Here is a 47,873-nt window from a genome sequence, read left to right as displayed (position 1 = left end):
TCATCCGCAGATTATGCACGAATGCTAAGAAATCCGGAGTGCAAATATTAACCAAAAAGAAGATCGTTTTTTGATTTATGAAAGAGATCTAGTATCTGCTAAACCTTGCCAATCTGCTTTTAAATACCTCAAATGCATTATTTTGGCTAGAATCAAAAATTTAAATTGGTAGGTATTTGGTAGGTAGGATTCTTTTTAACTTCATTCAATACTCATATTACGGTGAGGGTCACCGATAAAATAATCAATGAATGGTAGAAGGAATAACACCATGGCTTTTAAAAATATTTCAGATCAAACTAACGGTTTTTATATTCCCTGTGTTTCACTTTTTGGTCCGGGCTGTGCTAAAGAAATCGGGATCAAAGCACAAAATTTAGGCGCCAAGAAAGCACTGATTGTAACTGATGCTGGCCTGTTTAAATTTGGTGTTGCAGATGATATTGCAGATTATTTGAAAGAGGCAGGTGTTGACAGTTATATTTTCCCAGGTGCGGAACCCAATCCAACTGATATTAACGTGCATCATGGAGTTGAAGCTTATAATGAAAATGCCTGTGATTTTATTGTATCGTTAGGTGGGGGCTCATCACATGACTGTGCCAAAGGCATCGGTCTGGTCACTGCAGGTGGCGGACATATCCGTGATTATGAAGGGATTGATAAAAGTACCGTTCCGATGACACCACTGATTGCAATCAATACCACGGCAGGGACGGCTTCGGAGATGACACGTTTCTGTATCATTACCAATACCGATACCCATGTGAAAATGGCGATTGTAGATTGGCGTTGCACACCACTTATTGCAATTGATGACCCTAAACTGATGTTGGCCAAACCTGCCGGCCTGACTGCGGCAACAGGGATGGATGCTCTGACACATGCGGTTGAGGCCTATGTATCTACGGCTGCTAATCCCATCACTGATGCCTGTGCAGAAAAGGCGATCACCATGATCAGTGAATGGCTCAGTCCCGCAGTGGCGAATGGGGATAATCTAGAAGCACGGGATGCCATGAGCTATGCTCAATATCTTGCCGGAATGGCCTTTAATAACGCCTCTTTAGGATATGTGCATGCGATGGCACATCAGCTCGGAGGCTTCTACAACTTGCCGCATGGTGTTTGTAATGCAATTCTGCTCCCCCATGTTTGTGAATTTAACCTGATTGCTTGTCCTGAACGTTATGCCAAAATTGCCCAATTGATGGGGGTGAATACAGAAGGCTTAACCGTAACTGAAGCAGCTTATGAAGCGATTGGCGCCATTCGTCAGCTTTCGGCTTCAATTGGTATTCCATCTGGGCTGACGGAATTGAATGTAAAAGAAGCTGACTTGGCCATCATGGCGGAAAATGCACAAAAAGATGCCTGCATGCTGACCAATCCACGTAAAGCCAGCCATGCCCAAGTGGTAGATATTTTTAAAGCGGCGATGTAGTGCCTCAATGTAAGTCTTCTCTCCAAGCATCTGACTTACATTTTTAACAGCCCCTGTTTCACTTCCTGAGGAAGTGTGCCAAGAGCAGACATGCATTTTCCTGTTCCTGGCTGATCCTTTTGCCTTCATAAGAGGATAAAAGCGGGGGGTGTTTCTTTTTTATGAAGTCCCCTTCATTATGAATATCGACATTAATCCCATGGTAGAAAAATGCCACGATTTTTTTAGCCCGTCCCAGCCAGAAAAAATTTCCCGTCGTATGATCTTAATATCATATTTAATCTCTGAGGAATAAACTGCGCGTCCTTCAAATGACATGAAGGTGAGCGTAGCTGATTTTGATGAAGAGCATCCCATCAAGCGGCTGGTCAAACTGGGTAGCCACTGATAAAAATTTTAGGATCAGGTTCAGTCTAAATTAATAAGCAAACCCACAGTAAGCAAGGATAATACTTAATATTCCAGAATTTTCCTATTTTAACTGTTTAGCTTTGTACCGATAGTTACATCAGCTTTAAAGATTTTTATATTTTAACAGAGTCTGATGAACGGGATGGTTTTTGGGCATCAGTTCAATCAGGCGTTCTACAGCATCAATCGCTTCAGGAAAATGTGCCACATGTTTCAGCAAGACATCGGTTTCATTAGCCTTGAAAATGGCATCGCTCAGGCGTGATTCCAGACAATCTCTCCAGGCACATAGAAATGGACTTTCTGTTTTGGCCAGAAATACGCCGGTACATAACTTCAAGGCTGAATCGATATACCCAGCATCTAAAGATTGCTCTGTCATTAAAAAATCAGCCTCTACATGCGCCAATAAACGATAGGGTCTGGACCCCAGCATACCACCTAATACATCGCGTAACTGTGACATTTCTGCTTTTAAAGTACCCATACTGACCTTGCGCTCGCCATATAAGGCTTGATGCAAGGTATCTAGACTCAGACCCTGCGGACATAAGGCTAGAATGGTCAGAATTTCAATCTGTCGAGGAGTCAGAACCAGCATCTTGCCATTAAACAGCACTTGAGGTAATGAAAAAGCCCGAATAAACAGGCGCTGCTTCTGGCATTCTAGTAGAGCCGACTGGATAATCGTAGCACAGCGCTCCGCAGCTAGTAGTGCTAAACTGTTATGCTTTGGCCAGGTAGTCGACAGATCAATGACACCTAAGACCTGTTTTGAATAGGGATCAATAATCGGGGCAGCGTAACAAACCCAATCATGAATGGAGGACATGTAATGTTCACTGGAAAAGACACAGCTGGATTGTTGAGTTTTTAAGGATAATGCCAATGCATTGGTTCCGACTAGCTCTTCGCGCCATTGCCCACCTTCAATAAAATGTACACTTTCTGCGGCACTTTGCATTTGTGGGCTAGAAGCTGCCCAAATGATGGTGCTGCCGATATCTCCGACCGCCAGCACCATAGAAGATTGCTCGGCAATATGTTTTAAATCCTGAGCACAATGTTGCAGGGCTTGGGCTAAAGTTGAGGAAGAAGTGGTCTTTTTTAAATCCGTCAGCGGTGCTGCTAAACGATTCTTCGGGATTTCAGCCGAGGATGAACGTTGCCAGGAGCTGGCAATACTCTGTCCCAGCTGTTCTGCATGTAAGGGAGACAAACTGCTGTTTTGCCGAAGCTGATCAGTATTGTGCCTTTTTTCCATCAAATCTTGTTTTGTCATCATTCCTTATTCTCACAACAATTCATGATTTACATCCGCTGTAATCGTTATTTTTTTAAAATGGATGAAAATATCGTGAACATGCTAGCTCCAACCTTTTTCCAACCTTATACCAGTTATATTAATCAAATAAGGTGCAGAAGTACCTTATACCAAAGCTGTAGAAGCGGTTTTGCCATACGAAAATAAGCAAAGGAAATAAATATGCGTTACGTCGATCCTAATCAACCTGATTCAAAAGTTCATTTTAAAGCACAATACGAGAATTTTATTGGCGGCGAATGGGTCGCTCCGGTCAAAGGTGAATACTTTGACAACATCTCTCCGGTAGATGGCAAAGTCTTTACCAAGGTTCCGCGTTCTTCTGTAGAAGACATTGAATTGGCCCTGGATGCAGCGCACAAAGCCAAAGAACAATGGAACAGAGCATCGCCGACCACCCGCTCCAATATTCTGTTGAAAATTGCCGATCGCTTAGAACAAAATCTGGAACTGCTGGCAGTAGCAGAAACCTGGGATAACGGCAAACCGATCCGTGAAACGCTGGCTGCCGATATTCCGCTGGCTATTGACCATTTCCGTTATTTTGCCGGCTGTATTCGTGCGCAGGAAGGCGGCATTTCCGAAATTGATGAAGATACGATTGCTTATCATTTTCATGAGTCGTTGGGCGTCGTGGGTCAGATTATCCCGTGGAACTTTCCGATTCTGATGGCTGCCTGGAAACTGGCACCTGCCCTAGCTGCGGGCAACTGCATTGTGTTGAAACCTGCAGAACAGACTCCGGTCAGCATTCTGGTGCTGGCTGAACTGATTCAGGATATTTTGCCACCGGGTGTCCTGAATATCGTCAATGGTTATGGGGTTGAAGTCGGTCGCCCGCTAGCCACCAACCCACGCATTGCCAAGATTGCCTTTACCGGTTCTACCGCCGTCGGTCAGATGATCATGCAATATGCCACCGAAAATATTATTCCGGTGACGCTGGAACTGGGGGGTAAATCACCGAATCTGTTCTTTGCCGACATCATGGATCAGGAAGACGATTATCTGGACAAAGCGCTGGAAGGTTTTGCCATGTTTGCCCTGAACCAGGGTGAAATCTGCACCTGTCCATCGCGTGCGCTGATCCAGGAAAGTATTGCTGACGAATTTCTAGCGCGTGCCGTTGAACGGGTGAAACGGATTAAAACCGGGCATCCGCTGGATACTGACACCATGATTGGCGCGCAAGCATCACAGGAACAGCAGGACAAGATTCTGGGCTGTATTGCCACTGGTCGTGAAGAAGGCGCACAGATCCTGACTGGTGGTGAAGCACGTCAGGAAGTGGGTCAAGGTTTCTATATTGAACCGACCATCTTTAAAGGCACCAATGACATGAAGACCTTCCAGGATGAAATCTTCGGGCCTGTATTGGCTGTGACCACCTTTAAAGACTTTGATGATGCGATCAAGATCGCCAACGATACGATTTACGGACTCGGTGCCGGGGTCTGGTCACGCTCAGCGCATACTTCCTACCGTGCTGGCCGTGCCATTCAGGCCGGTCGGGTCTGGACCAACTGTTATCACATCTACCCTGCGCATGCGGCTTTCGGTGGCTATAAAAAATCCGGCATTGGTCGTGAGAATCACAGAATGATGCTGGATCATTATCAACAAACCAAAAATCTGTTAGTGAGCTATTCGACCAAACCAGCCGGGTTCTTTTAAGAAGTGAAATACATTCAAAGCGAACTTCGGTTCGCTTTGAATGTATGGTAGCTAGCTTTCACAAAATATCAGCAACATCTTCAAGCTGCGGCCAATTCAAATAAAGTTTTTAGTCTATAAACACTTTTTTTAAAGGAAAGAGCATCACCTCAAATTTCTATTTGCAATAGTGTCATTTCAAGATAATTTCACTCTATAAAGATTTCGCCACATTCTCCAGCCATTGAGTGCCAGAAGAATAAAAATAAAATAAAGCACGGCGGTTAAATACAATGACTTATAGCTATACATGCCGACATAAATCACATCTAACACACACCATAATCCCCAGCTTTCAATATATTTTTTTGCCGCCCAATAACTTGCCACCAAGCTAAAAGAAGCCAACATGGAATCCAACCAAGGGAGTGATGCTGTGGTGAAATGAGCAAATAAGGCGCCAATCACCAGACCGGCGACAATACCCACAATCAGGCTATATACCCAGATTTTTTTATTCAAATAGCCAATCTGCACGGTGATAGCCTGGTCATGATTTTTCTTCGACCAGCTATACCAGCCATACAGTTGCATCAAGATAAATACGGCTTGTAATGCTGCGTCTGCAAATAAATTGACACGATAAAAAATAATCATATATAAAAATACAGCGACAATATTCACCAACCAGCAGACTTTATATTGTTTGGAGGTCAGCCAGACACCTAAAACGTTTAAAATGAACGCTGCAATTTCTATATTTTCCATAGCAATATAACCTGATTAAGCAGCCAATTTAGAAGTTCAGATTGAATGACAAGGTTGCTGTACGCGGCGAACCCAAGAATAAATAATCATCACCCAAAAATTCACCTGCATCACGCCAGTATTTCTTGTTGAACAGATTATAAATATTCAAGCGCAGCAATGCATCGGTCGTATTTAGCTTAAATTGATAAGCAGCGCCTAAATCAACCACACTATAACCTGCAACTTTCGCAGCACCCTCTTTGTTGGCATATTTGCTGGAACTGTATTGACCACCTGCCAGAACAGTGAAACCTGCAATGCTCGGTACGTTATAGCGAAGATGTGTTGCGAAACGAGCTTTTGGCACGTTTTGCGCCTGATGATTACCATATTCAACCGCTTCCACATTTTCTAAACGGGCTTTGGTCAAGGCTAAAGATGAAGTTAAGGCCAGATGGTCGGTTAATGCACCATTCAGTCCTAATTCCAGGCCCTGACTATGCTGTTCGCCTTCCGCAATAAAATAGCGAAGTCCTGAAATCGGCTTGCTATATTGATTGTCCTGACGTAAATCAAAAACGGCTGCAGTCAACAGGAAATCATGGATCTGTTGTTTGAAACCAATTTCATATTGCTCTGAATAGATCGGTGCTAGAGTTTCAGCCGCATTCTCTGCAAACCAAGGCGCTGTTTTTCCATCTGACAGGCCTTTAGCATACGAGGCATAGACGGTAGTCGATTCCAAGGGGCTATAGCTGATCGCAAATTGCGGTAAAAATTTGCCTAAATCAGTATCGCGGACTTTTACCCGATCTGCATCATATGCTTGTTCATCAAGCTCGATCCATTTTCCGCCAATCAAAGTGGTCCAATGTTCATTCCATTCAATACGGTCTAATGCTGTAAATGCAGTTTGTTTACTTTTAAGTGCTTGATATTTTGGTCCAGCATTCGCTGTTACTGGGGAAAAATCTATGGTTTCTGTATAAATATTACCTACACCAATCCATTCATTGACACCAGCAAAACGATCTCGCGATTTATTGGTTTGTGTAATATCAAAATTTAGATAATGTTGCGCCCAATTGGTATCAATCACCCCATCTAGTTTGACTTTAAATTGGTTGGTTTTAAAGGTTTCATCTGGATTACGAAAATCATAAATATCGTAATGACCATTCGCATCAAAGGTGTTGCCCAAGCCACTATATTCACATAACGTGGCATAACATCCCCAAGCAAATGTCGAATAATCATCAACCTTGGATTTACTGTGGGCTGCGACGAGTCCCAAGTTCCAGTCATCATTCAATGCATAGCTATATTTTAAACTGCTATTCAGACTATCGATCGTGACCGGTTTGCCCCAAGTCTGATAACCCAGCAATCGGTCCCATTTCACATTTTCTGGGACTTTACCATCCAGTAATTGATAACCTGGCACTGATTTTTGTTCGGAACGCTGTGCTTCAAGATCAAATTCTAATTTGGATTGCTCAGATGTTTTCCAATCTAAGGTCAATGCCGCTAGATAGCGTTCACCATCGACATGATCGACATAAGACTCCATCTGTTCATTCACCAGATTGATGCGATATCCGAATTGTTGCTCATCACCCCAAAAACCACCGAGATCAGTTGCCACTGAAAACTGGCCGTGTTGATCGGCCGAGAATGTCAGTGCCTGAATATCTTTCGGTCGCTTGGTGACATAATTCACAACCCCACCCGGGGTCGACATCCCACTTTGAATCGCGGACATGCCTTTTAAAATTTCCACACGTTCTTTATTTTCAAGTGCGACGTTTTGTTCACCACGAATCACATTGCCATTAATGAGGTAGCTAGATGCCAAATCCAGTGCAAAGCCACGCGAGACAAAGTTTGGATAATAGCCAATTGCAGCATAGCCCTCACCGATGGCTGCATCATTTTTTATAACATCGCTCAGCACACGAGCATGTTGTTCAGCAATGAGATCAGCAGTCAAAATAGAGACCGATGCAGGTATTTTTTGCAGACTGTCCGTAGCAAATCCCTCAACATTCACTTTAGCACTCGAGTAAGGAATGCTTTGATCGGCTGTGATAACAATCGTGTCAAGCTTTTGAACATCGTCTTCAGCATAAGTCAGCGGGACTAAACACAGCTGCGACAGAATGATCATATTTAAAGATCGGATTAATACATTCTGTTTGAGTTGACGAGTGTTCATACGAAACCTTATGTCTGTGAAGTGGGTGATGATGCTGGGTTTAGAGAGAGCATTGAGAAGATTGCAATTCATCTTGAATGAGCCGGGTTAAGGTCTGGGTAAATTGTTGACCTTGTTCGCCAAAGAACCAGTCCACATGACCGATAATCCAGTCGTAATAAGCCGCATCTGCATGTTGCTGGTTTTGAGTAATCCCAACAAAATATTCAAGCTCTGAAAAAGCGAAATCCAAATGCACGATTTTTAGTAGCTCTGGCAAAACACTAAAATCTTCTTGTGGATGTGCTTCGGAAAAATAAGCGTGTAGAAAGGCGGTTAAACCGGCCTCATCAATCTGAATATGTGGGTTCTGCTCTAATTTCAACCAATCAATGAAATTACGTTCAATCGTCACTGCCAGATCATAAAGTGCCGAGTTTCGGTCAGATAAACCAAAATCAATCACGGCAGTAATCTCAGCTTTGGCATCTGGCGATGACCAAAACAGATTAGAAGCGTGTAAATCGTTATGGGTCCAAATTCTGCTTGCCTGTTGCAATACAGGCTGAATACGCTGGTGAACCTGTAAGATTTGATCTAAAAAGTAAGGATCCAAATTTTTATCGGCAAAATAACGGCTTAATTCTGGACTGTTTGCAATGCGCCGTTGAATGGCTGTAACGATATTTTCACTGTCTAAAAGTTGCTGATTGGAAACCAAATAAGATGCTGATCTGCCTTGCTGCTCAGGAAAATCCTGCATCGCCAGATGTAGTCTGGCCAGTAAAGCCCCTGCCTTGGCGGCATGTTCAGCATAGAAAAAAGGTTTCCAGGATTGCTGATCTGCATACAGATCTAAACCGGCTGCTTTTGCATAGACTTCATAGGTCCAGTCACCCAGCTCTAAAGCAGTCAGATCTTGATTTGACCTAATCAATGCTGCAACAGGAATTTCTTTGCTGGCTAAATGCTGAAGAACGGCATGCTCCTGTAAAATATCGTGGGCACGACGAAATGAACAATGACTGCGCTTGATCAAATACTGATGCGCGACAGCTTCATCCCTGCTCACAAAATCCTGCTCCACCTTGACCAGCGCCGCAGATGAAAATGGCCGGGGACTACACCACAAAATCTGAATATGACCTTGTAAACAGGAATAATGCTGCTGCAGACTTTGTAATTCTGGATCAGAAATATGTGCCCAGTCTTTATTTTCCCAGGCATTGCCCATACCATGACCTAAATCATCAGTCATTTTGGTCATTATCAATATTCCTGAGCCAGGTCATTATGTAATAATGGAAAATCATTGTTTAGGCGAACATGCAAACAGTATTTTTAAATACATTTAATATTGAAGACACGCCCTAAAATTAAGTGGTACATACCGGTATTAAATTGGAGGCAAGTTTAGCCTTATAAATATAAAAATAAAATAGATCTCTCGCATAAATCAAAAAATGATCTTCTTTTTGGTTAATATTCGAACTCCAGATTTCTTAGCATTCGCGCATAATCTGCGGATGAAATACATCAATTCAAACAAGCTTTCTGATCCTCAGTTCAAGCTATAACATAGTTTTGAAATGCACCGTAATTCATTTTCATGACTTCACTAAGTAGTTCTTTAAATCCATGTTCCTCAGCAGCAAATTCTACCAGTGATTCATTGTTCAGATCAGTAACACATGCCATGGTCGAAATGACCTGTACACTATGAGCTTTGAATTCGCCCAGGTATATTTTGTTGAATTACGTTTTTTTTATTAAGATATTTAAGGGAAAATTCTTACGGAAAAAATGTTTTTTATCACTGAACCATATACAAGTAGCTAAATTATCCTGCAATTTTTCAACCATCATTGGATGACTACCGTAAACTAGGTAAACAATATCACCAATATAGATATTATTCATCTTTAGTCAGCCAAGTATAAGATCAAAATTCTGAAACTTCTGATAAATAAATTAATGCCATCAATTGAGGACTTTTTTTAAACTGAGAAAGCGTTTATAAAGTCCAATTAAGTCCTTGTCCCATTTCATAAATAATGAGTATTAATGCAATTACCATTAGTAAAATCACAATGGCTTCGACCTTAGTGAGCATCTTAAATTCTCCACCTTTTATCTTTTATATAATAAACAAAGTGAACAATAAATAACAATAAGGTTACAAAAAAATTACTAGATGTTACAAAAACAGGGCTGGTAAATAAAAATCTCTCAGAGGAGGTGCTAATTCTTTTCAAACTTAACCTTATGTACTGGGCGATGTCCTGTATAAGACTCATGACATACTGCGATTAATCAACACCCCCTTCTTCTTCTAAACTTAATAAGAAAGTATGGACACCCTGCATGTCATTTAACTCAATATTATTGCCGATCCATTTCATCGTAGTTGGTTTCATATTGTTTATGTCTTCTTGGATTTTATTGTAGGGGGGATTACCGCAGTTGACCATTGCTATGCTCTTTTTATAATTTGCCATTAAATTATCTTCCCTATAAAAGATTTTCAAGAAAATCGGTCTGTATTTGGCCAGTCAACGCTACAAAAAAACTCATCCGATAAGTATTCTTACATAAACCCGAGGTTCTATAACTTGGATCCTGAATATCTTACATATGCAGACATAGCTCATACATCGGAATTTAAACTTACCCTCTACACTGAAATTAAGTTTTAGAAACGCAGAGGAAATTCAGATGGAAAAGTATTCAAAGATTCTAATCCTGAGCTTATTTGGATTTACTGGAACAGTAGCTATTGCAGATGAATCCATCCCAATAGAAGCAACTGCCGCCGCCGAAGCGCAACAGGTTGCTTTAGATTATGGAAATGAGAAAGACAAAAAATCTGAATCATCTGAAAGCCCTTAATTAAAGTGATGCCGGTCAGTTAAGAAATTGACTGGCATTTTCTTGGGTATTTCCGTGGTGTTCCTTTCACAACTCGTGGGCAACTCCTCACTCCCCTCTCAGGCAAAACATATCTCTTAGATTTTTCCAGTAAACTTTCTAAATGTTTAGGTAAATTACCTGCGGAGTCTAAAGAGTCGAATCTTAATATATTCAGAATGCCAATAGATGCAATATGAAAGCTGATTCTCAAAGGACTGACTTTTGCACGTTGAGCCATATGTTTCATTTGTCTTCTTAGAATATTGTAGGCAATAAAGCCCCCCATAATTATTGACAAACTAAATCAGGTTGCTTGTTCCTCAAATGCTTGCCCTCCTGTAAATCACTTTTGATTTCTGGGTAACGCATTTCTATTTCCCAGTGCTGAGCATAAAGCTTCGCCAAGCCTATCAGTGGCTATGTCTTTGGGTTCATTAATAAAGTGATATAACGTCTAATTTTCCCTTCCTGCTCAACTTCAATCAAACGCACTTCCCAATACCCCCTAATGTTGGATTAAGTTTCTTGGCATTTGCTGATATTGGCATCCTGATATGAAAGTCATGCTGAGAATTACGCTTGATTTAGAATTGTTCAAACACAATTTAAACCAGATCCCTTCAGGAACCTTTGTTCTTACAGATAGAGGTTATCAAAGGATTTATACTTTGTATCCCAATACCCTGTTGCCATTAGAGGCCAAAAGCCGCTGTAAACTGGATCCTGAACTAAAAATCTATAATCAGGAAATCAATAAAGAAGAATAGAAATTAAGTATGTATTTGGCAGTCTAAAAACTTTCAAAATGCTTTCAGAACGTTATCGCAATAGAGCTAAAAGCCCCCCCTTTTGAGATTCAATCTAGTTGCTGGAATTTATAATTTGCAACTGAGTAAGAATGATTTATGAAGGAGGTCTAATCTAAGAAAATAAAAAAAATCCTAAAACCATTTAACTTCTTAGGATTTGAATGGGCAGGATATAAATATAAGCTTATGCTTGAATATCTAAGGTCATTTCAATTTTGTCCTGTGACCAGATTTCGATGTCATATTCAATCACTAGATCATCTGATTTTGAAATACGTTCAATATAGGTGGCGGTTTGACTTAAAGGAATACCTAAGTGCTGGCTCTCAAAATGAGACACACCGGTAATTTTAATTTTTAACTGACTACTCGTGTAATTATAATGAAAGTGATTTTTAATGACATCTTGTACCGAAGTAATCACATCATAATTCAGCACATCTGGAAACAGCGCAACAGGTAAATAATTATATTCTAGAAGTAAAGGTACATCATCAGCATAACGTAAACGGATAATTTCAATAAAGCCCAATTTACGATTTTCTTCGCTAAAAAGATTACTGTGATCCAATCGCTCCAGCTGTCGGGTCGAGATCAGTTCAGTTCTGGCATTAAAACCCTGTGCCTTCATATAAGAACGAAAATTTTCAATTGAGTTTGGATAATATTGAATTTTTTTATTACTCACGAACCAGCCGAGATTTTGCCGTTTGAAAATTTTATCTTCGGCACGAAGCTGTTCATAGGCCTTACGCACTGTTTCCCTTGAACAGTCAAACTTTAATGCCAAGTACCGTTCGGATGGAATTATTTGATTAGAACTGTAATTTTTCAATTCAGCCTCAATCAAATCTCTGATTTCCATATACTTCATTCAGTGAATCCAGTGAGTGCTCATAAGTGATAAAGATAATACTAAATTAAAGAACAGAGGAAAATTGAAAACAAGGTACAGATCAGTAAAAAGATGCATTCCCTTGTTTTAATGAGAATGTTTAGCAGCATGATTGATACGTGATTCTGAGAGAATATCGTTGTCCACTCATAATGTTCTCATTTATGCAAAAAGAATAGACTAAATTTGTCTAGGAGAGTGGTGACAGTCTAATCTAATTAAAAGGCATCTACAAAATCGGCGGCTATTCGTAATAGTCGACTGAGAAAATCACGTACCTTGATTCTAGACATTATTGTCCACCTCTACTAACACATTTCCTGACACAGTCCCTATCTATACATTTGAATGCCTTTGACTATTAAAGATTATCTTTAATAAAATGAGCTTTATAGGGCAATATACTAAGATCTCCAGACTGTTGAATCCGGCAAGCGCACTGAGTGCGGTTCCGTAACGTGACACTGGGTAACGTCTTGGACTGCTGTATGTAGACAAAAATGAAAGCTGCGGTTTAAAGCTGGCGTCCTTCAAAATTTATCTCATTTTATAACTTATGTCTGGATTTTCAGGTAATTATATCGCACCAAAAAAAACATCTATTCACTAACGATCACTTAGGCTATTCATTATAAAAAAACAACCATACATCATTGATATATGTCCATTTATTTATAATTTTTTCATGGACATAAGTTAATTAGTTAATTTTTTAGGTCCCATATATCATCTAAGCGGAATCAATTAAAACCTGTTATAAATCAGTGTAACATTGAAATTTATAGAAATAATATTTAAAACCGTTTTTTATTTTGAATTAACGTGTCATCAATTAGCTTGAGAAAATCTTACCGGTCCTCATAATTTTTTCATGACTAAACGCTATGCATTAAAAGATGATCAGTGGGAACAGATTAAAGATCTGTTACATGGACGAATGGGTACTGTTGGAGTAACGGCCAAAGATAACCGACTATTTGTTGAAGCGGTATCGTTCAGGTATCCCGTGGCGAGACTTAATCGAGCGCTTTGGTGATTTTAGAGTAGTGCATACTCGTTTTAGTCTTTGGGCTAAAACGAGTATGTGGCAGAGAGTCTTTGAAGTGCTGTCACATGACCTTGACAATGAATATGTCATGTTAGACTCCACCCCATTGTACGTGCTTACTAACACAGCGCTGGGGGGAAATCAGGCGACTAGGCGCAGTAAAGGGGGCTTAAGCACCAAAATTCATGCCCGTACTGATGCTTTAGGCAACCCGACAGGATTTTATCTCACGGATGGGCAGGTCCATGACTTAAACGGTTCAGATGTGTTGCTGGACTTATCGTTGAGCCAGACCTGATTTATGGATAAAGCCTACAACTCTAGGGATCGGGTCATTGATCCAATTTTAGAGGCGAAGGGTCAAGTTGTGATGCCAGCGAAAAGTAATTCTATTGATCAGCGTGATTATGATTGACATATCTACAAGGCAAGACATCTGATCGAGAATTTTTTTGCCAAGCTCAAACAATATCGTGCTATTGCCATACGCTATGATAAATTGGCTCAAAACTTCTTATCAGCGATCTTTATGGCTTAATTGATAACACGCCCTAATTTGAGATTGTCAAAAAAAGTGTAGCAACTTGCTACACTTTTTCACTTTTCTTAATAAGCTGTTTTAAAAAATCTTCTAGTTGTAAGAGACTAGCTTCGTCAATTTCCGAGATATTCAGAGAAACCTTAAGCTGTTTTTGATTGAGTTTGATATTCCCCGCAATCTTACCTGCATATTCAATTTTTCTAACCACAGATGTTGTGGTCAGTTTTTCTGGATCCTGACTCAATATTTTTTCAGCATAGGCAGTAACTTTACTTTGCTCTAGTTTTTTGTCTTTTACTTTTTCCCAAGCCCCTAGTAAAGCCTTTTCGGCCTCAGAAAGTTGCTCTATATGATCCGACAGAAATTTTTTGAATGCAGTTGCAGCAGTACGACCTAGTAGGCCTGGTTCCACATCAAGGTCATTTAAAATTACTTGAGGCAGTTTTTCGTATGCTAAATACTTGTACATATCTTCGCGATTTAAACCCAGTGAATTGGCTAAACGTTGCTTGTTTTTCTTTAACTTCTCATCAAGTGAGTTCAGGCCAATAAAAATTTCATAATCTGTCAGGTCCTGACGCTTTAAATTCTCTGCTAAGGTTAACAAAGATGCTTCTACATTATTCGCATCAATGATAATCGCTTCAATCACAGACTTGCCGAGTAAATGGTGCGCCCGTAAGCGCCGCTCGCCTGCAATGAGTTCATATTTCAGATTATCAAGTTTACGCACTGTAATGGGCTGCAACAGACCGACTTCATTAATGGAATCCGCCAGTTCTTTTAATTGTGACTCTTCAAATAATTTACGCGGCTGGTTTGGACTGCGGCTAATATCCTCAATAGGAACATTACGTCTAAACTCTTTCAGCTCTCTAATATTGTCTTTCTGTGCTTGCTGATGTTTTTCTGTATTCTGTTTCAGTTTCTGAGCTAAAAGCTCTTTGGTGCTTGCCATAATACTCTCAGGTTTAAACTTTAGCTACAATTTCATTGGCAAGGCTTTCAAAAGCCTTACGTACTTTTGAATTTTTTTCTACATTCAAAAGTGATTGTTGCAGAATCGCTGCTTGATTAACTTTAGTACTTTGAGGAATGGTGGTCTCTAAAAGTTTTCCTACCTGTTTTAAGGCTTCATTCCGAATCAGCTTACAGACATTCTGACGTTCATCATGCTTAATTAGTAAAGCGCCTAAAAGCTCTAAATCTGGATTAATACGTTTGATCTTTTCAAGATGATTTAAAAGATCTGTTACCCCATACAATCCATATTGTGATCCGGATTCGATAGGAATAATGACATGTGTTGAAGATGCCAGGGCATTGCTGGTTAATAATTTAAGACTAGGTGGACAGTCGATCAATATAAAATCATAAAGATCTTTTAACAGTTCTAACTTGATATTTAACTCTTCAGAAGGACGGGGAGCTTCTTCTTTTAGTTGGTCTTCAGTTTTTCCTAAATTCAAGGAACCATAAATTAATGATACTTTTTCAAAGTTCGTTTCTTCTTGTAATGCATCTGCCAACAAAGAAATATCGCCCACTAGTAATTCTGCTGTAGTCACAACAATTTCGCTTGGATGTTGGATCCCAATGTGTAAACTTGCGTTTGCTTGAGGATCTAAATCAATGACTAAAACCTTGTTGCCCAGATTGGCAAGTTCTGAGGCTAGGTGCACAACAGTCGTTGTTTTGCCACATCCGCCTTTATGATTAGCAACAGTAATAATTTTTGCAGACATGCGTGTCAGATGCTTCCGTATTTGAATGTTTAGTAATATAAATAACTTTCACTCATCTTACTATAGTTTTAAAATTTATAAATCCTATTTGTTCAGATGTAAAACAGCTTAAAAATAAATCTTTAACTAAGCTAGCTTAATTAATAATTAGAATAATTAGTTATTTAGCTAATTAATAATTAAGAGTGTATTTTTGTTTTATAAAACAAATGCTTAGAGTTTTAAAGGTGGAAGGTTTGTCACTCTAAAGTGGAAGGTCTGTCACTCTAAAGTGGAAGGTCTGTCACTCTAAAGTGGAAGGTCTGTCACTCTAAAGTGGAAGGTTTGTCACTCTAAAGTGGAAGGTCTGTCACTAGGGTGGAAGGTTTGTCACTGCTATTTTTTAAACCGCTATTTTTATTTAAAAATAATTTAAAAAACAATTATTTAATATGTTAATAAAGTCTCATAACTAAGCCTTAAAGGTGGAATGATTGTCACTGTATATTTTTAACCTGTGGATAATCTGTTTTTATTGGATATTTCCTGATGATTATATGTGCAGTTATACCTTTCGAATCTAACTGAAAGGTGGAAGCCTTGTCACATCAGGGTTTCTATTTAATTTAACCTATCTGAATGTGGGTGAAAAAATAAAAATAGTCATTCTAAACTGTAATTTCGGGGGCTAAAGGTGGAAGGTATGTCACTGTAGGGTGGAAATATTGTATTTAATTCCACTTTAAAGGCAAAAAACCGGATAATAACGCTTTTTTTTGATGACGGACCTTCCACTTTTAGAATCTTGTGGTGAAAGTCTTGAAAGTTTTTCCACTTTTGTATATAAAAACTAAGTCAAATTATAAATATCACGGTTATGACAGAATCTGAACCATTGCAAGAAGAAACGAATTATATTCCCTACTGTATAGGCAACATTCGCCATAATGGCGTTGTCAGTACCAGTAACCGATTAATTCGCCCAATCGAGTTGTCATCCAATGAATATAAGGCACTTCTATATGCAATGGCGGTTGCGAATTATAGTGAGAAAAATAAGGTAAATAGTGAAATTACCGAACAAACTTATATTTATTTGTATAAGGATGATTTGGCAGATTTACTAGGATTAAATAAACGTAATTCAATTAATGTTGCAATAGATCGGATCTATAAAGAGCTTTCATCCCGAGTAGCTCATTTTATTATTGAGGAGCCTGCTGATAATGGTAAGAGAAAGACTAAAAAAGTACATTCTGTCGTTCCCATTATCCGTGAGTTAAGATGGGAAGATGACTCTAAAAATGCAATTCAGATTCGTTTTACCAGTGAGGTGTTGCCGTATTTCACTCAACTGGCTGGGGGTAATTTTACTACCTATCAGCTAAAACATCTTTTTGCCCTAGATTCTGTTGCCAGTATGAGTCTTTATACTTATTTCATTAAAAACGAATTTAAGTACGCCAATCAAAAGAGTTATGAAGTGCCATTACTTTTAGAAAACTTGAAAGCACTGATTGATATTAATGAAACCAAATATGATCGCTGGGTAGATTTTAGACGCTATGTATTAGACAAAATAGTGGCAGAAATTAACGAAAATACAGATCTACAATTAGAGTATGAAACCGTTAAGAAAGGCCGTCCAATTGTAGGTGTGAATTTTAAACTGCATCATCGGATTGCTGATAAGGCACTGGATGAAATTGCAGTGATCGAAAAAATCTATCTTGATGTTCCATTTGAAGACAATGCATCCGTAAAAGAATTAGGGGCTAAATTCGATACGAATGTACGTTCTTGGTATATTTTTAATAATGATGAAAATTATCAGCAGTTCAAGAAGTGGTTTAAAAAAGTAGGATGCCTCACTGACTCTCAAGCAAATATTGTCATTAATGACACTTTATTCCAAATGGATTTTGCTGAAATTGGTATGGGGCTGAATGACTTTAAACGAAATATGAAGCATAAACTTAAAAACAATCCGGAATTCGTTCAAAGTATTCGTGAAAGACTGAATGATATTTTTGGTAAAGAGCTGATCTAGCGAAAAGTGTAGCAACTTGCTACACTTTTTTAGATATATGTTCGTAAAGAATACAAGTGGTAAGGACCCTAGGATAAAAACGACTCTGTTGCATAAAGGCTTTAGAGATAGATCTTCCCTAAGTTATACAAATTCAAGTGACAACTTGGGTATGAGGTCTGCCTAATTTCTTAAATCTATTCAAAACGTAAGCGTTCGCTGAACACACCTTATGAACTCATCCTATAAGCCTTAATTTAGTCCCTACTTAAAAACAAGTGGGGACTAAATTTATGACTACAAATAACCAGACATCCATCACATCTCTTGAGAAAAAACGAAGAACATGCAGTGCTGAATTTAAACAGCAGATCGTTCAGGCTTGTAAAGCACCGGACGTTTCAATTGCTTCAGTCGCTTTGCAACATGGATTGAATACAAATTAATGTGGTTCCGTTAATTAGACCACTCAATTTAGTTTTATAAGTGATAAATCCGCTCTAAATATTTAAATTATGCTGCCATTACATTTTAGTAAATGTTGATCATAAAATTCATTTGGTGTTGCCTTATTCAAACTTGAATGAGGACGTATCATGTTATAAAAATCCAAATATTCAGCAATTGATTGTTTCGCTTGTTTAACCGTATCGTAAGCCTTCAAATAGACTTCCCCATGCTTCACGCTACGCCATAACCGCTCAATCATCACATTATCTATCCACCGTCCTTTCCCATCCATACTGATACAGATATTTCGCAATTTTAACTCATTCAAAAATGCCTCGCTTGTGAATTGACTGCCTTGGTCTGTATTAAACACCTCTGGACAACCATATTTCGCAATTGCTTCTTGCAACGCATCTATGCAAAAGTCTGTTTCCATACTGATCGATACACGATGAGCCAGTACTTTATGACTATGCCAATCTATAATTGCACACAGATAGACAAAGCCTTTAGCCATAGGAATGTACGTGATATCTGTACACCAGACTTGATTAGAGTGATCTATGAGCATGTTTTTCAACAGATATGGGAAAATACGGTGTGCAAGATTAGGCTTACTGGTATTGGGTTTGGGATACAAGGCATGTATTCCCGTCAAGCGCATTAAACGTCGGACTTTACGCCGACCTATTTGATGTCCTTGACGCTGTAGCATATCTCGTATCATTCGACTGCCCATAAATGGGTAGTCGAGATGAATTTCATCGATCAGACGCATCCAACTCAAATCAGTTGATGAAATCTCTTTGGGCTTGTAATACAACGTACTGCGATTGATTTGAATAAATTGCGATTGTTGTAGTACCGAAAGTTGATGGGTCTTATCGATCATTTTTTGCCGCTCAGCTGCCCTATTTTTCTGAGTGCACCTTCTAAAAGATTAATTTGCAATGCCTGATGTCATATCTTGGCATGTAGAGCTTTGAGGTCAATCTCAGGTTCTTGTTGTGCTGTTGGTCGTGAAAAATACTGATTGATTGCTCAAGCAGTTGATTTTCCCAATCAATTATTTGGTTTTGATGTAAATCGAATTGAGTAGAAAGTTCAGCGAGTGTGTGGTCGCCTTTTAATTGCTGCGAGAGCAACTTTAACTTTAAAATCTGCTGAATGATTACGACGTTTTCTTCGTGTCATGGTTGACTCCAAAAACAAGCATTTCCCATGCTTATTGGGGAGTAGATTATCACTTATAGGCATGGTCTAAAATCCTAGACCCACATCACAGGTATTTGGACCACAGGCTGAGCTCGAAGGCCCGATAGGACAGCAACAACATACAATCCACGTAAAAAATCACAAAATCTTCATCTTCGTTTTATTAAGATGAGTATGGTCAACTTGATCTGACCCAGATACAGAGAGATAGCGTTAAATTTTATCGCTCAATTTTTATTTTAAAAATGAAAGTAAGCAGAGGTATGTGGTGCGTAAAGTAATTGAATATGCGGGAGCAGATCTGTCAAGGATCATTGAAATGGCCTGGGAAGATCGCACCCCATTTGAAGCCATCCAGCGTGAGTTTGGCTTAAATGAAACTGCAGTGATTCGCTTGATGCGGAAAAATATGAAAGCATCGAGTTTTAAAATGTGGCGTGAACGAGTCACCGGCCGAAAAACTAAACATCTGCAACTGCGTTCACCCGATGTGATACGGGCCTATTGTTCACGGCAATACAAGCGTTTCTAAGCGTTTGATTTTGACCGCCGTCTAGACTCACGTTTACATCGTTCAGAACAGTATCTGACTTCCTCCCAGCAGCGTTGCCATTTCTTGCGCCAAGTAAAAGGGCGCAAGCAGTGAATACAGGTTTTTTCAGGGAGATGCTGTTTTTTCATGGTTTATAACTCATCGATCTGGCTGAGAAGCTGTTGGGCATGGCTGATGATCTGCGGCCGATCTTGAAGTTTATCTAGCTGGCGATAGATCATGCCCATACGTGGATGATTACGGAATGTCGCTTCATACCGGATCATGAAATACCAGTACAGGCTATTGAATGGACAGCTGTCCGGCTCGGTGCGGGTTTTGACACTGTAGCTACAGTGCTTGCAGTAATCCGACATCTTATGGATGTAATTGCCCGAAGCGGCATAAGGCTTGCTAGCCATCAAGCCGCCATCGGCATGCATCACCATGCCCAACGTATTCGGCAATTCTACCCATGCATAGGCATCGGCATACACCGCCAAGTACCATTCACTGATCTGATGGGGATCAACACCGCTCAATAAGGCAAAATTGCCAGTCACCATCAGACGCTGGATATGATGTGCATAGGCATGCTGAAAGGTATTGCGGAAACACTGCGTCATACAGTTCATCCGTGTACGGCCGGTCCAGTAAAATTGCGGCAGCGGTGCTGAGTGCTGCAGCACGTTGCGGCTGGCGTATTCGGGCATGTTCAGCCAGTAAATCCCGCGGACATATTCGCGCCAGCCCAGAATCTGCCGAATAAACCCTTCCACGGTATTCAGTGGCGCATGACCAGCATGGTAAGCCGCTTCTGCGGCATCACAGACTTCTCGGGGCAGCAATAGGCCGCAGTTCAGATAAGGCGAGAGCAGGCTGTGAAACAGCGTGTCTGCACCCTGAACCATGGCATCCTGATAATCGCCAAAGTGCGGCAAACTGTGGTCAATAAAATGCTGCAGCGCGCGCAGCGCATCATTGCGCGTGGTGGCCCAGCGGAAGTTGTCAAGGCTGCCAGCGTGAAGCGGAAACTCGCGCTCAACCATTTGCATTACATCCAGATCAATCTGATCGCGTTCAAAATGAAGTGTTGGAGGCAATGGTGGAGTGCCTGACCATGCCTTGCGATTGGCGCTGTCATAGTTCCACTGTTGTCCAAGCGGCTGCTGTCTCTGCATCAAATAACCGGTCTGTTTACGCATTTCCCGGTAAAAATATTCCATGCGCAATGTCTGGTAGCGGCTGGCCCAGTGCCGGAACTGCTCCGGGCTACAGAAAAAACGATCGTCATCCAGACACTGTACCGGCAGTTGCAGCTGCTGGCTCCAGTGCTTTTCAATCTGCTGCTGCAGGCGGTATTCCCCGCATCGGGTCATTACCAATTCTGTGACGGGGAACAGCAGTTGCTGTGCCTGTACGAAATCCAGCAGGCTACGAATCGGACTGCCGTACTGAAAAGCATGGTAACGTACACGCCAGCCTTCCGCTTTGAGCTCTTTGGCAAAATGCCGCATTGCGCTAAAAATCAGGGCAATTTTCTGCGGATGATGGGCGACATAAGTCGCTTCCTCAACCACTTCGGCCATCAGGATCACATCCCGGGTACGGTTCAGCGCTTTAAGCGTAGCGAGCTGATGATGAAGCTGGTCACCTAAAATTAAACCGAAACGCATAGCCCTTCCAGACCCGATCAAAGATAGTCTAGTGTAAAGCCAGACAGTTCAATTTTTTGTGAAAACACAGATCAGTCCGCATGTTCAGTAAATTCAACCCGACCAGATGATCTGCTGACATTGCACATGAATCATGATTGCTACAATAACAGAGTGTTCATCTCTATAATGCTACATCCAGTTGATGAAATTCGCTTCGCATTATTCCTGAAGACATAATTGTTGTGAAAATTATGTGATTTTAATCAAAAAGATACAAATTATTATGGTTGTAATTCAGGCAACGTGCGCCTAGTATCTAAATAGAAGTTACTCCATGTAAACTTCCTTAGTTTTGTCCCATACATCCCCAGTATGGGATTTTTTTTAATCAGGGAATTCTCACGAGCATGCATTCAAAAGCGTATATTTTTAGACAGCAGCAATTACTGGTGGATGAGCATTTTCAGTTGCCGCAGGTAGCCAAACTGCAGCACGACTTGAACTTGACGGAAAATGGCGAGATCATTGCTCGTGACCTGAAAGAAGACGAACCGGTGCCTGAAGGTTATCAGCTGGTTCCGATCCGACAACTAGTGCAAGTCTGGAACAGACCACAATTTGAAGAGGCCAGCCGTGCGGTACAGTTACTGGAATGGCGCCGTAACCACCGCTTTTGCAGTAAATGCGGCCATGCCACCCAGCAACACGCCAGCCAGTATGCCATGGTCTGTCCATCCTGTGGCTATAACCAGTATCCACGGGTGAATCCCTGTGTGATTACCATCATTACCCGGGGCGAAGATGAAATTCTGCTGGCAAAAAATGCCCGCAATAAAACCCAAATGTACAGTCTGATTGCCGGCTTTGTTGAAGTCGGAGAAACCCTGGAAGAGGCAGTCCGCCGTGAAACCCTAGAAGAAGTTGGGCTGCAGATCAAAAACATTCAATATCTGGCCAGCCAGCCGTGGCCGTTTCCCAGCAATCTGATGATGGCCTTCAAGGCGGAATATCATACAGGGGACATTCAAATTCAGGAAAATGAACTGAGCGATGCGCAGTTTTTCAAATTTGATCAGTTACCCGAAATTCCGTTCAAGGGCAGTATTGCCTATGCCATGATTCAGCATGTGATGCATGGTACCCCTGTGGCAGATGACAGCAAAGAATGGCTTTAATCCGGAAACCAGTCTAGGGCTTTTTCAACAGTACTCCTGCTGAATCACATCATTTCGTCTTCACGCTTTGTTCACATGCTATTGAGTTATCTTAAGCCTAAAATCAAACAAGGCTAAAAAATGAAGATGCTATTCAAGTCTGTTTTGGCAGCGACAACGCTGGCGATAATCAGCTTAAGCTTTACTACGCAAGCTGAAACGGTTACACCTCAGGCAGTCGATCAGGTAGATATCCAACGGTATGCGGGCAAGTGGTATGAAATTGCGCATCTACCAATGTATTTTCAGCGTAAGTGTGTATCCAATATCACTGCACAATATAGGGTCAATGCTAACCAGACTATGGGGGTATTAAATAGCTGCCGTATTGCCAGTGGAGAGATGATCAGCTCCGAAGGTATTGCCTATCCACAAAATGAAGGGAACAGCAAACTCAAGGTCAGCTTTTTGCCGCAAGGTTTGCGCTGGATGCCTTTTACCAAAGGTCATTATTGGGTGTTAAGAGTTGACCCGGAATATAAAGTGGCGCTAGTAGGTGGACCAAGCAGTAAATACCTGTGGATTTTGTCGCGTGAACCGCAACTGGATGAAGCCACCTACCAGTCGTATCTGGAGACTGCGAAACACTATGGTTACGACATCACAAAGTTAATCAAATTACCGCATTAATCTGCTACCCTTTGGCCGAACTGCCTAGACTCTTACAGTTCGGCTTTTTTTCACTTCACAGAAAATTCATATCTGACTGATTAGACTCATCAAATAGAATAAAGACAGTCACTTAAAATTAGGATGAGTCCATGTTGAAAAGTCTGATACGATGGATAGACAGCTGGTCTACAACCTCACAGCCTGAAGCACTGACTGCTGAAAACAGCAAGATTCAGTGGGTCCGTATTTTTCCCTTTATTTTGCTGCATCTGGCCTGTCTCGCCGTGTTCTGGGTGGGTGTGTCATGGTTTGCACTGGGCTTTATGCTGGCATTCTACTTGATCCGCATGTTTTCCATCACGGCTTTTTTTCATCGCTATCTGTCGCATAAAACTTTTCAGACCTCGCGCCCGGTACAGTTCCTGTTTGTATTACTGGGCACCATGAGTGCGCAGCGTGGTCCGCTCTGGTGGGCAGCTCATCACCGTTATCACCACCGCTATACCGATACCTTGCAAGACCCGCATTCATCCACGCATGGTTTTTGGTATAGCCATGTCGGCTGGTTTCTGAATGAATATAATTTTGCTACGCGTAAAGAGGTGATCAAGGACTGGCTGAAATATCCAGAACTGATTTGGCTGGACCGTTTTAGTTTGATTGTGGTGTTGCTGACTGCGGGCGGGATTTATGCACTAGGCGAATGGCTGGCCATCACTTGGCCGCAACTCGGGACGTCCGGCCTGCAATTGCTGGTCTGGGGCTTTATGGTTTCCACGGTGTTATTGATCCATCCGACCTTGTGCATCAATTCATTGGCGCATCATTATGGCAGCCGTGATTTTGAGACGGATGACCACAGCCGTAACAATTTATTTCTGTCACTCATCACCTTAGGCGAAGGCTGGCATAACAATCATCATTACTATGCTGGTAGTACCCGGCAGGGTTTTTACTGGTGGCAGATTGATGTGACCTATTACTTGCTGAAACTCATGTCCTGGCTGGGACTGGTCTGGGGCCTCAAGCCCATTCCGGCACGGATTTATGAAGCCAGTAAAATCGCTCAGGCTCGAAAACATAAAAAAGCCGCTACAGCAGGCACTCAAAAAATTCAATCGAAGGAATCACCATGAAAATTGCAATTATTGGTTCAGGTATTTCCGGTCTGTACGCTGCCTGGAAACTCAGCAAAGTGCATGAAGTCACAGTCTTTGAAAAGAATAACTACTTTGGTGGTCATACCGATACCCATCAGCTGAATATCGAGGGTGAACAGGTTGCGGTGGATAGTGGCTTTATTGTGTTTAATGAGCATAACTATCCGCTGTTCTGTGCAATGCTGAAAGAACTTGGGATTCAATCACAAAGCAGTGACATGGGCTTTTCGGTGAATAATCAGGTCAGCGGCTTGCAGTACAATCCGTCAAAAAAATTCTCGCTGTTGTTCCGACCGCAAAACTTTTTTAACGCAGATTTTCGCGCGATGTTGTCGGATCTTTTCCGTTTCTATGCGGCGAATAAAGATCTGGATGTGGAGCAGGTCGATGCACAGCTCAGTATTGATGAGTATTTAAATCAACATGGCTATTCCGAAGCTTTCCGCCAGGAACATCTCTATCCGATGTGTGGGGCGCTGTGGTCCTGTCCGGTGGAACAAGCCGGACAGATTCCCTATAAATTTGTGGTCAGCTTTTTCCAGCACCATCGCATGTTGCAACTGAAAGACCGGCCCTTATGGCTGACGGTCAAGGGTGGATCGGCTCGCTACGTTCGTGCGATTCAGTCCCAGGCCAATATTACTTTCCGCAAAACTGCTGTGCATCAGGTATCCCGTAGTGCCAATGATGTACTGGTTGAAACAGCACAGGGCAGTGAGCGTTTTGACTGGGTGATCTTTGCTAGTCATGCTGACGACAGCCTGAAATTACTTAAAGACCCGACAGTGCAGGAGCTGGACGTGCTGGGCAAGTTCCGCTATCAGGCTAACCGCATGGTGGTGCATTCTGATACCCGCATCATGCCCAAATCCCGTCGTCAATGGGCCAGCTGGCATGTGCATGTCACCCCAAGTCAGGCAGCTGAACAGACGCCATTCCAGCACAGCGGTATGCACTATGGTTTCAGTTACTGGATGAACCAGTTGCAAAACCTGCAATGCAAGACTCAGGTTCTTGCCACCCTGAATCCTAACTTTGCCTTGGATCCTAAAAAGGTCTGGGTCGAACGGCATTACCGTCATCCGGTGTTTGATGCCTCCGCGATTGAAGCACAAAAACGCTGGGCCGAGATCAATAGCCAGAACCGCACCTCATACTGTGGCGCTTACTGGGGTTGGGGCTTTCATGAAGATGGTGCCCGTAGCGCTGCGTGGGTGGTCGATCAGCTCTTAAAACAGACCGAGCAGGCCGCCTAGGAGGATATGATGCAAATGTTTCCACTGGCGATTGCCTCTGCGGAAATCCGGCATCGCCGTTTCTTGCCTAAAGCGCATGCTTTTAAGACCCGGCTGACCTATCTATACTTTGATCCGGATCAGCTCTCAAGCTTTACCCAAAAATCCTGGCTCTGGTCTTGCAATCGCTGGAATTTCCTCACTCTGGACGAACGTGATTTTCTGACCATGGAATGTGGTTCGATTCGGCAGAAGGTCGCACGTCTGCTGATCAAGCGGGAAAACTACCTGTTAGCGCATGCCGCATCCATCCGGGTCTTGGCTCTGCCGCGTACACTCGGCTTTCGCTTTAATTCTGTGGTGTTTTATCTGGTCTTTGATGCCACCGACCAGCTAATCTTTGTCCTCAGTGAAATTACCAATACACCGTGGAATGAACGTCAGGTCTATATTCACGACTGTCGGCACAATGCAACTGAATATGCACCGTACCAGAGTCACCAGTTTGACTTCAAGAAGGCCTTTCATGTGTCGCCATTCATGCCGATGGCGCTGGATTACCGCTGGCGCTTCAGCTTTTCCGATCAAAACAATGTGATTCATATGCAGCTGTTTCAGCAAGGAATCTTGCAATTTGATGCCACCATGCAATTTTCGTTGCAAGCCATCACAGTTCCTTCACAACAGCATCGCTATGCTGTGCTGAAAGTTCTTGAGCCCTTCAGGATGGTCGGTGGAATTTATCTGCATGCCTTTCGCTTGTGGAAGAAGAAAATTCCATTTTACCGACATCCTAAAAAAGAAAAAGGAAACACATTGCGATGAAAACACTGTTTATGGGAGAAGAAAGCACAATGCCGGTGGTACTGCGCCATCTGCTGAAATTACGTCATGGTCAGCTGATTTTTAAAGGCGCCTGGAACGGGATTGTGGGGGAGAGCAGTGATTTGTATGCCGTGATTCAGGTGCATGATGCTAGGCTGATGGATCTGCTGTTCCGTAATGGCGTACTCGGTGCTGCTGAAGGTTTTATTCGCGGCTACTGGAGCAGTGAAGATCTGGTCAATGTGATTCGCATTCTGGCGCGTAACCGTGATGTGCTGGACCGGATGAACCAGAATGCGCTGGCCAAGGCCAGTCAGTTCCTGTTAAAGACCTGGTACAAATCCCGCAAAAACTCAATTGATGGCAGCCGTAAAAATATTGCCGAGCATTATGACCTGAGCAATGACTTTTTCAAGCTGTTCCTAGATAGCAGCATGATGTATTCCAGTGCGGTATTTAAAGAACCGGGCATGAGTCTGGAACAGGCCTCCGATTATAAAAAAGAACTGATTTGCCAGAAACTGCAGCTGAAACCGATGGATCATTTAGTTGAGATTGGCAGCGGATGGGGTGGTTTTGCCATTTACGCAGCACTGCATTATGGCTGTAAGGTAACCACCATTACCATCTCCCAAGCACAATATGATGAAGCGGTCGCGCGAATAGAGGCAACCGGACTATCCCATCGCGTGGATGTCCAGCTGAAAGACTACCGTCTGTTGGAAGGCAAATATGACAAGCTGGTGTCGATTGAAATGATCGAGGCTGTAGGTGAGCAGTATTTACCGATATATTTCAACAAATGCCGTGAATTGCTGAAATCGAATGGTCTGGCACTGATTCAGGCCATCACCATTGAAGATGCCCGCTATGCCAAAGCCCTGAATACCGTGGACTATATCAAGCGTTACATTTTCCCGGGCAGTTTTATTCCTTGCATCAGTGTCATGACCCAAGCAGCTTCCGAGCAAAAACTGCGTCTCAAGCATCTGGAAGATATCGGCCAGAGTTATGCCCAAACCTTGCACTGCTGGCGCCAACGTTTTCTGGAGCAACGTGATCAGGTAATGGGGCTTGGTTTTGATGAGTCCTTTATCCGTATGTGGGATTTTTATCTGTGCTATTGCGAAGGTGGTTTCCGCGAAGGCGTAATCAGTGATGTGCATCTGTTATTCGAAGCCAGTGCTTACTAAGCCAAGATAAAACAGGAGGGCTGTTATGCTGCTGAATTTACTGGTGCTGAATGTCTTTATCATGTTCTGTAGCTGGCTGCTAGTGACCTATAACCAGCGTGCCGGACTGGTGGATGTGGCCTGGAGTTTCTGTATTGCACTCAATGTCATCATCCCTGCTTGGGTCATGGAAACTGCACCGCTGCTGATCCGGGTATTTCTGGGCGTGTTCAGCGGAATCTGGTTCTTACGCCTGACCTGGCATCTGCTGCGCCGTTATGCCAGTGAAACTGCAGAAGATACCCGCTATGCCAATATGCGCAGGGCCATGGGAGATTATCAGCATCTCGGTTTTCTGGCCTTTTTTATGTTTCAGGCCGGGCTGGTGGCACTGTTTTCCTATCCGATGCTGGAGTTGCTTAATATTCCGGTCCAGCAGTGGAATGACTGGACCCCCTATACCGTACTGGTGGCAGGCATGATCATGCTGCTGGCGCTGATCGGGGAGAGTACTTCCGACCAGCAGCTCTACCGCTTCAAGCTGGATCCCCAGAATAAGGGCAAAACCCTGGATCGGGGCTTATGGAAATACTCACGTCATCCGAACTATTTTTTTGAATGGTTACACTGGTTTGCCTATCCGGTTCTCGGTCTAGCGGCAGGAGTCTATGAACTGTGGCTCTATCCGCTGCTGATGTGGTTGTTTCTGTACTACATTACCGGCATTCCGTTTAGTGAACAACAGGCACTGGCCCATCGCGGCGAAAATTACAAAGCTTATCAACGACGAACTTCAATGTTTATTCCGTGGCCACCCAAAGAGTAGGTAAATACATGGACTTTATGATTCAACAATCTTTAAAACTGGTTGAAAAGGGTAAATTGCCCGATGCCGTGATTCGCGCAGGCATTCGCACTTTAAGCAAAAAACGTCTGGCACAGGAAGGGCGCTTTGACCCGGCACTGGCGGCACAGCGTTATATGGATGTGCTGCATATGCTGAAAAACAGCGCAATTGCCATCGAGACCGACAAAGCCAATGAACAGCACTATGAACTGCCCACCGCATTTTTTCAGGCGGTGCTAGGCAAGCAGCTGAAATACAGCGCCAGCCTGTTTGAACATGACCATACCACACTGGATCAGGCGGAAGAAGCCGCACTGGCCAGCTATTGCCAGCGTGCGCAACTACAGGACGGGCAGGATATTCTGGAAATTGGCTGTGGCTGGGGCTCACTCAGTCTGTATATGGCCGAGCATTATCCTAACGCCCGGATTACCGTAGTGTCGAACTCCTCAACCCAGCGCCAGTATATTCAGGAACAGGCCCGTCTGAAAAAACTGCAGAACCTGACAGTGGTCACCTGTGATGTCAATGTACTGCAACTGGAACCGGCTGCTTTTGACCGTGTGGTTTCGGTGGAAATGTTTGAGCATGTGCGCAACTACCAGAAACTGTTTGAAAATATCAGCAGCTGGCTGAAAGACGATGGCTTGCTCTGGTGCCATATTTTCTGTCACCGTTTCCTGCATTATCCATTTGAAGTTAAAAATGAATTTGACTGGATGTCGAAATATTTCTTTAGTGGCGGTCTGATGCCGGCAGCTTCAACTTTCCTGCATTTCCAGCAGCATTTGCAGCTGGAACAGCACTGGCAATGGGCCGGCACCCAATATGAACGCACCGCAAATGCCTGGCTGGAGAATATGGACCAAAAGCAGGCCGAGCTGCAGCCCCTGTTTGAACAGACCTATGGCGCAGATGCTACCATCTGGTGGCAACGTTGGCGGATTTTCTTTATGGCCTGTGCCGAATTATTCGGTTATGACCATGGACACGAGTGGGTGATCGGCCACTTTCTGTTTAAAAAGAAAGCCGTATAATTAAACGCTGAATCGGATGCGCCAACGGGGAATTGATCAATGTTAAAGCTGTTTAGGGACAAACGCGATCATCCTCTGGGTGAGGTGTTTAACCGCTACTACTGGCTGCAAATCGGATTCATTGCCTTGTCGGTGGTGATTGGCATTGCCTGTAGTGCCTGGGTGATTAAAGGCTTTTTGCTGCGCACCGCCTTGGAACAGGAAATGTCACACTACTGGCAGCGGCTGGAACGCAATCCGGCCGCCGAACTTCCCGATACCAAAAACCTATATGGTTATCGTTGGTATGATACCCCTCCTATGCAGTTTCAGCACATGCAGTTCGAGCAGGGCGTCAATCGGCATTTTGTCGATGGTAAAGAGCGCATGACCGTCTACGGTGAAAAAAATCGGCAGCATGTGCTGCTGGTCTTTGGCGAAAGTAACGTCAACAAACTGGTCTGGCTGTTTGGTCTGGCACCACTGATGGTCAGTTTGTTCGTGCTGTACAGCGTATTGTGGTGGTGGAACCGTCGCGCCAGACGTTATTTTTCTCCGATTACCCGGTTGGCCAATGCGCTGGAACATATCGACTGGGAACATCAGAAAAATCAGGCTTCACCTTTTCAGGACATTCGCACTGATTCCAATCTGGAAGCTGAATACCTGAAGCAGGCATTAGAAAAATACCATCAGGTCTTGAGTGCATTTATTCAGCGTGAACGTGAGTTTACCGGTGATGTCAGTCATGAACTGCGCACCCCATTGACGATTTTAAAAGGCAATGTGCAACTGTGTCAGGCACGCTATGGTAACAACAAATCCTTTACCCGCCTGCACAACACTATTGAAGACATGCAGCTGCTGGTCGATACCTTACTGGCCATCGCCCGAAATACCACCAACACCCTGATAGCCGAGCCCACTATGCTGTCAGAATGTCTGGAGAATCTGGTACAGGATCTGGACAGTGTCAGCCACAACAAAGGCATGCAGATCGACCTACAAAAAGACCTGGATGAACAGCCGCGTAAAATGTACCCGTCAATGACCAAAATGGTGTTTGGCAATATCCTGCGCAATGCACTGAATTATTCGCAAGGCACGGAAATTGATGTCATTCTGCAAAAAAATAAAGTGCTGATTGCTGACAATGGAGTGGGTATTCCCTTACCGAATAACTCCAAAGTTCAGGAACTGTCCGACCAGCAACTACAACTAGAAATCAAAGGGCACGGCATTGGTCTGCAACTGGTACAGAAACTGTGCAAGCAGCTGGGCTGGCGGGTGGAACTGTTTGACCGGCAATATTATCTTAGCACCCATCAGGATGTTGATCTGACAATGACCACCGGACTGATTGTAGTGGTGTATTTGAACGAGGTTTTCGCCTGAAAAGCTTAGGCTTCTAAAGCAATCGTTAAACCGACACCGGAGATGGTATGAATCAGTTTCTGCTCAAAAGGCTTGTCAACCATTTTACGCAGATTATAGATATGACTGCGCAGGGCATCGCTTTCCGGTTCTGCATCTCCCCAAAGCTCCATCATGATTTCCTGTTTGGTTAGGACCTTAGGTGAATGACGCATTAACAATTTCAGGAGTTTGAACTGGATAGGGGGTAATTCAATGGTCTGGCCGGCTCGCGTCAGTTGCTGTCTGGCCGGGTCCAAAATCAGATCATGAATCTGTAGCCGGCCACTGGATACCTCACCTAAAGAACGTTTAATCAGAGCTTTGACCCGAACCACCAGCTCGTTAAAATCAAAGGGCTTAACCAGATAATCATCCGTGCCGGAATTAAAACCTTTGAGTTTGTCATCCAGCGTATCGCGCGCCGTCAACATCAGTACGGGTAAATCCAACCCTTCCTCATGACGCAGCCATTCACACAGTTCATAACCTGAACCATCAGGTAAATTAATGTCTAGAAGCAAAATATGATAGCGCTGCTGTTTCAGTAGCTGGCGTGCAGCGTTCAGATTGCGGGCATGATCCACTACAAAATCATGTTCTTCCAGAAACTCGCATAAGGTAGAGGCCAGTTCATAATGGTCTTCGACCATCAGGATAAAATGTTTCGACATAGCGGCAGAGACTAATTCAATAATTGCTGTTTTAATTTAGCACTAAATGGCTGCGAACCCAGCCAGATATTAAAATATTGTTGTGCTAGAGGATGCTGAAGATTGCCTAGTACCTGCTGATTCAGCATCAAGGTCAGGGTCTGTGTCTCGGCTTGATAGCTTAAACGATAAAGATCACCCGGTTTTACCGGCTTATAAAGCTGAGTAATTCTATCTAATACTATTAAGTGTTTAGACTCTCGCTCATTACGCTTCAGAAAATGGGTCGCTGCACGCTTGAAAGCCCATTCCGGAATATTCTGTGTATAGGAAAAATCAATCTGCATATTCTGGCCTTGCCAGGGTTTTGTACAGTTCTGAGCATAATAACGGGCGACGCCAACCTGTTTCTGAGCCACCAAAAGTGGACCACGACCACACTGATTCATATTCTGGGCATGTGACCATGAACTGAAACTGCAGAGCATCAGTAGTCCCGTACTTAATACTACTTTTTGAATGGCAGTACCCATGAATAGGCTCCTCCAACATAAGGTAAAGAACGATACAGGCCATTGGCCGGATCCCAGAAATCCTGCTGGAAAATAATCTTATTGTCTCTGTTGACTTTGATTTCACTGATCCCAAAAGAATCCATAGTTCGAGTCGTGCCAAACATTTTAAAGTCATAGGTCATATGCCAGTGCACGTAGGCAGAGTCTTGGTAATAGGAGGTATTTAATAGTTTGACATTCACGTTACTGACACGCTTGTTCATCCCTTGAAAATGTTGGAGTAGATTTTGACGTGATGAAAATTGGGATAAGGTATCGTTAATAAACAGCTGATCGGCATAGAGTGATCCGGCTCGTTCAATAAATGCAGGTGTACCCAAAGTATTAAATGCTGAGGTAAAGCGTATGCCGATGTCTTGGGCTTTAGCCTGATCCAGCGCAGTTCCCTGAATTTGGTTTCTGGATTTTGCATAATCACTTGAATAGCTAGGAATACTTTTACATCCAGCTAAAACTAGTAGCGGTAAGGACAAGGTAGCTAGCAGTATTTTTTTGACATGTTTCATATTGGCTATCCGTATTAGGTCTATGCTGATACTTTAGGCCGAAAGTCGTGAACAGAATGTGAAGAGGATGAAAGGCTGTTAAATGAGCAGTAAACAGAAGCTCTTTAATGATGGAGTAACGTGTATATCCTCAGTCCTGTCTAAGCCTTTTTTGACATTCCCCAACTTTTCGCAGAAAGCAGAAATTCATAATTTAAAGCCACGAGAATGCTTTGCATATTGAAGCTATTCCGGTCTTCGGGTAACTGTAATAGAAGTGGCAAACGTGTCACCCCATTTTCACCATTGGCAAAAGCATAATGGCGCACTTTAGCGTCAATCACCGGAATTAAATTCTTGGCTTCCAGATACACACTTTCCTGAGTGGCCTGCTTTTGCATGGCAATCATTCTGAGATAGCAATAATCGCGAACCTCAGTCAGATTCTTTTTGAGTTCATTGATCTTTAATTCATGATTTTCAGGTTTTTTAAACAGCCGTTTAAGAAAACCGCGATTTTCGGTATTTTGTATTTCACGTTCTAACTGGCGTATTTGCTGCTGGATCTGGCGAGTTTGTTCAAGCGTGTCATTCAGAAGCTCTCTAATTTCCTGGGTAGGTGCTGAAAGGGCCAGCACCTGTTGCTGATAGTGAAACTCATCATGAAAAATCACAAAGATTTGGGTGCGACGTTGTTCCAGTAATTTTAAATAGGCAATTAAGCGATATTTGAACAGACGCGCATGCGGATTAAACTGCAGCATCGGTTGCTGCGATAAAATTTCCAGCTGATGCAGAAACTCATTGATTAATCTTAAAATATTTAAATAGCAAGGCTCTAGACTAGCAGAATAGATATGTTAGTCTAGAATCATGATAGAAAACAGCAAATTAAGTAACTATAAGATTAAAAAAATTATTCAGTGCTTTTGCATTGATATTCCTGCTTCTAAAACAGCCTTATTGCTTAACTTGAACCGTAATACCATCAACTATTGGTACATGCTTTTTAGAGAAGCAATCTACGATCATCAAACAGATTTAAGAGCAAAGTTTGTAGGTTCTATTGAAATTGATGAGAGCTATTTTGGAGCAAAAAGACAACGTGGTTTTCATGGGAAGTTGAAGCGAGGTCGAGGTACTTTAAAACAACCTGTATTTGGAATATTTGAAAGGAATGGTCGAGTTTATACAGAAATAGTCCCTGATTGTAAAAAGACTACATTACAACAAGTTATCTTAGGTAAAGTTGCACTTGAAAGTGTAATTTATAGTGATGGTTAGCGTGGATACAATGGTTTGGTAGATGTTGGTTACTCAAAGCATTTTAGAGTAAATCATGGAGCGAATGAATTTGCCAGAGGACAATGTCATATAAATGGAATAGAGTCATTCTGGAGCTTTTGTAAAAGAAGGCTAGCAAAGTTCAACGGTATATCAAAAGAGTATTTTGATTATCATCTTAAAGAAACAGAATGGCGCTGGATGAGGGAGCCTAATGAGCTAGCAACAGAGTTGTGGGACCTCATTAGGTAAAACTAAGTGCAAATCTGCTAGTCTAGAGCCTAATTTTAAATATTTTGATTTGTTGATAAACCTTATATAGACATCGCGATACTTTGATATTGGAAAATCAAATGGTAAAGTTATTACGTGATATATCACGTTAACTCATTGAGCTGTTCTGTGTTAGCTGGATATAAACATATAACATCATAATCGGTATTTTTAGGCTAAAGATATTCTGTTGGGCCTAAGTAGTAAATTTAGAAATTAACCATTTCAACTGTATTGAGCTTGTATAGCCAGTATCGATTGAGAGAGTCATGATAGAAAAAATTGGGCATGCAAAAAAAACACCTGAAGTTCTAACTGAAGTTTTCACCAAGTTAAGTTACGTTTTGATATTAGATTTACCAGATTTTATTCAAGATTTTGTATTGGATCTTAAAAATAAGATGGATGATGAAATCAAAAGAATGCTTGACCAAGCAGCAAAAGACAATCAAGACGTTGATGAATTTGAAATTTTAAAGTGGTTACTCGATACAATTGATGTAGCTCCTGAAGAAACTGAAGAGGTTAAAAAGCACCAACATAAAGAGGTGCATGCTGTGCTATTTACTTGTTTTTTTACTCAATTGTCCGAGGCCTTAAGTCTGAAGTTATCAGAACATATGAGAGTGGAGTCAAAACCGCAGCGTTGTGTTAAAAAATTGACTCAAAGAACTTATAAAAAATATTTTGGTTTGCCTAAAAACTTCAAGCTCAAGTTAGAACGAAACCTGAAAATCAATTTTTACCCTGAAAAATTATGGTAACTGTATGACTAATACTGATGGATTGTCAGATCTACACGAAGAAATCAAAGTATTGGAAAAGTGGGTAAATCAGTCACTTGGTGAAAAAAAAGCTATTTTCAAAGATTTCGACGTTCAAAATAAGAATGAGTTGTATGCTGCTGCAGAAAAAATCCAAGTTACTATTAAAAAAAAGAGAATTGTGACGGAACATAAAATTCTGGCTGGTTTAACTCAATGGACTAAAATTGAACAAGAAGGGCATCAGTATGGTTATCTGTTGACTGGATTAATTTGTGAAATGCTCAAAGAACTTATCATTTTACCGAATTCTAGTTCTAAAGATAAAGAGCCTATCACAAACACAAAACTGATAGATTTTAAGCGAATAGTAGATGATGAAAGAGTACATAAGAAATTTAATCAACTATGTTATGCATTAAAACTGTTACTGCAGAACCAATTTAAAGACCGTGGGGAAAAAAAAATACCATGTGACAAAATTACCAATGAAATTAAAAAAATCGATGAATTTAACACCAGCAATTTTAAAGAATTTTTAACTGGTGAAGAGATGCAAAAGCACTCCATCTCATTAGATTTAGACCGTTACATTGAGCAATTTTGTATTGTCTGTAATGAGCTTAACAACAGGGAATTAAATTCATCGAAGAAACTTAGTATCAAGGATTTGATAAAAAGAATAAAAAAGGAGATTGATGTAACAAACCACTCAGGGTCATCTCCTATTCATATAGAAAATGATGACACAGAAGTCGAGATAGATGAAAAATCAGCAACTATTCTTGATCCTACACATGATGATATCAGTAAGCGTGCAAGTTCTATGATATCCGATGAAAAGCTCAAAAAAATTATTCAGAGACGTGAAGTCCCATTTGTAAGTAATCCACTTTATCTAGCACCCAGTTTATTACATCAGGTATACAACGTATTGCACGATTGTTATCAGGATAAAATGCTCAAAGAAAATAGTACAATCTTTTATGATCAATCTTCTTTGGCATTATGTGGCATGATGTCACTGCTGACTGGTCTGAGTCCTACTATCTTTAAAGATATTAATAATTTGATTGAAAAAGGAAAAATATTAGAAAAAACAAAAGTAAAAAGAATAAAAAAAACAAAAGTAGCAGAAGAAACAGAAGTAATCGAAGTAATCGAAGTAATCGAAGTAATCGAAGTAATCGAAGTAATCGAAGTAATCGAAGTATCTTATTATTGGGTGATTGATCCAAAGTTGAATGTAAATCATTTGGGCATTATGAGTGATAAATTACAGCGCTATAACAAAGCCTCCACTTATAAATGGCATATTCCTAGTGCTTGGATTATTCAATTAAAAAAAAATGTTATTCAAGAACTATCTGTTCCTGAATACAATCGTTTTTTAAGGCAGCTTTTCAAACCGTATAATTTGGACAAGATTTCATGTGGAATTTTAGAAAAGCAAATATATTTCCATCTGAATATGCAGACAGGTGATGATCTCGTAGCACACTTAATGGCAAATCACGATACGAATCATGTGGTTAATTGGTCCTATGAAGGGCGTAATATTGAAGAGATAAATAGACATTTTAAAAGATACATTGATTGTTTAATAAACCGAAAAAAAGGTGATCTATGGAAAAAAGAGCAGCATCCGGGTTATATCTTTGACCGAGAACAACGTATAGGTAGTCAGCGTTGCTGGACTATCAAAGCAGCAACTCAATTTTTTAAAAATCTTTATGCTTATGTACAGACTACTTTAACGAATGATGAAGTCAATCGGATTGAGAAATTAAATGCTTATAGCATTTGGATGTGGCATCTGTCTTTAATTTGCCTCACTGTACGACCCACGATGGGTATGCCAGGTTTGATCAAAAATTATGATTCAAAATCAAAATTTATCTATATTCATGACAAAAAAATTGGTTCACGACAAGAAGGTCGTTTAGTGCCTGTAGTAGGTTATTGGCAAAAGCATTTTGATGCATACAGAGAGTATATAGATAAGACAATCACTGCATTAGGCATGAAATATCTGCAGGAGCAGTGGAAAAAAAATGAATTCATGCTGTGTATTCTTATCCATCCTCAACTGACTTCCAAAAAGCATAGCGTTGACTTTATAGAAATAGCAGACAATCTTACTTTGGCACCAATGTCAGCAGCTTTTGTGACGCATTACTTGAAAGAAACAGTTCAGATTTATAAAAACTGGCCAAGGCATTTTAGCAAAAACCATCTTGAACTCAGCAGTGATATTCATAATACCCTTTATGCACATGATGGTATTGCCATGGGGTTTGGCCATACTTCATCCTTAAGTCCTTTTCATTACAAAACAGAAATTCAACAACAGGTTGAAGCGTTACTGAAAAAATTAGAAATTTTGGAGCTAGACTTGTTTACCCAGGAAAAATCGCGTGATTAACAAAGAACTAAATCAAGAGATTCTAGAGCAATTACAAAATGCGATTGAAACAGAAACAAAAGCAATTTTTAATCAAATTTCTGAGCTGATTGATCATAAATATACTCAGAAAAAGGTGAATGGTGTCGAGATTGATTTTAAACTTCTTGATCAACGAATTGCTGATAAATTTACAAACTATCAGCAAGTTTTAATAAAAGTTTGTGAGCATTCCCAGCTCAAAAAATATTTCCGCTCTTACCTCAAGGAGTGTTTTAAACACTTTAAAATTATTTGTGAACAAGAGTATCAGGAGTGGCAAAAAAAAAATCCAGATCATGCAAAAATTTACGATATTAAATTACCAGATTGGAAAATAGCAACATTACCGCGCCGCGATAATATTTTAACAGAGGACAAGTTGTGTTATGGAGCTATTCTTGCTGATTTTAAAGAAAAATTTTATGAAAAGTGGAGCTATTCTCTTAATAAAAAGACTCAAAATATAAGTTTACAATCTACAGTTGAAGCTCAGCAAAACTTAGTAAACATATTATTTGAATGTCTATGTATATCATTAATTTTCGATCAAGGATGTATTCATCCTGAACGGCTTATTGCAATTCATGATGCAATTTTTGAAATGAATCTAGACAGTGGACTGTTGCCAATTTACTCTGGTTCAAAGAATCATGCCTACGTTTTCTCATACACTCTCTCATCTCAAAAATATGGCAATTTCTACCGTTATGATAGCCAAGGAGATGTGGAATTATGGCAAACACAGCAAATATATTTTAACGCAATCTCAATGCTTTGTTATTTGCGTATCCGAGAGCATCTTCATGGTAACCAAGGTTATGCATTACAGTTTACATCGCCTCTTAGTATTTGGCAGCAAACACACGATGATCAAGATCAAAAAGTTAAGCGGGAAGATTTACTTTATAAGCGGCTAAAAGCACACTTTAAAGATGTTGTTCCTGATCATCAATTTATCAAAGAGTTTGAGCGACGTCGTTTTTCTGCTTTCAAGCATATTGATTATGTTCTTTGGCAGGAGATTCCAAATTTAGATCTATTGAGTACAAGTGTACTTAATAACAAAATTATCACTACGCCTTTGATATATGAACAGCATATAGCTATTTATCATCAGCTTGATACCTGGAAAACGATTCAAGAAAGAATTGAAAATACTCATCACACTGTAGAGCTTTCTGTTTTTACTAGTGATCAGAACGTTAAAGTTTATAATGATAAACGGATGGGTAAACGTAATGATATAAAATCATTGCTTTTATCATTTAGTGAAGATGGTAAAGAGTTGACACTAGCCAAGTTTAATGAAGCTTTGAACACAAGTATTAATAAATCAGAGGGCGATATACGTTCCTATGAAGCTGGAGAGGGGGAATATATTGATTATGTGGTGGCAATCGCACATTTACGGATATGCCAATGGTTAAAGTATGAGCTAGGTTACAATTCTGGCTCTGGTAAAGCATCACTTCAGGTGGCATCGATAAAACGTTATTATCACAGCTTCGTTTCTGACTTTTTAATTTACATTTTAGAATATCAAATAAATTTGAATAATGCCATCGAAGAACAATTTGAAGAAATGTATGAGTACCTTATTTTAGAAAAATCAATGAAAGATCAGGAAAAGCAGGAAACAATCGCTGAGAAAAATGATAATAAAAAGCACGACACCTCTGGCTATTCTTTCGCGAGGTTAAAAACATTTCATCAGTATTTGGTCAACAAGCATGATGCACCAGTAGTAGCGTACTTGTATGAACATCAGAGAGACAGCGGGAAATTTTTAAAAACACGGACCATTAGTCCGCAGATGTTTGAATTAATGATGAAAATTGTGAAAAATTATCCACACATTTTAGGCATTTCAGGGAATGAAATAGTTGCATTGCAATGGGTCTATCGACTCGCATTTAGACTAGGTTTGCGTATTGATGAAGTGACAGGCATCCGTCTCAATGATTTTGACTCTGCACAGCTTCGAAGTCATCTTAAAAATAATCGTTTATATTACGAAGCAAAGTCAGATCCTAAAGATACGACTTCAAATGAATCATCCAATTCAGATATTGAAAATCTGGTTTTAAAAATTCATTCCAACTCTCACCGTAATGTTAAAAACGAAAATGCAAATCGTCAGTTTGATTTATCCTATTTTTTAAATCCAAATGAATTTAAAGAGTTCTGTGATTTTTATAAAAAATATTTAGCTGCTTCTTTGGGCGAAGCGGAATTACAAGTACAGAATACATTACTCTTCACCTTTGAAAATCAACAATTATCAAAAATCACTAGGAGCTTGTTTAATCTGGTATTAGGGACAAGTGATCATTCATATACATTTCACGCATTTAGGCATAGTGCTGCATCACACTTAGCAATTTTATTGAAAGGCAGCCACCAGCTTATCTGTAGTTTTACTGACTATGACTCTAGGTTTGTAGGTAGGCTTAAAAAGCATATATTGCAAAATATCGATCATGCATCATTACATAGCGCAGATGTATGGCAACGTTTAGCACATCTAATGGGGCATGAAGACTTTAACGTGACCGCAAGTAGCTATATACATCATCTTAATATTTTAATTGCAGACATGTTTTATACAGCAAAACGTGAATATCAGCCTGAATTGATTGGTGCATTACTAAAAAATAGCAAAATTATTAATGCTCAATTTAAATCCTTAAAGATATCTGAGGATGAATCAGCTTTTAACATTCTTCAAAAATCTAAGTTTTTTTTAAAGGTTTTTGAAAAACATAATGATCCAAAGCAATTCTTAAAAAAAGATGAAATTGAAAAAAAACAAATGAGTTTTTTATATCCAAAAAGATTTCTAGAATCATATCAGGAATGGAAAGCAAATGACCGGATCATAAATCCTGAAGACCAGCTTGTTAACTTAATAAAGTCAATTAGTAGACAATTTTATATTTATAAAGATAAAGAAATAGCTAGAAGTGAGGAGCGTGATCTGCAAGAAATGGATTTAAATTGGGAGCGAATGATCAATTGGTCGTATTTATATGGAATATGCCAGCCATTCATAATTGACAAAGAAATTACCCCAAAAGAAATTAAAAATTTTTATTATATTTTGGAAAATAAAATTTCATTGAAAAATGATCGATCAGTTTTAGTTTTTGAAGCAGTCTGTCAAAAAGATTTAAAATTGTACGATTCATTTGTGGAGTTTATTACCAAAATATATTCAGACGTAGAATCCTACTTAGATATAGAAAAATCAAGTTCAAGTGATTTTGATAAAAAAATAGGGAGTGAAGTTAAAATAAAATATTATAAAATTAGTAATAAAAAAGCAGATTCAAAGCATCATCTGATACAAAAAATTGTACTACAAAGTATCTTTTTTAAGATGAAATGCCTTGGAGTACCTTCCCTGGGTCAAAAGAAAATGGTCTAAAATGTTTTACCGGAGCAGTAGGGGGCTACAGTTTTTTTATATTAAAAAAATATATAAAAAACAGTGGTATATAACTTTATGTAATTCATGTTTGATTATTTTTTCATTATTTATGTAAGGTTCCTCTTTTTTTTTGGTCAAAAAAAGGGACACTAAGAGGGAGGTGTGCACTCTGTGAGGTTGATTTTTGATAATTTTTTTTCTTGAGAATAGCCTGGACGAGAGATTATCAAAAAAAAATACTCAATAAATAAAAAGATTTTGTATGAATCACAGAAGAAAATAATATTAAATTTAATTGTATTTTTTTATTATTCTTGTAAATTTATTCGGATATTATTTTTTAAATTTAATCTATAAAATATAAAATTATATATAAGGTAAATTTTATAGACTAGTGAGTTAATACAAATTATTTACCCTATAAATTGATTTGTTTTATTCTGTAAAATAGGGAAATTAGTTTTTATTTTTTATAAATAAAAAAAATAATTTTGCTAGATTTATAATATTAAATACAGCATAGAAAACTGGGTTGTGTTTTTGGTTTGATTTTATAAGCTAATTTTTAAATAGCCTAAGCAAATATATTTCAGAAAAATAGCCCAAGCCTTTGCTTTTTAAACCTGCTGTTTTACAAAGCAAAGGCTTGGGAGTCCACCAATATGATTATTTTTAGATTTTAATGAGATCCCAAAAAATGGAGAAGATAAATTAATTAGCTTAGGTAATCCTTCTATAAGTATGCAGCATAGATTTTGAGCTAAACACGCATCCTTGTATGTAGGTAAAATACAGGGATTTTTTCGGCTAAAATTTTGAAAAAATTAAGCCAGCATTCAATTTTAAAATATCACTAAAAAATGAATAAAAAATTCTAATTTGGTTTGACCAAAGAAAAAGATACCCATATGATAATTACATTACAGCAAAATCTGTAATCGGGCGTGGAAACCTGAAAATTACTACAGAAGCATTAAAACCGCTTTAGCGGTTTTTTGTGCTTATTATGCTTAGTTTGCCATTATGGTAGGCCAGGCAGGGCAGTCTATGACTGGCCGTCTTCTGTAGTGCGGTATTTCCACCCCTGTTTGGTCTACCTCCATCTCGTGGAAAAGATGGTTGTAGATAGTCAACTCTAAACTACAGGTACTAAACATGAAGATTTTATTATCTAATCCCCCCATTTCTCTTAGGTCTCTTTTGTTAGCGCTGACTGGATATTGACGGTCATTTAATTCACAGCTTTAACCAAATCCAACTATATACATTTTCAAATTTCGTACTTGTGCGAAAGTAGGAAAGTGTTGCCTGGAGAAAATAAGAAATGGGTTCTACACGACTATTGACCAATATTATTCAGCGTAAAGTCATGTTGCCAGAAGAAATGACACCTTCAATGCAGCGTGACAATTTTGAAGTGGCACTGACTGATTTTGAAAAGCATCCAATCATCAAATGTTTATTTAAGGCGGATAACCAGCGTTCTACGGAATGTTGGAGCGTGCAAGAAATTGCAAACTTTATTGAGGATTGCACAGAAGATCAAAACATCAATTTATGCATTTTGTATTGGAAAGATATACACGGCAATATTTACATTATTGATGGAGCACATCGTCTTTCCTGTATCTATGCGTGGATTAATAGATATTTTGCGGATGAGCAAGTCACTCAAGCACCTAATTTCAATGATCCACAAAAACAAGATATTCGTTACCTCCGCAATTATTTAGGAGATCTCGCTGATTTTCAAAAAATTTGTACTGATGCCGAATTCGCAGAAAAAAAATCGAAATTAGGCGATATTAAAATCAGTTTCAGGCAGGTACTGGGAACTCCGGAAGATGCGCGACGGGTATTTCAATCGATTAACTCAGATACTAAACGTTTAGATAAATATGAGGAATATCACCTAAGAAATCGCGGTAGTGACGCGTATTATGCGATCTATGCCTGTTGTTATATCAATGACAATAAATCTAACCTAGAAGAGCTCCAATATACACGTTTAAATGGGTTGATTGAGTTAGGGGAGAGGATCCACCAGCTACTTTTTTCGACCATTTTATTAGACAATGAAATGAGTCATGGCAAAAAAATTGGCTTGGTCAATGAGCTGATGAATATCATTGCGGGTGATCAGATTCATAATATTATGAGTCTGAATCAGGGGGAGCGCGTTGAAAACCTAATGTCGCATCTGTTGACCATTCTTTGCAGAATAGCGACGCCTGTAAAAAATGCTGGGGTTCCGAGTTTGGGCTTACATCCATACTTATATTTTTATAAGGATCAGCGTTTTCAGATTACTTCTTTTCTTGCATGGTTTTCAATTGTGTATGAAATTCATGAAAGCCGCATGCAGATTCATCATCGAAAGATTAGTTTCAAGGACTTCACCCGGGTACGCCGTAGTATTGAGTTCTTGATCGCCAATTTCCCCGTGGCGACCACCGAAACGGTCGGCAAGTTCGGCAGTGGTATCAAGGGCTATGATCGGCTACAAATTGTCTATAAAGCCTTTATTTGCTTAAGCTTGGAAATGGAGGTTGATTTTGATGATGAGAAATGCCTGAATACCTTTATTCTGTCCATGTCTAAGGCCTTCAAGTACATAAACTTTAACGAGTTCTATGTCGAAAGGTTTTTGGGTGGTTATGATGATGCAGTAGTCAAGAATGTGGTGGGATATGTGGAGTCGATTAGTCCAATTTCTCGGTCAAAGCCAAAGGCCTTTTCGGCATTAACCAAGAGTCTGCTTAAGCACAATTTTGTGGTGGGTAATCATAACTTTTGCCTCATTTGTGATGGATTGATCTATCTTGATTCTACTGAATCGGATCATAGGATTGCCAAAGCCGTAGGTGGGCAAGGCGTTCTAGAGAATGGTCTGCTGGTTCATCCCATCTGTAATAGGATGAAATCAGATCTGAGCCTGGAAGAGATTAGAGCGGATTTGTTTGGTGAATTACTGTATTGAGCAGCAGAGGGGGTAAATTAATTTTCTAAAATTTATCAATGATTTAACTTTTGATATATTCAGCCAATGTGGTTGTTTTTAATTCACTTTAGAATCACAACCAGAAACTAGCTGTAGTTTCTGAATGACCGTCAAGGTCCTTAGTTTTGCCTATAGATTCCCCCTATGGGCATTTTTTTTGATCAAAAACATGTATAGGTGACTTTAAAATAAACCTTTTAGCAATTCATACGCAATAAGGCTGATACCATTAGCACAATAAAAATGAGTTCCACTCTAGTTAACATCTTAGTTCCATTTACTTTTCACTTAATTTATATAGCAGTTAACTCATAGCATCAATGAAATAACATAACATGGAAAATAATCAAAAGGACAGAATTTGGATTTTGATCAGATCTGCTGTTTACATGCTTCTAAAGTAGCTTTGAATGTTTCACTTAACCTTTAAACTTTTTCTAAAATTAAATATATTTACATATACGTTCTAAAATTTGATAGAATTTATTAAAACTTTAGATTCTAAGTGTAAATAATGAGAAGCGCTAATATTCGACGTGATGGCTACTTAAAATTTCTGAATACATGGCAAGACCGTGATGTCATTAAAGTACTTTCAGGTGTGCGTCGCTCTGGAAAATCCACCTTATTGGCGATGTTTCAACAAGACCTAAAAGCACAGGGTGTACAAGCCGAAAACATCATTGCCATCAACTTCGAATTTATGGAATTTGAAGAACTCACCGATTACCGTAAACTACATGATTATGTATTGTCCAAAGTTGATAAAAGTAAAAAAAACTACGTTTTTTTAGATGAAATACAACATGTTACAAATTTTGAGAAAGTAGTCGACTCCTTATATGTTCGGGATTATATCGATTTATATATTACAGGCTCAAATGCATTCTTTCTAAGTGGAGAACTTGCGACTTTACTTACAGGACGCTATATCGAGCAACACGTTCTACCTCTGTCATTCCAAGAATTTAAACAGTGGCATATTGAAAATAATCCGATCATCCAACAATTATCCAATCGTGATTTGTATGCCATGTATACGCGCAGTAGTTTCCCTTATACGCTTGCCATGACTAGCCAGCAGGAAACTTATGATTACTTGCAAGCGGTCTATGCCAGTGTAATGTTTAAAGATGTTATTCCCCGTTTGAATACTGCCGATATTAACTCTCTCGAGCGTGTCGCAAGATATTTGGCAAGCGTGACAGGCTCACCTATTTCCATCAATAAAATTAAAAATACCTTTGTTTCAAGTGGGGTTAAGATTTCATTTGAAACAGTAAAACGCTATATTCAGGGCTTACAGGACAGTTTGTTATTTTATAGTGCCGCACAATTTAAAGTACGCGGGCGTGAGTTATTACAATCCTCTGAAAAATACTATTTAGTTGATGTCGGATTGCGCCGGATTATGTTGCCTGATGCTAATGCTGATCAAGGTCATATCTTAGAAAATGTGATTTATCTTGAGCTTGTCAGACGAGGTTATACGGTCTATGTAGGGCGGGTTGATGAATATGAAATTGATTTTGTTGCTGTCGATACTTTACAGAATTTAACTTATTATCAGGTGGCATTAGAAACGCTCAATGAGGAGACACTCAGCCGAGAGTTACGTCCATTACAGAAAATTTCTGATTCGTATCCCAAATATTTACTTACCTTAGACACGATAGGGACTGAAGCAAATTATAATGGTATTGTAAAAATGAGTGCTCTCGATTGGTTGCTATCTGAAAATAAGTAAAGTTGAGGGTAGTCATCGGCACTTCTATTTATTGATCAAAACCCAAAGACTTTTCAGCATTAACCAAGAATGTGATCAAGCATAATTTCTACTCCATTTGTGATGGATTGATTTACCTCGACTCGATTGAGTCAGATCATCATGATTGAGCTACAGTCGCTTACTGAAAGTAGCGAGAATTGCGCTGGAGTTTCTGAAGGATATTAATTCCTTAGTTTGCCCATTCATCCGTGTGGGCATTTTTTTTGATTAAAATACAATGCTGTTCTTGCTAAAAAATGACGGCACCCACCATAAAACACAATATTCCAAAAATAATCCAAGGCCAGATCTTTGTCTTCGGTTGTTCTAAATTCTGAGGATTATATTCCGTGTGTTCTAGCGATGTCGGTTGTGGAACACGGGTCTTTTTAGAGTAAGGCTGTTGTTTAGAGTAAGATAGTCCCGTACCTGGAATACCGACACTGGTTCGCGTACCTTTTTTCCCCAATATTTAGAGAAGCACCAGGTTTGCCAATGCTGGCACTGCTGATGCCTTTATGGGTCAGATTAATTTTAAAACCCGGGAATAATTTAATACTTTTACGAAATCTAAAGGCACTGTTGCAAATAGAGATTTGAGTCGATGAAGTTCCTTTTTAAAAGTGCTTAGAGACCGAAAACCCTGTTGATTAGACACACTTCACCTTGAGGCTGACCATAATAAAATGACGATGCTTGTCCTTTACGTAGTGCACGCATGACTTCAATACCTTTAATTGTGGCATAAGCCGTCTTCATAGATTTGAATCCTAATGTGGCCCTGATGATCCGCTTTAACTTACCATGATCACATTCAATGACATTATTTTTATACTTAATCTGCCTGTGCTCAATATCTACTGGACATTTTCCTTCTCGCTTTAACCGTGATAAAGCATGGCCATAGGTCGCTGCTTTATCTGTATTGATGACCCGTGGAATTTGCCATTTTTTCACCGTATTGAAGATTTTTCCTAAAAAACAATAGGCTGATTTACTGTTCCGTCTAGCGGAAAGGTAAAAGTCAATCGTATGACCACGTTGATCAACTGCACGATACAGGTAAGTCCATCGCCCCTTCACTTTGATATAAGTCTCATCCATATGCCATGAATGTAAATCTGTAGGATTACGCCAATACCAGCGTAAGCGTTTTTCCATTTCTGGAGCATAACGCTGAACCCAACGATAAATTGTGGTGTGGTCAACATTCACACCCCGTTCAGCGAGCATTTCTTGAAGTTCACGATAGCTGATGCCATATTTACAATACCAACGAACAGCCCAAAGAATGATTTCACCTTGAAAGTGCCGACCATGGAAGGGATTCATCTGCTGTATCTCGAAATAAATAAGATATTTAGCTTATCATGTCAGCCTATTTGCAACAGTGCCTGAATACATGAGCAGCTAAATCACTCAAAGCCAGCATCTAAAACCATTTAACAAAATCTATGACTATTTTACTTTCCCTTACCTAATCGTCCTAGTGTATATCTTTTTTTTTGATTAGCTTATTCCTAAATCAAGTGACTTTAGGTAAGTATGATGAACGATATCCAATTTTCAGATTGCGCAAAGGCATGTATGAGCTGTTACCTTACCTGTGCCAGTTGTGCAAATGCCTGTCTAAAAGAAGAAAATCTGGAGATGATGCGAGAATGTATTCAGCGTTGTCTAGATTGTGCAGATATTTGTCAGCTCTGTGCTCGTATGCAGCAAAATGAATCTCCTTTTATGAAAGAAATTTGTGAGCTTTGTGCCAAGGCTTGTGAATACTGTGCAGATGAATGTAGCCAACATGAGCATCAACACTGCCAGCAATGTGCTGATGCTTGCCGTGAATGTGCCGTCGAATGTCGAAAAATGGTTGTCTGATAAATAAAAGAATTAGTTGAGTTTAGGATTTACTCAATGAATAGCCAACGTGTTAGTTGTTAGTGGGTCAAACCACTAACAACGGCACTGTTGCAAATAGGGATCTGAGTCGATGATTTTCCCTTCAAAAAAGCTTAGAGACCGAAAACTCTATTTACTAGCCAAACTTCTCCTAGAATATTACCGTTATAAAATAATGAAGCTTGTCCTTTGCGTAGAGCACGCATAACCTCAA

General features: G+C 40.2%; 36 protein-coding genes and 8 pseudogenes. 25 read left to right on the top strand and 19 right to left on the bottom strand.

Annotated elements, in window-relative coordinates:
• The first annotated feature begins 271 nt into the window (after positions 1 to 271).
• The gene (mdh, locus tag NI469_RS09275; protein WP_004281959.1) at positions 272 to 1,444 is read left to right on the top strand and encodes an iron-dependent methanol dehydrogenase; all 1,173 of its coding nucleotides are present in this window, start codon (positions 272 to 274) and stop codon (positions 1,442 to 1,444) included.
• A gap of 514 nt (positions 1,445 to 1,958) precedes the next feature.
• Here the strand turns inward: mdh and NI469_RS09270 are convergent.
• Positions 1,959 to 3,140, bottom strand: coding sequence for a helix-turn-helix domain-containing protein (locus tag NI469_RS09270; protein ID WP_180038944.1), 1,182 nt, complete (start codon positions 3,138 to 3,140; stop codon positions 1,959 to 1,961).
• Positions 3,141 to 3,341: 201 nt separating this feature from the next.
• Here NI469_RS09270 and exaC point away from each other — a divergent pair, with 201 nt between their 5' ends.
• On the top strand, positions 3,342 to 4,853 hold the full coding sequence (exaC, locus tag NI469_RS09265) for an acetaldehyde dehydrogenase ExaC (protein ID WP_180038945.1): 1,512 nt from the start codon (positions 3,342 to 3,344) through the stop codon (positions 4,851 to 4,853).
• Between the two features lie 177 nt (positions 4,854 to 5,030).
• On the opposite strand, the gene pnuC is transcribed toward exaC, so the two are convergent.
• The 4 genes from pnuC to NI469_RS09245 all read right to left on the bottom strand — a co-directional run bounded on the left by pnuC (position 5,031) and on the right by NI469_RS09245 (position 10,274).
• On the bottom strand, positions 5,031 to 5,600 hold the full coding sequence (gene pnuC / locus NI469_RS09260) for a nicotinamide riboside transporter PnuC (protein WP_004281962.1): 570 nt from the start codon (positions 5,598 to 5,600) through the stop codon (positions 5,031 to 5,033).
• A gap of 28 nt (positions 5,601 to 5,628) precedes the next feature.
• Positions 5,629 to 7,797 carry a TonB-dependent siderophore receptor gene (locus NI469_RS09255; protein WP_180038946.1) on the bottom strand — a complete coding sequence of 723 codons (2,169 nt, stop codon included), beginning with the start codon at positions 7,795 to 7,797 and terminating at the stop codon, positions 5,629 to 5,631.
• A gap of 40 nt (positions 7,798 to 7,837) precedes the next feature.
• Positions 7,838 to 9,043: a phosphotransferase enzyme family protein gene (locus tag NI469_RS09250; RefSeq protein WP_253174948.1), complete on the bottom strand. Its 1,206-nt coding sequence runs from the start codon at positions 9,041 to 9,043 to the stop codon at positions 7,838 to 7,840.
• 1,042 nt (positions 9,044 to 10,085) lie between these two features.
• Positions 10,086 to 10,274: a hypothetical protein gene (locus NI469_RS09245; protein ID WP_167367475.1), complete on the bottom strand. Its 189-nt coding sequence runs from the start codon at positions 10,272 to 10,274 to the stop codon at positions 10,086 to 10,088.
• A gap of 217 nt (positions 10,275 to 10,491) precedes the next feature.
• Between NI469_RS09245 and NI469_RS09240 the strand changes: the two genes are divergently transcribed.
• Positions 10,492 to 10,665, top strand: coding sequence for a hypothetical protein (locus NI469_RS09240; RefSeq protein ID WP_004281965.1), 174 nt, complete (start codon positions 10,492 to 10,494; stop codon positions 10,663 to 10,665).
• A gap of 19 nt (positions 10,666 to 10,684) precedes the next feature.
• Here the strand turns inward: NI469_RS09240 and NI469_RS15925 are convergent.
• Positions 10,685 to 11,270: pseudogene (locus tag NI469_RS15925) on the bottom strand (IS4 family transposase); the annotation flags it as partial.
• Here NI469_RS15925 and NI469_RS09235 point away from each other — a divergent pair.
• Positions 11,241 to 11,453 (top strand): hypothetical protein, encoded by a 213-nt coding sequence (locus NI469_RS09235; protein WP_004281968.1) that lies wholly within the window; start codon positions 11,241 to 11,243, stop codon positions 11,451 to 11,453. The pseudogene NI469_RS15925 and the gene NI469_RS09235 overlap by 30 nt on opposite strands.
• A gap of 226 nt (positions 11,454 to 11,679) precedes the next feature.
• Here NI469_RS09235 and NI469_RS09230 read toward each other — a convergent pair whose 3' ends face one another.
• Positions 11,680 to 12,369, bottom strand: coding sequence for a GntR family transcriptional regulator (locus tag NI469_RS09230; protein WP_253174946.1), 690 nt, complete (start codon positions 12,367 to 12,369; stop codon positions 11,680 to 11,682).
• Positions 12,370 to 13,261: 892 nt separating this feature from the next.
• On the opposite strand from NI469_RS09230, the pseudogene NI469_RS09225 reads away from it, so the two are divergent.
• Positions 13,262 to 13,976 (top strand): annotated as a pseudogene (locus NI469_RS09225) (IS5 family transposase).
• Positions 13,977 to 14,025: 49 nt separating this feature from the next.
• Here NI469_RS09225 and NI469_RS09220 read toward each other — a convergent pair.
• A complete protein-coding gene (locus NI469_RS09220; RefSeq protein WP_180038948.1) occupies positions 14,026 to 14,937 on the bottom strand; it encodes a ParB/RepB/Spo0J family partition protein in 912 nt (303 codons plus the stop codon).
• 13 nt (positions 14,938 to 14,950) lie between these two features.
• Positions 14,951 to 15,724 carry a ParA family protein gene (locus NI469_RS09215; RefSeq protein ID WP_004647772.1) on the bottom strand — a complete coding sequence of 258 codons (774 nt, stop codon included), beginning with the start codon at positions 15,722 to 15,724 and terminating at the stop codon, positions 14,951 to 14,953.
• A gap of 856 nt (positions 15,725 to 16,580) precedes the next feature.
• On the opposite strand from NI469_RS09215, the gene NI469_RS09210 reads away from it, so the two are divergent.
• Complete coding sequence (locus NI469_RS09210; RefSeq protein ID WP_180038949.1) at positions 16,581 to 17,753, top strand: replication initiation protein; 1,173 nt, start codon at positions 16,581 to 16,583, stop codon at positions 17,751 to 17,753.
• 272 nt (positions 17,754 to 18,025) lie between these two features.
• Positions 18,026 to 18,175: pseudogene (locus NI469_RS09205) on the top strand (transposase); the annotation flags it as partial.
• Positions 18,176 to 18,240: 65 nt separating this feature from the next.
• Here NI469_RS09205 and NI469_RS09200 read toward each other — a convergent pair.
• A pseudogene (locus NI469_RS09200) lies at positions 18,241 to 19,376 on the bottom strand (IS3 family transposase).
• A gap of 301 nt (positions 19,377 to 19,677) precedes the next feature.
• Here NI469_RS09200 and NI469_RS09195 point away from each other — a divergent pair.
• On the top strand, positions 19,678 to 19,929 hold the full coding sequence (locus NI469_RS09195; protein ID WP_373683236.1) for a TIGR03643 family protein: 252 nt from the start codon (positions 19,678 to 19,680) through the stop codon (positions 19,927 to 19,929).
• Here the strand turns inward: NI469_RS09195 and NI469_RS09190 are convergent.
• Positions 19,926 to 20,078 carry a DUF2256 domain-containing protein gene (locus NI469_RS09190; protein WP_180038950.1) on the bottom strand — a complete coding sequence of 51 codons (153 nt, stop codon included), beginning with the start codon at positions 20,076 to 20,078 and terminating at the stop codon, positions 19,926 to 19,928. The genes NI469_RS09195 and NI469_RS09190 overlap by 4 nt on opposite strands.
• Before the next feature lie 3 nt (positions 20,079 to 20,081).
• Positions 20,082 to 21,605, bottom strand: a complete 1,524-nt coding sequence (locus NI469_RS09185; RefSeq protein WP_253174945.1) for a cryptochrome/photolyase family protein — start codon at positions 21,603 to 21,605, stop codon at positions 20,082 to 20,084.
• Positions 21,606 to 21,994: 389 nt separating this feature from the next.
• Between NI469_RS09185 and nudC the strand changes: the two genes are divergently transcribed.
• The 9 genes from nudC (at position 21,995) to NI469_RS09140 (ending at position 31,063) form a co-directional block, all read left to right on the top strand.
• Positions 21,995 to 22,762 (top strand): NAD(+) diphosphatase, encoded by a 768-nt coding sequence (gene nudC / locus NI469_RS09180; protein ID WP_019837893.1) that lies wholly within the window; start codon positions 21,995 to 21,997, stop codon positions 22,760 to 22,762.
• 120 nt (positions 22,763 to 22,882) lie between these two features.
• Positions 22,883 to 23,431, top strand: a complete 549-nt coding sequence (locus NI469_RS09175; protein WP_180087519.1) for a lipocalin family protein — start codon at positions 22,883 to 22,885, stop codon at positions 23,429 to 23,431.
• 131 nt (positions 23,432 to 23,562) lie between these two features.
• Positions 23,563 to 24,549 (top strand): acyl-CoA desaturase, encoded by a 987-nt coding sequence (locus NI469_RS09170; protein WP_253174943.1) that lies wholly within the window; start codon positions 23,563 to 23,565, stop codon positions 24,547 to 24,549.
• On the top strand, positions 24,546 to 25,829 hold the full coding sequence (locus tag NI469_RS09165) for an NAD(P)/FAD-dependent oxidoreductase (protein ID WP_253174941.1): 1,284 nt from the start codon (positions 24,546 to 24,548) through the stop codon (positions 25,827 to 25,829). Before NI469_RS09170 ends, NI469_RS09165 begins: the two co-directional genes overlap by 4 nt.
• Positions 25,830 to 25,838: 9 nt before the next feature.
• Positions 25,839 to 26,633 (top strand): DUF1365 domain-containing protein, encoded by a 795-nt coding sequence (locus tag NI469_RS09160; protein WP_180038956.1) that lies wholly within the window; start codon positions 25,839 to 25,841, stop codon positions 26,631 to 26,633.
• Positions 26,630 to 27,826: an SAM-dependent methyltransferase gene (locus tag NI469_RS09155; protein WP_253174940.1), complete on the top strand. Its 1,197-nt coding sequence runs from the start codon at positions 26,630 to 26,632 to the stop codon at positions 27,824 to 27,826. The genes NI469_RS09160 and NI469_RS09155 overlap by 4 nt, the downstream gene beginning before the upstream one ends.
• Positions 27,827 to 27,851: 25 nt before the next feature.
• Positions 27,852 to 28,631, top strand: coding sequence for a DUF1295 domain-containing protein (locus tag NI469_RS09150; RefSeq protein ID WP_180038958.1), 780 nt, complete (start codon positions 27,852 to 27,854; stop codon positions 28,629 to 28,631).
• Positions 28,632 to 28,639: 8 nt separating this feature from the next.
• Positions 28,640 to 29,689 (top strand): SAM-dependent methyltransferase, encoded by a 1,050-nt coding sequence (locus NI469_RS09145; protein ID WP_180087514.1) that lies wholly within the window; start codon positions 28,640 to 28,642, stop codon positions 29,687 to 29,689.
• Between the two features lie 39 nt (positions 29,690 to 29,728).
• Complete coding sequence (locus NI469_RS09140; RefSeq protein ID WP_180087513.1) at positions 29,729 to 31,063, top strand: sensor histidine kinase; 1,335 nt, start codon at positions 29,729 to 29,731, stop codon at positions 31,061 to 31,063.
• A 5-nt stretch (positions 31,064 to 31,068) separates the two neighbouring features.
• On the opposite strand, the gene NI469_RS09135 is transcribed toward NI469_RS09140, so the two are convergent.
• From NI469_RS09135 to NI469_RS09120, 4 genes are all read right to left on the bottom strand, one after another.
• Positions 31,069 to 31,755, bottom strand: coding sequence for a response regulator transcription factor (locus NI469_RS09135; RefSeq protein ID WP_180087512.1), 687 nt, complete (start codon positions 31,753 to 31,755; stop codon positions 31,069 to 31,071).
• 11 nt (positions 31,756 to 31,766) lie between these two features.
• A complete protein-coding gene (locus NI469_RS09130) occupies positions 31,767 to 32,267 on the bottom strand; it encodes a chalcone isomerase family protein (RefSeq protein WP_180038962.1) in 501 nt (166 codons plus the stop codon).
• On the bottom strand, positions 32,243 to 32,815 hold the full coding sequence (locus tag NI469_RS09125) for a nuclear transport factor 2-like protein (protein ID WP_180038963.1): 573 nt from the start codon (positions 32,813 to 32,815) through the stop codon (positions 32,243 to 32,245). The genes NI469_RS09130 and NI469_RS09125 overlap by 25 nt, the downstream gene beginning before the upstream one ends.
• Before the next feature lie 140 nt (positions 32,816 to 32,955).
• The gene (locus NI469_RS09120) at positions 32,956 to 33,558 is read right to left on the bottom strand and encodes a hypothetical protein (protein WP_253174939.1); all 603 of its coding nucleotides are present in this window, start codon (positions 33,556 to 33,558) and stop codon (positions 32,956 to 32,958) included.
• Between the two features lie 109 nt (positions 33,559 to 33,667).
• On the opposite strand from NI469_RS09120, the pseudogene NI469_RS09115 reads away from it, so the two are divergent.
• The 7 genes and pseudogenes from NI469_RS09115 to NI469_RS15980 all read left to right on the top strand — a co-directional run.
• Positions 33,668 to 34,330, top strand: a pseudogene (locus tag NI469_RS09115) (IS1595 family transposase).
• Between the two features lie 290 nt (positions 34,331 to 34,620).
• Positions 34,621 to 35,115 carry a transporter gene (locus NI469_RS09110; protein ID WP_145758465.1) on the top strand — a complete coding sequence of 165 codons (495 nt, stop codon included), beginning with the start codon at positions 34,621 to 34,623 and terminating at the stop codon, positions 35,113 to 35,115.
• 4 nt (positions 35,116 to 35,119) lie between these two features.
• Positions 35,120 to 37,540: a hypothetical protein gene (locus NI469_RS09105; RefSeq protein WP_253174930.1), complete on the top strand. Its 2,421-nt coding sequence runs from the start codon at positions 35,120 to 35,122 to the stop codon at positions 37,538 to 37,540.
• Complete coding sequence (locus NI469_RS09100) at positions 37,533 to 40,988, top strand: integrase (RefSeq protein ID WP_253174929.1); 3,456 nt, start codon at positions 37,533 to 37,535, stop codon at positions 40,986 to 40,988. The genes NI469_RS09105 and NI469_RS09100 overlap by 8 nt, the downstream gene beginning before the upstream one ends.
• A gap of 1,327 nt (positions 40,989 to 42,315) precedes the next feature.
• Positions 42,316 to 43,971 carry an HNH endonuclease signature motif containing protein gene (locus NI469_RS09095; RefSeq protein ID WP_180038966.1) on the top strand — a complete coding sequence of 552 codons (1,656 nt, stop codon included), beginning with the start codon at positions 42,316 to 42,318 and terminating at the stop codon, positions 43,969 to 43,971.
• Positions 43,972 to 44,506: 535 nt separating this feature from the next.
• Positions 44,507 to 45,739 carry an ATP-binding protein gene (locus NI469_RS09090; RefSeq protein WP_001255534.1) on the top strand — a complete coding sequence of 411 codons (1,233 nt, stop codon included), beginning with the start codon at positions 44,507 to 44,509 and terminating at the stop codon, positions 45,737 to 45,739.
• A 35-nt stretch (positions 45,740 to 45,774) separates the two neighbouring features.
• Positions 45,775 to 45,879, top strand: a pseudogene (locus NI469_RS15980) (HNH endonuclease signature motif containing protein); the annotation flags it as partial.
• 131 nt (positions 45,880 to 46,010) lie between these two features.
• On the opposite strand, the pseudogene NI469_RS09085 reads toward NI469_RS15980, so the two are convergent.
• Positions 46,011 to 46,350: pseudogene (locus tag NI469_RS09085) on the bottom strand (DUF4236 domain-containing protein).
• 37 nt (positions 46,351 to 46,387) lie between these two features.
• A complete protein-coding gene (locus NI469_RS09080) occupies positions 46,388 to 47,092 on the bottom strand; it encodes an IS6-like element IS1008 family transposase (protein ID WP_001067790.1) in 705 nt (234 codons plus the stop codon).
• Positions 47,093 to 47,308: 216 nt separating this feature from the next.
• Between NI469_RS09080 and NI469_RS09075 the strand changes: the two genes are divergently transcribed.
• On the top strand, positions 47,309 to 47,638 hold the full coding sequence (locus NI469_RS09075; RefSeq protein ID WP_026055492.1) for a four-helix bundle copper-binding protein: 330 nt from the start codon (positions 47,309 to 47,311) through the stop codon (positions 47,636 to 47,638).
• Between the two features lie 134 nt (positions 47,639 to 47,772).
• Here NI469_RS09075 and NI469_RS09070 read toward each other — a convergent pair.
• A pseudogene (locus tag NI469_RS09070) lies at positions 47,773 to 47,873 on the bottom strand (IS6 family transposase); the annotation flags it as partial.

Source organism: Acinetobacter lwoffii (assembly GCF_024129735.1).
In the GTDB taxonomy this organism is placed as follows: Bacteria; Pseudomonadota; Gammaproteobacteria; order Pseudomonadales; family Moraxellaceae; genus Acinetobacter; species Acinetobacter lwoffii_H.
Note: the sequence above shows the minus strand (reverse complement) of the source record. Positions and strands in the feature narration are given on the sequence as shown.

Bases quoted from the DNA above. Each gene is read 5' to 3' on its own strand.
- mdh (WP_004281959.1), top strand. From the start codon at position 272: ATGGCTTTTAAAAATATTTCAGATCAAACTAACGGTTTTTATATTCCC.
- NI469_RS09270 (WP_180038944.1), bottom strand. From the start codon at position 3,140: ATGATGACAAAACAAGATTTGATGGAAAAAAGGCACAATACTGATCAG.
- exaC (WP_180038945.1), top strand. From the start codon at position 3,342: ATGCGTTACGTCGATCCTAATCAACCTGATTCAAAAGTTCATTTTAAA.
- pnuC (WP_004281962.1), bottom strand. From the start codon at position 5,600: ATGGAAAATATAGAAATTGCAGCGTTCATTTTAAACGTTTTAGGTGTC.
- NI469_RS09255 (WP_180038946.1), bottom strand. From the start codon at position 7,797: ATGAACACTCGTCAACTCAAACAGAATGTATTAATCCGATCTTTAAAT.
- NI469_RS09250 (WP_253174948.1), bottom strand. From the start codon at position 9,043: ATGACCAAAATGACTGATGATTTAGGTCATGGTATGGGCAATGCCTGG.
- NI469_RS09245 (WP_167367475.1), bottom strand. From the start codon at position 10,274: ATGGCAAATTATAAAAAGAGCATAGCAATGGTCAACTGCGGTAATCCC.
- NI469_RS09240 (WP_004281965.1), top strand. From the start codon at position 10,492: ATGGAAAAGTATTCAAAGATTCTAATCCTGAGCTTATTTGGATTTACT.
- NI469_RS09235 (WP_004281968.1), top strand. From the start codon at position 11,241: ATGAAAGTCATGCTGAGAATTACGCTTGATTTAGAATTGTTCAAACAC.
- NI469_RS09230 (WP_253174946.1), bottom strand. From the start codon at position 12,369: ATGAAGTATATGGAAATCAGAGATTTGATTGAGGCTGAATTGAAAAAT.
- NI469_RS09220 (WP_180038948.1), bottom strand. From the start codon at position 14,937: ATGGCAAGCACCAAAGAGCTTTTAGCTCAGAAACTGAAACAGAATACA.
- NI469_RS09215 (WP_004647772.1), bottom strand. From the start codon at position 15,724: ATGTCTGCAAAAATTATTACTGTTGCTAATCATAAAGGCGGATGTGGC.
- NI469_RS09210 (WP_180038949.1), top strand. From the start codon at position 16,581: ATGACAGAATCTGAACCATTGCAAGAAGAAACGAATTATATTCCCTAC.
- NI469_RS09190 (WP_180038950.1), bottom strand. From the start codon at position 20,078: ATGAAAAAACAGCATCTCCCTGAAAAAACCTGTATTCACTGCTTGCGC.
- NI469_RS09185 (WP_253174945.1), bottom strand. From the start codon at position 21,605: ATGCGTTTCGGTTTAATTTTAGGTGACCAGCTTCATCATCAGCTCGCT.
- nudC (WP_019837893.1), top strand. From the start codon at position 21,995: ATGCATTCAAAAGCGTATATTTTTAGACAGCAGCAATTACTGGTGGAT.
- NI469_RS09175 (WP_180087519.1), top strand. From the start codon at position 22,883: ATGAAGATGCTATTCAAGTCTGTTTTGGCAGCGACAACGCTGGCGATA.
- NI469_RS09170 (WP_253174943.1), top strand. From the start codon at position 23,563: ATGTTGAAAAGTCTGATACGATGGATAGACAGCTGGTCTACAACCTCA.
- NI469_RS09165 (WP_253174941.1), top strand. From the start codon at position 24,546: ATGAAAATTGCAATTATTGGTTCAGGTATTTCCGGTCTGTACGCTGCC.
- NI469_RS09160 (WP_180038956.1), top strand. From the start codon at position 25,839: ATGCAAATGTTTCCACTGGCGATTGCCTCTGCGGAAATCCGGCATCGC.
- NI469_RS09155 (WP_253174940.1), top strand. From the start codon at position 26,630: ATGAAAACACTGTTTATGGGAGAAGAAAGCACAATGCCGGTGGTACTG.
- NI469_RS09150 (WP_180038958.1), top strand. From the start codon at position 27,852: ATGCTGCTGAATTTACTGGTGCTGAATGTCTTTATCATGTTCTGTAGC.
- NI469_RS09145 (WP_180087514.1), top strand. From the start codon at position 28,640: ATGGACTTTATGATTCAACAATCTTTAAAACTGGTTGAAAAGGGTAAA.
- NI469_RS09140 (WP_180087513.1), top strand. From the start codon at position 29,729: ATGTTAAAGCTGTTTAGGGACAAACGCGATCATCCTCTGGGTGAGGTG.
- NI469_RS09135 (WP_180087512.1), bottom strand. From the start codon at position 31,755: ATGTCGAAACATTTTATCCTGATGGTCGAAGACCATTATGAACTGGCC.
- NI469_RS09130 (WP_180038962.1), bottom strand. From the start codon at position 32,267: ATGGGTACTGCCATTCAAAAAGTAGTATTAAGTACGGGACTACTGATG.
- NI469_RS09125 (WP_180038963.1), bottom strand. From the start codon at position 32,815: ATGAAACATGTCAAAAAAATACTGCTAGCTACCTTGTCCTTACCGCTA.
- NI469_RS09120 (WP_253174939.1), bottom strand. From the start codon at position 33,558: ATGCTGCAGTTTAATCCGCATGCGCGTCTGTTCAAATATCGCTTAATT.
- NI469_RS09110 (WP_145758465.1), top strand. From the start codon at position 34,621: ATGATAGAAAAAATTGGGCATGCAAAAAAAACACCTGAAGTTCTAACT.
- NI469_RS09105 (WP_253174930.1), top strand. From the start codon at position 35,120: ATGACTAATACTGATGGATTGTCAGATCTACACGAAGAAATCAAAGTA.
- NI469_RS09095 (WP_180038966.1), top strand. From the start codon at position 42,316: ATGGGTTCTACACGACTATTGACCAATATTATTCAGCGTAAAGTCATG.
- NI469_RS09090 (WP_001255534.1), top strand. From the start codon at position 44,507: ATGAGAAGCGCTAATATTCGACGTGATGGCTACTTAAAATTTCTGAAT.
- NI469_RS09080 (WP_001067790.1), bottom strand. From the start codon at position 47,092: ATGAATCCCTTCCATGGTCGGCACTTTCAAGGTGAAATCATTCTTTGG.
- NI469_RS09075 (WP_026055492.1), top strand. From the start codon at position 47,309: ATGAACGATATCCAATTTTCAGATTGCGCAAAGGCATGTATGAGCTGT.